At 63.4% G+C, this 57,412-nt stretch carries 48 protein-coding genes (2 of these 48 only partly in view); 24 read left to right on the top strand and 24 right to left on the bottom strand.

The features are described from left to right. Positions 1–1,082, bottom strand: the 5' portion of a protein-coding gene (locus ACT6VE_RS02090; protein WP_444796960.1) for a pre-peptidase C-terminal domain-containing protein. Its footprint begins 985 nt before the window's first position; the window shows 1,082 of its 2,067 coding nt (coding positions 1–1,082); the start codon lies at positions 1,080–1,082; its stop codon lies beyond the left edge, outside the window. 276 nt (positions 1,083–1,358) lie between these two features. Between ACT6VE_RS02090 and ACT6VE_RS02095 the strand changes: the two genes are divergently transcribed. The 7 genes from ACT6VE_RS02095 to ACT6VE_RS02125 all read left to right on the top strand — a co-directional run bounded on the left by ACT6VE_RS02095 (position 1,359) and on the right by ACT6VE_RS02125 (position 11,560). Then, complete coding sequence (locus tag ACT6VE_RS02095) at positions 1,359–2,468, top strand: sensor histidine kinase (RefSeq protein WP_444796961.1); 1,110 nt, start codon at positions 1,359–1,361, stop codon at positions 2,466–2,468. Further along, a complete protein-coding gene (locus tag ACT6VE_RS02100; protein ID WP_444796962.1) occupies positions 2,465–3,244 on the top strand; it encodes a LytR/AlgR family response regulator transcription factor in 780 nt (259 codons plus the stop codon). Before ACT6VE_RS02095 ends, ACT6VE_RS02100 begins: the two co-directional genes overlap by 4 nt. Positions 3,245–3,297: 53 nt before the next feature. Next, on the top strand, positions 3,298–4,260 hold the full coding sequence (bcsN, locus tag ACT6VE_RS02105) for a cellulose biosynthesis protein BcsN (RefSeq protein ID WP_444796963.1): 963 nt from the start codon (positions 3,298–3,300) through the stop codon (positions 4,258–4,260). A gap of 85 nt (positions 4,261–4,345) precedes the next feature. Further along, the gene (gene bcsA / locus ACT6VE_RS02110) at positions 4,346–6,514 is read left to right on the top strand and encodes a UDP-forming cellulose synthase catalytic subunit (RefSeq protein WP_444796964.1); all 2,169 of its coding nucleotides are present in this window, start codon (positions 4,346–4,348) and stop codon (positions 6,512–6,514) included. Continuing rightward, positions 6,514–8,862 carry a cellulose biosynthesis cyclic di-GMP-binding regulatory protein BcsB gene (locus ACT6VE_RS02115; RefSeq protein ID WP_444796965.1) on the top strand — a complete coding sequence of 783 codons (2,349 nt, stop codon included), beginning with the start codon at positions 6,514–6,516 and terminating at the stop codon, positions 8,860–8,862. Before bcsA ends, ACT6VE_RS02115 begins: the two co-directional genes overlap by 1 nt. A gap of 158 nt (positions 8,863–9,020) precedes the next feature. Beyond that, positions 9,021–11,171: a cellulose synthase gene (locus tag ACT6VE_RS02120; RefSeq protein ID WP_444796966.1), complete on the top strand. Its 2,151-nt coding sequence runs from the start codon at positions 9,021–9,023 to the stop codon at positions 11,169–11,171. A 35-nt stretch (positions 11,172–11,206) separates the two neighbouring features. Then, complete coding sequence (locus tag ACT6VE_RS02125; protein WP_444796967.1) at positions 11,207–11,560, top strand: hypothetical protein; 354 nt, start codon at positions 11,207–11,209, stop codon at positions 11,558–11,560. Here ACT6VE_RS02125 and ACT6VE_RS02130 read toward each other — a convergent pair. Further along, on the bottom strand, positions 11,557–12,216 hold the full coding sequence (locus ACT6VE_RS02130) for a glutathione S-transferase family protein (RefSeq protein ID WP_444796968.1): 660 nt from the start codon (positions 12,214–12,216) through the stop codon (positions 11,557–11,559). The two genes, ACT6VE_RS02125 and ACT6VE_RS02130, sit on opposite strands and share 4 nt — an antisense overlap. 294 nt (positions 12,217–12,510) lie before the next feature. Between ACT6VE_RS02130 and ACT6VE_RS02135 the strand changes: the two genes are divergently transcribed. From ACT6VE_RS02135 to ACT6VE_RS02180, 10 genes are all read left to right on the top strand, one after another. Then, positions 12,511–13,536 (top strand): sulfate ABC transporter substrate-binding protein, encoded by a 1,026-nt coding sequence (locus ACT6VE_RS02135; RefSeq protein ID WP_444796969.1) that lies wholly within the window; start codon positions 12,511–12,513, stop codon positions 13,534–13,536. A gap of 5 nt (positions 13,537–13,541) precedes the next feature. Further along, entirely contained in the window at positions 13,542–14,405 is an 864-nt protein-coding gene (gene cysT / locus ACT6VE_RS02140; RefSeq protein WP_444796970.1) for a sulfate ABC transporter permease subunit CysT, read from the top strand. Beyond that, on the top strand, positions 14,389–15,255 hold the full coding sequence (gene cysW / locus ACT6VE_RS02145; protein WP_444796971.1) for a sulfate ABC transporter permease subunit CysW: 867 nt from the start codon (positions 14,389–14,391) through the stop codon (positions 15,253–15,255). Before cysT ends, cysW begins: the two co-directional genes overlap by 17 nt. A gap of 20 nt (positions 15,256–15,275) precedes the next feature. Continuing rightward, the gene (locus ACT6VE_RS02150; RefSeq protein WP_444796972.1) at positions 15,276–16,328 is read left to right on the top strand and encodes a sulfate/molybdate ABC transporter ATP-binding protein; all 1,053 of its coding nucleotides are present in this window, start codon (positions 15,276–15,278) and stop codon (positions 16,326–16,328) included. Positions 16,329–16,732: 404 nt separating this feature from the next. Next, the gene (locus tag ACT6VE_RS02155; RefSeq protein ID WP_444796973.1) at positions 16,733–16,954 is read left to right on the top strand and encodes a hypothetical protein; all 222 of its coding nucleotides are present in this window, start codon (positions 16,733–16,735) and stop codon (positions 16,952–16,954) included. Between the two features lie 92 nt (positions 16,955–17,046). After that, on the top strand, positions 17,047–18,438 hold the full coding sequence (locus ACT6VE_RS02160) for a sigma-54-dependent transcriptional regulator (protein ID WP_444796974.1): 1,392 nt from the start codon (positions 17,047–17,049) through the stop codon (positions 18,436–18,438). Continuing rightward, positions 18,431–20,446, top strand: a complete 2,016-nt coding sequence (locus ACT6VE_RS02165; RefSeq protein ID WP_444796975.1) for a sensor histidine kinase — start codon at positions 18,431–18,433, stop codon at positions 20,444–20,446. The genes ACT6VE_RS02160 and ACT6VE_RS02165 overlap by 8 nt, the downstream gene beginning before the upstream one ends. A 241-nt stretch (positions 20,447–20,687) precedes the next feature. Further along, positions 20,688–22,337, top strand: coding sequence for an OFA family MFS transporter (locus tag ACT6VE_RS02170; RefSeq protein ID WP_444796976.1), 1,650 nt, complete (start codon positions 20,688–20,690; stop codon positions 22,335–22,337). Between the two features lie 202 nt (positions 22,338–22,539). Next, positions 22,540–23,823, top strand: coding sequence for an NAD(P)/FAD-dependent oxidoreductase (locus ACT6VE_RS02175; RefSeq protein ID WP_444796977.1), 1,284 nt, complete (start codon positions 22,540–22,542; stop codon positions 23,821–23,823). A 68-nt stretch (positions 23,824–23,891) separates the two neighbouring features. Further along, entirely contained in the window at positions 23,892–24,668 is a 777-nt protein-coding gene (locus tag ACT6VE_RS02180; RefSeq protein ID WP_444796978.1) for an SDR family oxidoreductase, read from the top strand. On the opposite strand, the gene ACT6VE_RS02185 is transcribed toward ACT6VE_RS02180, so the two are convergent. Both ACT6VE_RS02185 and ACT6VE_RS02190 read right to left on the bottom strand, forming a co-directional pair. Beyond that, on the bottom strand, positions 24,669–24,923 hold the full coding sequence (locus ACT6VE_RS02185; protein ID WP_444796979.1) for a hypothetical protein: 255 nt from the start codon (positions 24,921–24,923) through the stop codon (positions 24,669–24,671). A 57-nt stretch (positions 24,924–24,980) separates the two neighbouring features. Continuing rightward, entirely contained in the window at positions 24,981–25,838 is an 858-nt protein-coding gene (locus tag ACT6VE_RS02190; protein ID WP_444796980.1) for a LysR family transcriptional regulator, read from the bottom strand. A 128-nt stretch (positions 25,839–25,966) separates the two neighbouring features. Between ACT6VE_RS02190 and ACT6VE_RS02195 the strand changes: the two genes are divergently transcribed. From ACT6VE_RS02195 to ACT6VE_RS02205, 3 genes are read left to right on the top strand one after another with little or no spacing between them, the layout of a single operon-like run. Beyond that, positions 25,967–28,417 (top strand): GcvT family protein, encoded by a 2,451-nt coding sequence (locus ACT6VE_RS02195; protein WP_444796981.1) that lies wholly within the window; start codon positions 25,967–25,969, stop codon positions 28,415–28,417. Then, positions 28,414–30,861, top strand: a complete 2,448-nt coding sequence (locus ACT6VE_RS02200; protein ID WP_444796982.1) for a GcvT family protein — start codon at positions 28,414–28,416, stop codon at positions 30,859–30,861. The genes ACT6VE_RS02195 and ACT6VE_RS02200 overlap by 4 nt, the downstream gene beginning before the upstream one ends. Beyond that, positions 30,858–31,703, top strand: coding sequence for an isocitrate lyase/PEP mutase family protein (locus tag ACT6VE_RS02205; protein WP_444796983.1), 846 nt, complete (start codon positions 30,858–30,860; stop codon positions 31,701–31,703). The genes ACT6VE_RS02200 and ACT6VE_RS02205 overlap by 4 nt, the downstream gene beginning before the upstream one ends. Positions 31,704–31,832: 129 nt before the next feature. Here the strand turns inward: ACT6VE_RS02205 and ACT6VE_RS02210 are convergent, their stop codons facing one another. After that, positions 31,833–32,279 (bottom strand): Lrp/AsnC family transcriptional regulator, encoded by a 447-nt coding sequence (locus tag ACT6VE_RS02210; RefSeq protein WP_444796984.1) that lies wholly within the window; start codon positions 32,277–32,279, stop codon positions 31,833–31,835. Positions 32,280–32,389: 110 nt separating this feature from the next. Here ACT6VE_RS02210 and ACT6VE_RS02215 point away from each other — a divergent pair, with 110 nt between their 5' ends. After that, a complete protein-coding gene (locus tag ACT6VE_RS02215; RefSeq protein ID WP_444796985.1) occupies positions 32,390–32,950 on the top strand; it encodes a cysteine hydrolase family protein in 561 nt (186 codons plus the stop codon). On the opposite strand, the gene ACT6VE_RS02220 is transcribed toward ACT6VE_RS02215, so the two are convergent. The 11 genes from ACT6VE_RS02220 to ACT6VE_RS02270 form a co-directional block, all read right to left on the bottom strand. Continuing rightward, complete coding sequence (locus tag ACT6VE_RS02220; protein WP_444796986.1) at positions 32,947–33,462, bottom strand: hypothetical protein; 516 nt, start codon at positions 33,460–33,462, stop codon at positions 32,947–32,949. The two genes, ACT6VE_RS02215 and ACT6VE_RS02220, sit on opposite strands and share 4 nt — an antisense overlap. A gap of 58 nt (positions 33,463–33,520) precedes the next feature. Next, complete coding sequence (locus tag ACT6VE_RS02225) at positions 33,521–34,627, bottom strand: ABC transporter substrate-binding protein (protein WP_444796987.1); 1,107 nt, start codon at positions 34,625–34,627, stop codon at positions 33,521–33,523. Beyond that, on the bottom strand, positions 34,624–35,286 hold the full coding sequence (fhuF, locus tag ACT6VE_RS02230) for a siderophore-iron reductase FhuF (RefSeq protein WP_444797437.1): 663 nt from the start codon (positions 35,284–35,286) through the stop codon (positions 34,624–34,626). The genes ACT6VE_RS02225 and fhuF overlap by 4 nt, the downstream gene beginning before the upstream one ends. 100 nt (positions 35,287–35,386) lie before the next feature. Beyond that, complete coding sequence (locus tag ACT6VE_RS02235; RefSeq protein WP_444796988.1) at positions 35,387–37,591, bottom strand: TonB-dependent siderophore receptor; 2,205 nt, start codon at positions 37,589–37,591, stop codon at positions 35,387–35,389. A 118-nt stretch (positions 37,592–37,709) separates the two neighbouring features. Then, positions 37,710–37,883 carry a DUF1328 domain-containing protein gene (locus tag ACT6VE_RS02240; protein WP_444796989.1) on the bottom strand — a complete coding sequence of 58 codons (174 nt, stop codon included), beginning with the start codon at positions 37,881–37,883 and terminating at the stop codon, positions 37,710–37,712. Between the two features lie 124 nt (positions 37,884–38,007). After that, positions 38,008–39,435, bottom strand: coding sequence for a gamma-aminobutyraldehyde dehydrogenase (locus ACT6VE_RS02245; RefSeq protein WP_444796990.1), 1,428 nt, complete (start codon positions 39,433–39,435; stop codon positions 38,008–38,010). A 22-nt stretch (positions 39,436–39,457) separates the two neighbouring features. Beyond that, positions 39,458–40,273 (bottom strand): ABC transporter permease, encoded by an 816-nt coding sequence (locus ACT6VE_RS02250; protein ID WP_444796991.1) that lies wholly within the window; start codon positions 40,271–40,273, stop codon positions 39,458–39,460. After that, positions 40,263–41,213 carry an ABC transporter permease gene (locus ACT6VE_RS02255; RefSeq protein WP_444796992.1) on the bottom strand — a complete coding sequence of 317 codons (951 nt, stop codon included), beginning with the start codon at positions 41,211–41,213 and terminating at the stop codon, positions 40,263–40,265. The genes ACT6VE_RS02250 and ACT6VE_RS02255 overlap by 11 nt, the downstream gene beginning before the upstream one ends. Then, positions 41,210–42,205 carry an ABC transporter ATP-binding protein gene (locus tag ACT6VE_RS02260; RefSeq protein ID WP_444796993.1) on the bottom strand — a complete coding sequence of 332 codons (996 nt, stop codon included), beginning with the start codon at positions 42,203–42,205 and terminating at the stop codon, positions 41,210–41,212. The genes ACT6VE_RS02255 and ACT6VE_RS02260 overlap by 4 nt, the downstream gene beginning before the upstream one ends. 334 nt (positions 42,206–42,539) lie before the next feature. Then, positions 42,540–43,700 (bottom strand): ABC transporter substrate-binding protein, encoded by a 1,161-nt coding sequence (locus ACT6VE_RS02265; protein WP_444796994.1) that lies wholly within the window; start codon positions 43,698–43,700, stop codon positions 42,540–42,542. Positions 43,701–43,825: 125 nt separating this feature from the next. Beyond that, on the bottom strand, positions 43,826–44,734 hold the full coding sequence (locus ACT6VE_RS02270; RefSeq protein WP_444796995.1) for a LysR family transcriptional regulator: 909 nt from the start codon (positions 44,732–44,734) through the stop codon (positions 43,826–43,828). Positions 44,735–44,857: 123 nt separating this feature from the next. Here ACT6VE_RS02270 and ACT6VE_RS02275 point away from each other — a divergent pair, with 123 nt between their 5' ends. Genes ACT6VE_RS02275 through ACT6VE_RS02285 form a run of 3 tightly spaced genes read left to right on the top strand, consistent with a single transcriptional unit; the run spans position 44,858 to position 46,532 of the window. Then, positions 44,858–45,769: an alpha/beta hydrolase gene (locus ACT6VE_RS02275; protein WP_444796996.1), complete on the top strand. Its 912-nt coding sequence runs from the start codon at positions 44,858–44,860 to the stop codon at positions 45,767–45,769. Next, positions 45,766–46,182, top strand: a complete 417-nt coding sequence (locus tag ACT6VE_RS02280; protein ID WP_444796997.1) for an ACT domain-containing protein — start codon at positions 45,766–45,768, stop codon at positions 46,180–46,182. The genes ACT6VE_RS02275 and ACT6VE_RS02280 overlap by 4 nt, the downstream gene beginning before the upstream one ends. Further along, complete coding sequence (locus ACT6VE_RS02285) at positions 46,182–46,532, top strand: hypothetical protein (protein WP_444796998.1); 351 nt, start codon at positions 46,182–46,184, stop codon at positions 46,530–46,532. The genes ACT6VE_RS02280 and ACT6VE_RS02285 overlap by 1 nt, the downstream gene beginning before the upstream one ends. Before the next feature lie 185 nt (positions 46,533–46,717). Here ACT6VE_RS02285 and ACT6VE_RS02290 read toward each other — a convergent pair whose 3' ends face one another. From ACT6VE_RS02290 to ACT6VE_RS02325, 8 genes are all read right to left on the bottom strand, one after another. Next, entirely contained in the window at positions 46,718–48,349 is a 1,632-nt protein-coding gene (locus tag ACT6VE_RS02290) for an ABC transporter ATP-binding protein (RefSeq protein ID WP_444796999.1), read from the bottom strand. After that, positions 48,342–49,169 (bottom strand): ABC transporter permease, encoded by an 828-nt coding sequence (locus tag ACT6VE_RS02295; protein ID WP_444797000.1) that lies wholly within the window; start codon positions 49,167–49,169, stop codon positions 48,342–48,344. The genes ACT6VE_RS02290 and ACT6VE_RS02295 overlap by 8 nt, the downstream gene beginning before the upstream one ends. After that, complete coding sequence (locus tag ACT6VE_RS02300) at positions 49,166–50,290, bottom strand: ABC transporter permease (RefSeq protein WP_444797001.1); 1,125 nt, start codon at positions 50,288–50,290, stop codon at positions 49,166–49,168. The genes ACT6VE_RS02295 and ACT6VE_RS02300 overlap by 4 nt, the downstream gene beginning before the upstream one ends. Next, positions 50,275–51,864: an ABC transporter substrate-binding protein gene (locus ACT6VE_RS02305; protein ID WP_444797002.1), complete on the bottom strand. Its 1,590-nt coding sequence runs from the start codon at positions 51,862–51,864 to the stop codon at positions 50,275–50,277. Before ACT6VE_RS02305 ends, ACT6VE_RS02300 begins: the two co-directional genes overlap by 16 nt. A gap of 276 nt (positions 51,865–52,140) precedes the next feature. After that, on the bottom strand, positions 52,141–52,923 hold the full coding sequence (locus tag ACT6VE_RS02310) for a carnitinyl-CoA dehydratase (RefSeq protein ID WP_444797003.1): 783 nt from the start codon (positions 52,921–52,923) through the stop codon (positions 52,141–52,143). Next, positions 52,920–54,980 carry an acetate--CoA ligase family protein gene (locus ACT6VE_RS02315; protein WP_444797004.1) on the bottom strand — a complete coding sequence of 687 codons (2,061 nt, stop codon included), beginning with the start codon at positions 54,978–54,980 and terminating at the stop codon, positions 52,920–52,922. Before ACT6VE_RS02315 ends, ACT6VE_RS02310 begins: the two co-directional genes overlap by 4 nt. Positions 54,981–54,987: 7 nt before the next feature. Continuing rightward, complete coding sequence (locus ACT6VE_RS02320) at positions 54,988–56,148, bottom strand: acyl-CoA dehydrogenase family protein (protein WP_444797005.1); 1,161 nt, start codon at positions 56,146–56,148, stop codon at positions 54,988–54,990. Positions 56,149–56,322: 174 nt separating this feature from the next. Continuing rightward, on the bottom strand, positions 56,323–57,412 hold the 3' portion of the coding sequence (locus tag ACT6VE_RS02325) for a carnitine 3-dehydrogenase (protein ID WP_444797006.1). It continues 401 nt past the right edge of the window; only the last 1,090 of its 1,491 coding nucleotides appear in the window; its start codon lies off the right edge, out of view; the stop codon is at positions 56,323–56,325.

A 57,412-nucleotide genomic window follows, 5' to 3' on the forward strand; every position in this document is an offset into this window, starting at 1 on the left:
CCGAGGGTTCTGCCGACCAGGATGCTGCTGGTCGTTTTCGTGTTGTTGAAGATGGTGTCGAGGCTGGGATTGGCGACGATGTACTTGCCGATGTCGCCGCCACTGTCCTGGACGTCGATGAAGTAGGTACCGCCGGCCGTGGGGGTGAAGGTGACGAGGCCGGTGGCATTTGAGTAGTTCGTCTCACCCGCCACGCGGGTGCCGTTGGCATCGCGCAGGAAGATGTCGCCATCCGGCAGGCCGCTCGTGCCGGTGCCGGTTACGGTGAAGGCATAGCTGATGCCGGCCTTGAGGGTGACCTTGAACCAGTCGGAATCACCCTTTACGTCCACGGCGCTCGTGATGCTCTTGCCGGTGGCGAGCGTAGCGGTGGTCGAGATGTTGCGCAGGATCGTATCGGCGCCGACCCAGCTCAGTTTGTAGTTACCGGTATCCGAAGTGTCCCTGACGTCGAGGAAGTAGGTACCGGTCTGGCTTGCGGCATAGGCGAGCGAGTAGCTGGCGTTGCTATAGTTCGTGTCGCCGGCAAGCAAGTTGCCGTTGGCATCGCGCAGGAACAGGTCCGCGTCGGGCGCCGATGAGCCACTGCCGTCACCCGAGACGACGAAGCCGTAGTCGAGGCCGGCCTTCATGCTGATCTTGAACCAGTCGGAATCGCCGGAGACATCCAGAGCGCTCGAAACGGTCTGCCCCTGGGAGAGCGTCGACGTCGTGTTGACGTCACGGCGGATCGTGTCGTTGCCGAGCCAGGTGAGAATGTAGTTGCCAATGTCGCTACCATTGTCATCAACGCCCACGAAGTAGGTGCCGCCGGCGAGCGCAGAGAAGTTCACCGTGGTACTGCTGTTGCTGTAGTTCGTGTCGCCTTTGATGTAGGTGCCGTTGGCATCGTAGAGATAGAGATCAGGATCAGGCAGGGTCGAGCCGGAACCGTCGCCGGAAAGGCGGAAGCCGTAGTCGAGCCCTGCGGAGAAGGCGGCCTTGTACCAGTCGGCGTCGCCGGCCGATGTCAGGGCATTCTTGATGGTCTGCCCCTTGATGATGGTTGCGTTCGTCGATGTGTTGCCGGGAATGCTGGACATGGAATGAACTCCTCGAAATCGATACGGGATTCTGTTGGCTGCGGCGGACGGCAAAACCCGCGTGCGGCACGGCAGGATCAATCGTCGACCGCACGAAAAATCTTGCTGGTCGCCGAATCTCGATCGTTCCCGCCGCGCTTGGCACAGAGCATGGCGGGGTAACCGGAGTGAGCGATTTTCTGCGAATGGTGTTCTGGTGGCGACGAGCGTCTATCGACAGTCGGGCCATTGCGAGAAATAGTCCCGCACAGGATGTAGCGGAATGCGAGGTACAAAATGGCCAGTCTGACCGAGACCGGCTTCGGTCTGGCGGCGCGGGGCGACAAGGGACGCGACTTTGCGCGGGCGGAGCAACGCGCGGCCATTCGCAAGCTTGCCGCTGCCTATTGGGCCGCCGTATTCGTGTCGACCAGCGTGTTGTGGGCCGTTGCCGGAACTGATCCGGTCGAATCGGCGCCGGGCAAGCTTGCGTCGATCGCTTTTGCGCTGATGCTCACCATCGGGATGACCTGGCTGTTGAAACGGACGCTCGCCCGGCCCTTGTGGCAGCAGGCCGTGGCTGCCTTCGGCCTTTCCCTGCTTGCAACGCCGATTTCGGCGGGCATCGATTTCCTTATCTATCTCGTGTGCGTCTATCCGGAGCCGGCGCTTCTAGACAGGCGCGAGTTAGCCTTCGGGCTGATTTTCGGCATGTCGCTGTTCTTCGGCTGGTGCTGCCTCTATCTCGCGCTCAGCTACAGCTTTGCACTTGCCGAAGGCGAGCGCCGGATGGCGGCGCTGAGGGAGGAGGCCCTGTCGGCGCAGATGCGCGCACTCGCCTATCAGGTCAATCCACATTTCCTGTTCAATACCCTGAATTCGATGGCCGGGCTCATCGAGGAGGGGGCCAATACCAATGCGCGCGCGATGGTGCTCCAACTCTCCGGTTTCCTGCGCAAGACCCTGTCGCTTGATCCGACAGAGGACATTCCCCTGCATGAGGAACTGGCCTTGCAATCGGACTATCTTGCGGTGGAAAGCACGCGCTTTTCCGATCGCATGAACGTCGTGTTCTCGGTGGACGACGCGGCACAGACTGTTCGTGTCCCGCCGCTCATTCTTCAGCCGATCTTAGAGAATGCGGTGAAGTACGGTGTCGGTGCGACGCGCGGCGCCGTGGAGATCGCGCTGCGTGCCGAGGTGAAGGATGGGGCGCTTGCCCTGACCGTCGAAAATGACGTGCCCTTGGAAATGACGGGTGCGCTGCCGGCGGGCATGGGCATCGGGCTCAGGAATGTTGCCGACCGCATGGCAACCCATTTTCCAGAAGGGGCGACACTTTCCAGCGGCTATGTCCGACCCGGCCGTTTCGCTGTCTCGTTGATCCTGCCGCTGGTGCGTTCATGACGGAAACCCCGGACGTGACGGCGATCGTCGTCGATGACGAGCCGATCGCGCGTCGGCGTCTTTCGCGCCTGCTGGCATCGATCGGCGGCGTGCGCGTGGTCGCGGAGGCAGGCGATGTCGCCGCTGCCATCGACGTCGCGCGCAACCACGCACCGGATCTTCTGTTTCTCGATGTCCGCATGCCCGGTGGCGACGGTTTCGATGTTGTCGATGCGCTCAGGGACAATCCTCCCGCTATCGTCTTCGTCACCGCCTTTGGCCACTATGCGCTGCCCGCCTTCTCTGCCGATGCTGTCGATTATCTGACGAAGCCGGTGGAGGAAGGGCGCCTTGCCGCCGCGCTCACGCGTGTCCGGCAACGCATCGGAACGCGCAATGCAGCCGAACGGCTGACGGAGCTGACAGCGGCGTTCGAAGCGCTTCGCCAGGCGGTGCGGCAGGAGCAAAATGGTCTGCCGCCGTTTTGGGTGCGCTCGCGCGGCCGGCTGGTGCGTGTGGCTGCCGCCGGTGTGACGCGTATCGATGCAGAGCGGGACTATGCCCGTATCTATGCGGACGGTGAAACCTACCTGCTCGACGAGACGCTGGCCTCGCTCGAAAGCCGCCTGCCGGCGGAGCAATTCATCCGCGTGCATCGCAGCACGATCCTGCGCACCGAGGCGATCAAGGGGTTTCGCCGGGGGCGGCATGGCGCATGGGCGGCAGAGCTTCAGGATGGCAGCCAAGTGCGCATCGGGCGCAGCTACCTGTCTTGCATGAAGCTGGTGGCGCCGTAGTCTCATTATTTCTGGGCATTCCTATTCACGCCAGTGCGAAATATGAGTGCTGTATGGATGATTCGGCGGCGATTCGTTTTTTTGATCGTGACGGCAGGGCGTTCCGTAGGGCGGCCCTTGGCGCAGCGATTGCGGCGGCGGCATTGGTCGGCGGCTGTGCAGCGCGGCCGGGTGTCGGCATTGCGACACAGTCCACGACGGTCCCTGCCACCAGCGCACTGGTGCTTCCCGCGCCAGGAACGCTTTCGATCGTCAGCGTGATTCAGCGCCAGTACACCAACGCGATCCAACAGCAGGTCGCGCTTTCCACGTCGGCGGCGACGTCGGGGCAGAATTTCCTGAGCATCCAGGCCTTCGGCCCGGCGGAGACCGTGGCGATGTCGGGCGGTACGCTTGCCTTCAAGCCGGTCCTGCATTCGGCGATTCGGTCGGAAATCCGGAGCACCTTCGGGGGGCGTCCGATTGCGATCTCGTCCAATTTCGTGCGCAACAGCTATGGGCCGTTCGGCTATGCCTACGGGCGCGGGGCGGGCGACGACAGCTGCCTCTACGGCTGGCAGCAGGTCCGCTCGGACGAGGCGGAACGCAACCGGATGAACAGTTCGGGGATGATCCAGATCCGTCTGAGGGTCTGCCAGTCGGGCGCTTCGGAGAAAGACCTGGTCGAACTGATGTATGGTTACACCATCGTCGGCGGCTTCGCTGGCAAGACGTGGAACCCCTACGGCACGCCGGCATCCGTCGATCGCCAGATCGGCGGCGGAGAACCGCTTCGGGTTGCAGTCGAGGAGCGTAAGGTTCCGGTCGCCGTGCGCGTGGAGACGCCGCAGCGCAGTGTCAGGGAACGGCGGTTGTCGGAAGAAAAGCCTGCGCGGGCGGTGGATGCAATCGATACGGACAAGGCCGTGCTGGTTCCCTCGCCATCCGGCGGCGCAGCGGTGACAGGGGATGAAGCGGTGGTCGTGCCGTCACCCGTTTGTGTTGCTGACGCATCTGGATCGGCAACCTGTAATTGATTTATTGGGTGCGCCGCCCTAATTTTTGCTTAACATAATGGTGCGTAAGGTTCCGGACAGGCGCTATGACGGCGAAGGACGGCATATGAGACATACCGGTACGATCATTCTGTGGGCGCTTGTCTCTGCCCTTGTGATTCTTGTGATCACCCTGCCGATCAATTTGCAGACGCAGCTCATAGCGAGCATCGCGGTCGTGACGTTTATGGCGGTGATCAAGGTGCTGCGCGCCGAGGGTATCTGGCGGCTGATTGCGCTCGCCTTCGGCACGGCCGTCGTGCTGCGTTATGTCTATTGGCGCACGACCAGCACGCTGCCGCCGTTGAACCAGCTCGAAAACTTCATCCCCGGTTTCCTGCTCTACCTCGCCGAAATGTACAGCGTGATGATGCTGGCGCTCAGCCTCTTCGTGGTCGCGATGCCGTTGCCGCCGCGCAAAAGCCGGGCGGCAGGCGGGGGGCCACTTCCCTCGGTCGATGTCTTCGTGCCGAGCTACAACGAGGATACCGCCCTTCTCGCCAACACGCTCGCCGCCGCCAAGGCTTTGGACTATCCGGCCGACAAGCTCACGGTCTGGCTGCTCGACGATGGCGGCACGGAGCAGAAGCGCAATGCGGCCGCGGTGATCGAGGCGCAGACGGCGACCGCCCGTCATCGGGAGCTTCAGGCGCTTTGCCGCGACCTTAACGTCAACTATCTCACCCGGGCCCGCAACGAGCATGCCAAGGCCGGCAACATGAACAACGGCATGCAGCATTCGACCGGCGAGCTGATCGCCGTCTTCGATGCGGACCATGCCCCCGCGCGCGATTTCCTGCGCGAAACCGTCGGCTATTTTGCCGACGATCCCAAATTGTTCCTCGTCCAGACGCCGCATTTCTTCCTGAACCCGGATCCGCTGGAGCGTAATCTGCGCACGTTCGAGACGATGCCGAGCGAGAACGAGATGTTCTACGGCATCATCCAGCGCGGCCTCGACAAGTGGAACGCTGCCTTTTTCTGCGGCTCCGCAGCGTTGCTCAGCCGCCGCGCGCTCAACGAGGCCGGCGGCTTCAGCGGCCTTTCGATCACCGAGGACTGCGAGACGGCGCTGGAGTTGCATTCCCGCGGCTGGAGCAGCGTCTATGTCGACAAACCGCTGATCGCCGGCCTGCAGCCCGCCACCTTCGCCAGCTTCATCGGCCAGCGCAGCCGCTGGGCGCAGGGCATGATGCAGATCCTGCGCTTCCGTTTTCCGCTGTTCAAGCGTGGGCTCTCGCTGCCGCAGCGCCTCTGTTACATGTCGTCCATGCTGTTCTGGCTGTTCCCGTTCCCGCGCACGATCTTCCTGTTCGCGCCGCTTTTCTACCTGTTCTTCGATCTCGAAATCTTCACGGCGTCGGGCGGCGAATTCCTCGGCTATACGTTCGCCTACATGCTCGTGAACCTGATGATGCAGAACTATCTTTACGGCTCGTTCCGCTGGCCGTGGATTTCCGAACTCTACGAATATGTGCAGAGCGTGCATCTCTTGCCCGCCGTCGTGTCGGTGATGCTCAATCCGACCAAGCCGACCTTCAAGGTCACGGCGAAGGACGAGTCGATCAAGGTGGCGCGTCTTTCGGAAATCAGCCGCCCGTTCTTCGTCATCTTCGGCATCCTGTTCGTCGCCTTCCTTATGAGCATCTACCGTTTCTATTCCGAGCCTTACAAGGCGGACGTCACCTTCGTCGTCGGCGGCTGGAACCTGCTGAACCTCATCATCGCCGGCTGTGCCCTCGGCGTCGTCTCGGAGCGCAGCGAGAAGGCGTCCAGCCGGCGCGTAACGGTCAAGCGCCGCTGCACCTTCATCGCCGGCGAGCGCGAATATCCTTCGACATTGGAAAATGTCTCGGCCAATGGCGCGCGCGTGCAGGTTTTCGGGCTGGAGCCGGACATTGCAGTCGGTGAAGGCTGTTTTCTCCGCTTCACGCCCTATGGCTCCGAGCAGGAAGAGGCATTGCCGGTCGATGTGCGAAATGTCGAAAATCTCGGCAGTGTCGTCGCCGTCGGCTGCCGGTTCATGCCGCAGGTTGCGCGGCACCATTCGCTCGTCGCCGACCTGATTTTTGCAAATTCCAACCAGTGGAGCGATTTCCAGGTGTCGCGGCGCTACAATCCCGGCCTCTTCCGTGGTTCGCTGTGGTTTCTCGGCATCGCAGTCTTCCAGACCAGCCGCGGGCTTCTCTATCTGGTGCGCAGTATGCGAGGCGGGCGCAAGGGGGAGGCGGCGTGATGTCCGTGTGTGCAAAAGCCGTTCTCTTCGGCCTCGCCCTGTCTCTTGCCGCCTCGGTCGCCTTCGCGCAGGAGGGATCGACACCCTTTGACATGTCGGGGGAGCGCGGCCCGACCGTTGAAAAGACACCGGAGCAAAGCGGCGCCGGCGCCACGGTCAAGGATATGAAGGTGCCGGAAAAGAAGGCGGTCACGCCCGACCTTGCCATCCGGCGCTACATCATCCCCGCGAAGTCTCTGCTTCTCGAAGGTGAAACTGCCGGCCAGTCCTTCCCGGTCTTTCTAACCCCGCAACAGGCGGCCGGCGCGACGTCGATCAGCCTCGGCTATTCCAACGCCGTCGTGATAGCGCCCGAATCCTCGAGGCTCACCGTCATCGTCAACGACGTCATGGTGGGGGAGGTGCCGGTGCAATCGGCGGAGGGCACGAAGGATATCCGCTTCGACCTTCCGACCGGCCTGCTGCGGCCGGGCGTCAACCGGGTCAGTTTCAACGCCATCCACCGCCATCGCACCGACTGCACGATCCGCTCCACCTATGACCTGTGGACGGCGCTCGATCCCGCGCGCACCTACCTCACACTGCCGGCGGATAAGAGCGGCCGGTTGCTGACGACGGACGACATCGCGGCCATTGGCCTGGGCCCGACCGGCCAGACGAAATTTGTCATGGTCGTGCCGGAAATGGGCCAGCCCGCCAGCACCAATGCGTTGATGCGTCTCAGCCAGGGCCTGGCGCTGATGGCAAAGATGCCGAACCAGACTTTTGCCGTCGTCGATACAATGCCGGCGACAGCGGCCGCCGGCGAACTGACGGTGCTGGTCGGCACCGCCGGCGATCTCGCGCCGCTGCTGCCGGGCCTGCCTGCCACGGCGCGGACGTCGGCCGTCGCCACCTTCGTGGATGCACCGGCCGGCGACCGCAAGGTCTTCGTCGTCAGCGGCCCCGACTGGCCGTCGATTGAAGGGGCGGTGGAGGGAATGGTCTCGCCGATCGACCGCCCGCTCGGGGTTTCGCGCGAAGCCTTGAGCGTGCGCCAGCGCAATGCCAGCGAGATGCCGCTCCTGACCGGTGCCACCACGCGCACGCTGGCCTCCTTCGGCGCGCGCACCAGCGAATTCAGCGGGCGCCGTTTCCGCACCGGTTTCGATCTCGGTATTCCGTCGGATTTCTACGCTGAAGCCTATGGCGAAGCGACGCTGCTGCTCGATGCGGCCTATTCGCCCGAAGTGCTCCCCGGCAGCCATGTGGACATCTATGTCAACGGCAACATCGCCTCGACGGTGCCGATCACCGACCGGAACGGCGGCATCTTCCGCCACCTGCCGATCCGCGTGACCATGCGGCATTTCCGGCCCGGGCCGAATCGCATCGACATTGAAGCGGTTCTCATGACCCAGGCGGATACCGTCTGCGCGCCCGGCGCCAGCGCGCTGGAGGAACCGCGTTTTGCGCTCTTCGATACGTCTGAATTCCGGATGCCGCGCTTTGCCCGCATCGGGCAGTTGCCCAACCTTGCCGCACTTTCGGGAACCGGGTTCCCCTACAATGGCCAGGTTGATCCGGCCGCGCTCTATCTCGATCGTCTCGATCCCGCGACGCTTTCGACGGGTGCTACCTTCCTCGGCAAGGTGGCAGTGTCGAGCGGGCGTGCCCTGCTGGTCCGGCCGGAAGCGTCGGCGCTGGCGATCGGCGAACGCAATGCCATCCTGGTCGGCACGATTTCCCAGCTTCCACCGCTGGTGCTCACCCAGACGCATATCGTTGCCGAAAGTGCCTCTTCCTGGGGGGCGCAGGTCGAGGGCGAGGGACGGAAGGAGGCGACACGGGAGACATTCGATTCATGGCAATCGAGAGTGCGGGAGGGCTCGTGGAACGGACAGATTTCCGCGTTGGAAACCTGGTTGCAGGAGACGCTCGATATTTCGATTTCGTCACTTCGCCTGCTGCCGGGCGAGGAGGCGGCGATCGAGCCTGACGATACCGCGCGCTTCTTCGTCGCACAGGGCGACAGTCCGGAGCGCACGGCAACCTGGACGGTGCTCTCTGCGCCGACCGGTGCTGACCTTGAAGCCGGCATGGCCGCCGTGGCGCAGGATTTTCGCTGGCAGCAGCTCGACGGCCATGTCAGCCTGGACAGCAAGAGTTCGGAAGCGCTCGACACGCGGGCGGTAGGCCGCACCCGGTTCGTCGCCACACAGCCCTGGAGCTTTGCCAATATGCGGCTTGTCGCCGCGAACTGGCTCTCCTCCAATATTCTTGCCTATGCTGCGGTGTTCTGTGCCCTGTCGATCCTTCTCGGTATCGCCACATCGGGGCTCTTGCGGCGCTTCGGACGTACATCCTGACCGGCCCGTTTACCGGGGATTAACCCTAACGCGCTTTTATCAAGGTTGGTTGGCTCTTCTTGGGGGACGTGGCGACATGTTCCTGCGTTCCTGACGCATGGTGTCGTCGCGGTCCAAGCCGGAGTCGGATGTGAGTGATGTACCGAAGGAAATTCGGGATGAAGTCGATCCTTATGGCGCTCGTCCTCGTCTCCGCCGGCGCGGCCAGCGTCGCAGGCGTGTCCTTCGGCGTGCCTGACGATATGATGAAGGGCCTGCCGCGCCTCGGGCCGGACACGCAGGGCGCTGCCACCGGTGGAGAGGATGCGCAATCCTTGTCGGTAAAGCGGCCGCGCGTGGAGCTTGCCCAGGCCGGAACCGGGCAGGCGCAGACGACACCGGCGGTCGAAACCACGCAGAACAAGCCGGTCGTCGACGAAAGCGCGCTACGCTACTTTGCGGCGCGCGGCGATACGGCCCGGCTCAATGCCGAGATCGCCCGGCTGCGCACGCTCTATCCCACCTGGATACCGCCGGAAAACCCGCTCGCCGTGCCTGTCAACGAGGACAAGCAACTTGAGGACATGTGGGCGCTGTACAGCCAGTCGCGTTATGCGGACGTGCGCGCGGCCATCGCCAAACGCCAGCAGGAAGACCCGCAATGGACGCCGCCGGCCGATCTTGTCGATCGCCTCGCCGTGGCGGAAAAGCGCGCCGAGCTGGTGGCGGCCTCCAATGCCGGCCGCAGCGAGGACGTCGTGCGGCTTGGTGCGGAAACGCCGAGCCTGCTGACCTGCTCGGACGCGGATGTGCTCTGGCGCGTGGCCGAGGCCTTCGTGAAGACCGATCGTGTCCAGCGCGCCAAGGATACCTATGGCTACATGCTTGCCAATTGCACGGATGGACCGATCCGGCTTGCAAGCGTGCAGAAAGCCTCGACCCTGCTCAGTTATGCCGACATGCAGGATCTCCTTGCCCTTGAGCGGACCGGCCCTGACGGCGTCAAGGAATTTGATCCCATTCGCGCTGATCTCGCCCGCCGCTTCGTCGGTGAGGGCGACGAGGACGCCACGCTCACCGTGGCGCCCGCCTATCTGAAAATCGTCGAAAAGCTGGTGGCGGACGAGGGGCTTGCTTCCGACGCGCTGCTGCTCGGCTGGTACCATTTGCGTCGTGACCAGAATGCGGCGGCGGAACCGTTCTTCCGCAAGGCGCGTGCCGTCGAGGATTCCGCCTCGGCCTCACAGGGCCTGGCGCTGATCCTGCTGGCGCGCAAGATGCCGGCCGAGGCGGAGGACGTGATGTATGCCTGGCGCACCAGTTCCGACCAGGCGATGCAGACCTACCTCGCCGCCACCACCAACCTTCTGGCGCTCGATCCACCAAAGAAAATCGACGGCAAGGTGCTGAACCGCATCGCGCAGGTCACGCTCGAGGAAAAACACCCGGAGACCGGCGAGCAATTCGGCTGGTATGCGCTCGCCATGGACCAGCCGACCACGGCCGAGGAATGGTTCGCGCTGGTGCTGAAATGGAAGGCGGATTACGAACCCGCCGCCTACGGCCTCGGTGTCGCGCGGTTGCGGCTCGAGGACGAGGCAGGTCTCGCCGCGGTCAAGCAGGCATGGGCCGGACGGTCGGAGCGCATCGCCCGGCTTGGCGAGCGCGATACGACCGATGACGCAGCGCCCGTGCTGCGCGAGCGTGAGCCGCGCATTGTCCGCACCCAACGCCGCGTTCCCGTGCGCGAAGTGGTCGAGGAGGTCTCCGAAAGGCCACAGCGCACGGCGCGCACGACACGACGGGCAGGCGGTTCGACGGATTGCCGCAGCACGCGTGATCCGCGCGGCCTGGCGCCGGCAAGCGCGTTGTCGCTCGGCTGGTGCCTGATGGAGATCAACCGGCCGCTGGAGGCGGCACAGGCCTTCGAGGCGGCTCTGTCAGGCGAGGGGCGTACGCGCAGCGACGCCGCCTACGGCCAGAGCCTTGCCTACCTTCGCGCCGGCCTGACCAGCGATGCAGCCGTGGCGGCCACCAGGGCCAAGCTCGACCGCAGCCGCGGCGCAGAATTGCAGCTGGCGATCCTTTCCGACCGCGCGGTCAGCAGCTTCCGGGCCGGCCGCTATCGTGAAGCGTTGGTGTACCTCGATCAGCGGGCACACCTGCGTGCCGAGCCGACGGATCTCATGGTGATGCGCGGTTATGCCTACAAGAATCTCGGCATGCGCGACGATGCGCTTCGCCTCTTCGAGGCTCTTGGCGAGACCGGCCAGCGGGATGCGGTCCGCGCACTTGCCGAAATGCGCAACGAGCGTGACGGCCGCAAGTAACCGCGGTTTGGCCGCAATCCCTGCGGAGGATGCATATGCACCTGAAACCTGCCATCGTTGTCCTGTTCCTGCTCGCCTCTCCGCTTGCCGCGGCTGAGGGCAGCTACATTGTTTGCGACAACGGCCTTCGTTGCTTCAAGGCGCCATGCCCATCCTCGGCGGTGCGCAATCTCGCGACCGGGCAGGCGTTCAAAGGCAGCTATCCTGACATCAGCCGGCTTTCAAAGGCCGACCAGCAGCGCATCCGGGACACGGATGCGCTCTATTTCGGCCGTCTGGTTCTGACCGGTCGCGTCGAACGTCGCGGGCAAAACTTGCCGTCGTTCATCGCAACCGGGATCGAGCGCGAGGCAACAAAGGCCGAGCGCCGACACTGCCCGGCGGGTTAATCCCGGTCGGGCGCCCCAAGCGGAAAGAACTTTCGATAGGGCCGGCCCTCGTCCACGGCGCGGGCAAAGGACGGTCGCGCCAGCAGGCGTCTGCGATAGGCGTGTACATGCGTGAAGGCCGGGTCGATGGCGTGCGTCCAGTCCGCGTAGAACAGGAAGGGCGCGGCGGCGCAATCGGCGAGCGTAAAGGCGTCGCCGCAGGCCCAGAGCCGGCTCTCCATATGCCGGTCCAGCCAGGCATAGGCGCGCGCCAGCATGTCGCGTGCCTCGGTGTCGCCATAGGGGTCACGGTCCGTTTCCGGCCGGATCGAGTTGAAGACGATCCGCTGTTGCGGCGTCGAAATGTAATTGTCGAAGAAACGGTCGAGCATGCGCACTTCGATTGCCGCCTTCGGATCGTCCGGGATGAGCATGACCGGGCCGGGATAGTGGAGCCCGAGATACTCGATGACGACGCTTGCCTCCATGACCGTGCGATCGCCATCGACGAGAATGGGAAAGCGCTTGATCGGCCATCGAGTCTCGAAATCCGCGAGCGTGTCGGGGTCGTTGTGGTCGAGCATGCGGTATTCGAATTCGGTGCCGTTTTCATAAAGCGCCGTCAGCACCTTCTGGCAGTAGCTCGAAAAAGGGTGGGCATAGAGAGCAGGCTTCATGGTGATCTCCTCCATCAGGTAGCTCTTTATCGCAAAACCGCTTGCATATTGCAATCGGTTATCCCGGCGAAGGCGACGCCACCGACGGGTGATTTTGGTATTTCTTCCGGAACGAATATACTCCTGCGAGCGCAACTCTCCCCAATGTACGTTCCATGCAGTGGCTGTTTGGCGATGCGCGTTTTGCCGGTTTCGCACCGAAAGAGAACCTGTTTTGCGAACTATCCGGGCATTGTTGACTAACTCTACTAATTCAATAGGGTTTTAGGCGGGATAAGCATCCAGGAGGTTGAGATGTCGATTTTGGTAAAACGGGTAGGGGCTTTGCTTCTTGGGGTCGGGCTTGCGCTCGGCAGCGTCACGACAGCGTTCGCGGAAACGACGCTGCTCAACGTGTCGTATGACCCGACGCGCGAACTCTACAAGGACTATAACGAAGCCTTTGCAAAGCATTGGAAGGCCGAGACGGGCGAAGACGTCACGGTGCAGCAGTCGCATGGCGGCTCGGGCAAGCAGGCCCGTGCGGTGATCGACGGTCTCGAAGCCGACGTCGTGACGCTGGCGCTCGAAAGCGATATCAACGCCATCGTCGAAAAGAGCGGCAAGATAGCCAAGGATTGGCGCGGCCGGCTGCCGAACAACTCCTCGCCCTACACGTCGACCATCGTGTTCCTGGTCCGCAAGGGTAACCCGAAGGGCATCCACAACTGGGGTGACCTGGTGAAGGGTGACGTTCAGATCGTCACGCCGAACCCGAAAACCTCGGGCGGCGCGCGCTGGAACTACCTTGCGGCCTGGGCCTGGGCGAACCAGGAATTCGGCGGCGATCAGGATAAGATCAAGGCGTATATTGCCGAACTCTACAAACGCGCGCCGGTTCTCGACACGGGCGCACGCGGTTCGCTGACCACCTTCGCACAGCGCCAGATCGGTGACGTTCTGCTCGCCTGGGAAAACGAGGCCTATCTCGCCGGTGCCGAATTCGGCGCGGACTCCTTCGACATCGTCGCTCCGCCGATCTCGATCCTGGCGGAACCGCCGGTCGCTGTCGTCGATGGCAATGTCGATGCCAAGGGCTCGCGCAAGCAGGCCGAAGCCTACCTCGCCTACCTCTATTCCGAGGAAGGCCAGAACATCGCGGCAAAACACTTTTACCGTCCGTCGAAGCGCGAACTGGTAAAACCCGAGTTGCTGCAACAGCTTCCCGACATTAAGCTGGTGACGATCGACGATCCGATCTTCGGCGGCTGGGTGAAGGCACAGCCCGAGCATTTCGGTGACGGCGGCGTCTTCGACCAGATCTACAAGCCGGGGAACTGAAACCTTTGACGACATCTGCTGCTGCTTCGGTGCGGTGGCGACTGAGACAGCCGAGTGTCATTCCGGGTTTCGGACTGACGCTCGGCTTTTCGCTCGCTTACCTGACCCTCATCATCCTCATCCCGCTCGCCGGCCTCGTCTGGCGCTCCGCCTCGCTGTCGGGTGCGGAGTTTTTTGCAATCCTTGCCGACGAACGCACGATCAAGGCGCTGGAGGTCTCCTTCGGCACGGCCTTCATCGCAGCCCTCATCAATGTCGTGTTCGGCGTCATCGTCGCATGGGTCATCGTGCGCTACGAGTTTCCCGGCCGGCGCATCATCGATGCGGTGGTGGACCTGCCCTTCGCGCTGCCGACGGCGGTGGCGGGCATCGCGCTTGCCGCGCTCTATGCGCCGAACGGCTGGGTCGGTCAGATCCTGAATGTTTTCGGCATCAAGGCGGCCTTCAACCCGACCGGCATCGTCATCGCGCTGGTCTTCATCGGCCTGCCCTTCGTGGTGCGCACGGTGCAGCCCATCATGGAAGAGATCGACCGCGAGGTGGAGGAGGCGGCAGCGACCCTTGGCGCCAACCGTTTCCAGACGGTCCGCCGCGTGCTGCTTCCGGGTCTCGCACCGGCGATCCTGACGGGTTTCGCGCTCGCCTTCGCGCGCGGTGTGGGCGAATACGGCTCGGTCATCTTCATCGCCGGCAATATCCCCTACGTTTCGGAAATCGCGCCGCTCCTCATCGTCATCCGGCTGGAGGAGTTCAACTACGGTGCTGCAACCGCGATTGCGACGATCATGCTGGCGCTGTCTTTCGCCATGCTGCTCGTCATCAATCTCATCCAGGCCTGGAGCCGCAGGAGGTATGGTCATGGCGCATAATCCCCGCCGCCTGCACTCGCCGACCACCGAGGCACCCGTCGCCCGCTATACGCTGATGGCGATCGCCTTCCTGTTTCTGGCGCTCTTCCTGCTGCTGCCGCTCGCCGCCGTCTTCATCGAGGCTTTTCGCAAGGGGAGCGGGGAATTTTTCATCGCTTTCAGCGATCCCGATACGCTTGCCGCCATTCGCCTGACGCTGCTGGTGGCGGTCATCGCCGTGCCGCTAAACCTCGTCTTCGGCGTGGCGGCGGCCTGGGCCATCGCCAAGTTCGAGTTCAAGGGCAAGGCATTTCTCACGACGCTCATCGATCTGCCGTTTTCGGTCTCGCCGGTCATTTCGGGCCTGGTCTATGTGCTGCTTTTTGGCGCGGGCAGCGTTTTGGGGCCGTGGCTGAAGAGCCATGGTATCGAAATCCTCTTTGCCGTGCCGGGCATCGTACTCGCCACCGTCTTCGTTACCTTCCCCTTTGTTGCGCGCGAACTGATCCCGCTGATGCAGGAGCAGGGCACCGGCGACGAGGAGGCGGCGCTGTCGCTCGGCGCTTCCGGCTGGCAGACCTTCTGGTACGTGACGCTGCCCAACATCAAATGGGGGCTGCTGTACGGCGTGTTGCTCTGTAATGCGCGCGCCATGGGCGAGTTCGGGGCGGTCTCGGTGGTCTCCGGCCACATAAGGGGGCTGACCAACACGATGCCGCTGCATGTAGAAATCCTCTACAACGAGTACAATTTCGTCGCTGCGTTTGCGGTGGCGTCGCTACTCGCCGCGCTGGCACTCGTGACGCTCGTCGTCAAGACGGCCCTCGAACTTCACTACGGCGCGGAAATCGCTGCCGGCCGCAAGCATTGAATTGAAAGGCAACGCCCTCGATGGACGTCAGTGTTAAAAACATCCGCAAGGAATTCGACCGCTACCCCGCGCTGAACGATGTCTCGCTCGACATTCGTTCGGGCGAACTGATCGCGCTGCTCGGCCCCTCCGGCTCGGGCAAGACGACGCTGCTCCGCCTCATCGCTGGCCTCGAAACGCCAACGCGCGGCAGTATCTTCTTCGGCAATGAGGATGCGTCGCACAGGACGGTGCAGGAACGCCATGTCGGCTTCGTCTTCCAGCATTACGCGCTCTTCCGCCATATGACGGTCGCCGACAATATCGCGTTCGGCCTGACGGTGCGTCCGCGCGGTGAACGGCCGTCGAAAACCGAAATCCGTCGCCGCGTCACGGATCTCCTGGAGATGGTGCAGCTCTCGGGCCTCGAAAAGCGCTACCCGAACCAGCTTTCCGGCGGCCAGCGCCAGCGCGTGGCGCTGGCCCGCGCCATGGCGATCGAGCCGAAGGTTCTGCTGCTCGACGAACCTTTTGGCGCACTCGATGCGAAAGTCCGCAAGGAACTGCGCCGCTGGCTGCGCGAATTCCATGACCGCACCGGCCACACGACGGTCTTCGTTACGCACGACCAGGAGGAAGCCCTCGAACTTGCCGACCGCGTCGTCGTCATGAGCCAGGGCAAGATCGAGCAGGTCGGCTCCTCCGACGACGTCTATGACCGGCCGAACTCGCCCTTCGTCTTTTCCTTCATCGGCGACAGCGCCCATGTGCCGGTGAGCGTGGCAGACAACACGGTCCGCTTCCAGAACGAACCCATCGGCATCGCGCCCCACGCCAACGACATCGCGTCGGGAACCGGAACGCTTTTCTTCCGTCCGCAGGATATTGTCCTCGTCACCGATCCGGCAGCGTCCGCCCTGGAGGGGCGCGTCGCGACATCCCGGCGCCTTGCCGGAACGCGCATCGCCGATCTTGATATCGGCAAGCCCGGCGAGCCGCACCATGTCGAGATCGAGATCCCGCTCGACGCCCTGGCGGCGACCGGAACGACGATCCGTTTCCGGCCGACCCGGTGGAAGCTGTTTGCCGAGTAAATCGCGAAGGGCCGGCACCTAGCCGGCCCAAAGCAAAACACCCGCCGCAGGCTGTCGCCGTGCGGCCCGGCGGATCACGCCGGATGACTGCATTGCCATGTGCAACAGTCCCCCTTTCTGCCCCCCTACATGCTCACGCGGCCTATGCCAGCAGGTTTGTCCTGTCGTCGGCCATCCTTCGGCATGTTGACGCATTTCACACGGGCGGCACGGTCTTTGCCACAAGTTGATCCACAGGCGATGCGCAGCCTGCCCCATTTCTGGGCATGCTCGTTTTCCAGCATTGCGGCGCGCGGACGAGCGCGCCGCGGACTAGAATTTTTTCCATTAGCATGTGAGAAAACTGTGGCTTTTTGCATTATTCTGTGGTTTTCTGTGGTTATAATCAAGAAGGAATGGGGAATATGGGTCGCAAACCGGAAGAATATGCACAACTGCTTGCCAGTGCGCTTTGCAAGCTTCATGCAGCGGAATGCCGTGGTGCATCGTCGCTCATGTCGGATGACAGCGTTCGCATCATCAGCCAGACCATTGCCGTGGCGATGGAAGATGCACGGAAAATTCATATCGAACAGGAGCTTGCGGCGATGCGTGAACGCCGCGAGCGCATTCATCTACACTCCTGAAACCTCCTCCAGTCTTGCCGCCGCGAGTGCCTTGTGCTCGTGGCGGCACCTTTTTATGGTAGATGCCCGAAGCGCTACCTGGGAGGAAGCTGGTGCCGACTGAAGCCGTGCGCGCTCTGCGCGATACGTCCGCCGATCCGGAGTTCGGACCATGGCTGGCACAAGCCTCGATTCTCGTCGTCGATGACGAACCGGGCATGCGCAATTTTCTCATGCGCACACTCGGGCCGCGCTGCAAACGCCTGGAACTGGCGGCCGATACGGACGAGGCCACGCGCAAGCTCGACCAGCATCATTTCGACGTGGTGATCCTCGACAACATCATGCCGCGCAAGAACGGCGTGGAGTGGCTTGCCGAACAGCGCGCCATCGGCTTCTTTGCCGATGCCATCCTGATGACTGCCTATGCCGATCTCGAAACCGCCATCCAGGCGCTCCGGGCGGGCGCGGTCGATTTCGTCCTGAAACCGTTCCGCTCCAACCAATTGCTCAACGCCGTGGCGCGCTGCCTCGACCGTATGCGCCTGCAACGTGAAAACTATGTGCTGCGCTACGAATTGAAGGCGACCTCCGACCATATCCTGCTGCGCGACCGGCTGATCGGCGAATCCGCCGCCATTGCCCGCGTGCGCGACACCATCGCCCGCGTGGCGCCGCTGCCGACCACGGTTCTCCTTACCGGCCAGTCGGGCACGGGCAAGGAAGTGGCGGCGCGCTCGCTGCACACGCTCTCCGACCGGGCCACAAAACCCTTCGTGCCGGTCAATTGCGGGGCAATCCCGGCAGATATGATCGAAAGCGAGCTGTTCGGCCACCTGAAGGGCGCCTTTACCGGAGCCGAGCGGGCGCGCGAGGGCCTGTTCCAGCATGCGCAGGGCGGTACCCTGTTCCTCGACGAAATCAGTGAAATGCCGCCGGCGACACAGAGCAAGCTGCTGCGTGTGCTGGAGGATCGCAAGGTGCGGCCGGTCGGTTCGGAGCGTGAGGTACCGGTCGATCTGCGCTTCGTCTTCGCCACCAATGCGGAGCTGGAGAAGGAGGTGCAGGCCGGGCGTTTCCGCGCCGATCTGTTCTTCCGCATCAACGTCATGCAGATTCACCTGCCGCCGCTCAAAGAGCGGGAGGGCGACTCCCTGGAACTGGCAACACTCTTCATGAAGAAGCTGTCGGCCCAGCTTGCCATGCCCGCCGTGCCGATCGACGCGGCGGCGCGGCGGGCGCTTTCCGCCTATGACTGGCCAGGCAATGTGCGCGAGCTGCGCAATCTCATCGAGCGCACGCTGATCCTCGGCCGCTTCCCGGAAGGCTTTGGGCCGGGTGTCTCTGCTCCCGCGAGCGCGGAGGCCGGTTCGCTGGCGGATGTCGAACGACGCCATATCCTCGCCGTGCTCGCCGCCTGCACCGGCCAGCGCGACGAGGCGGCGCGCCAGCTCGGCATTTCCCGCAAGACGATTGACCGTAAGCTGGCTGCCTGGGATGGCTGACAGCAGGCAGAGCGGCACCATCAGGCCGGCGCGCTCTGTGCGCTACCGGTTGCTCGCGATCGCGCTTCTTCCCATGCTGGTAATCCTGCCGCTGCTGCTCGGCGTCACGGTCTATCGCTGGAACGAAAAATTCGACGCGACGCTGATTTCCAAGGTCAATGGCGACCTGACGATCGCGCACCAATACCTTGCCCATATCCTCGACAATACCGGCGAGCACATCACCGCGCTTGGCGCCTCAGCCCGCTTTCGGGACGTCGCGAACGATACCGCCGCGCTGAAGACGCTTCTCGAAGAGTCGCGGGCGCGGCTGGAGCTGGATTTTCTCTATGTGATGGCGCCCGATGGTCGGCTCGTTGCGTCCGTCACGGAGGAGACCGCTGGCGCGCTCCGCACCGACTGGCCGGTCATCCGCGACGCACTCACGGGTAAGCCGGCGACGGGCATCGACATCTTCGACAATGCCGACCTCGAAACGCTGTCTCCCGATCTTGCCGCCCGAGCGAAACTGCCGCTCGTGCAGACGCCCAATGCCGTGCCGACAGAGCGCACGGAGGAGGGCCGTGGCATGGTCGTGCAGAGCGCCAGCCCCGTCACGCTCGGTGATGGTGGCAACGCCGTGCTTGTCGGCGGTATCCTGCTCAACCAGAACCTCGTCTTCATCGATACGATCAACGACCTCGTCTATCGCGAGGCGAGCCTGCCGGAGGGCAGCCAGGGCACGGCGACGCTGTTCCTCGACGACGTGCGCATCAGCACCAATGTCCGCCTGTTCGAGGGGCGCCGCGCGCTCGGCACGCGCGTCTCCGCTGCCGTGCGTTCCGCTGTGCTGGGCGAGGGGCGCACCTGGCTCGACAGCGCCTTCGTCGTCAACGACTGGTACATTTCCGCCTACGAGCCGATCACCGACAGTCACGGCAAGCGTGTCGGCATGCTCTATGTCGGTTTCCTGGAGGCGCCGTTCACGGCCGCGAAGTACCAGACGGTGCTGACCATCGTCGCCGCTTTCTTCGTGATCACGGCCGCCAGCGTGCCGATCTTCCTGCGCTGGGCGCGCGGCATCTTCGAGCCGCTGGAGCGCGTCGATGTCACCATCGCGCGGGTCGAGAGCGGTGATCTCGGCGCGCGCACCGGTCCCGTCGACAGCCAGGACGAGATCGGCCGCGTCGCCGTGCATCTCGATGACCTCTTGAACCAACTCGAACAGAACGATCTCGAATTGCGCCGCTGGAACGAGGAGCTGAACGCCCGCGTCGACGAGCGCACGCGCGAACTCCAGCTCGCCAACCGTCAGCTCGAAGCCACCACCAAGCAGCTCATTCTCTCGGAAAAGCTCGCGGCCATCGGCGAGATCACCGCCGGCGTGGCACACGAGATCAACAACCCGATCGCCGTCATGCAGGGCAATCTGGAAGTCATCCGCTCCGTGGTGGGCGACCGTGCCGAACTGGCGAAGGTGGAGTTCCAGCTTCTCGACGAGCAGATTCAGCGCATCAGCCAGATCGTCACGAAACTCCTGCAATTCGCCAAGCCCGAGGAATTCGCCGGTTTCGTCGACCGCCACGCGCCGGGCATGGCGGTGGCGGATTGCCTGCCGCTCGTCCAGCATCTGCTGACACGGGCGGCAATCGAGGTGCGATTGGAAAACACGACGGAACGGCTGGTGCTGATGAACCGCACCGAACTTCAGCAGGTGGTCGTCAATCTTGTCGTCAATGCTATCCACGCCATGCCGGATGGTGGCCGGCTGACCGTCGTGACCCGCGACCAAGACCGCGAAGAGCGACCGGGCATCGAGCTTGTCATCAGCGATACGGGCGTCGGCATGGATCCGGACCTGGCAGCGAAAATCTTCGATCCGTTCTTCACGACGAAGCGGCAGGAGGGCACCGGTCTTGGCCTTTCCATCAGCCAGACGCTGGTGACGCGGCAGGGCGGCGCCATCTCGGTGGCAAGCCGGCCGGGCGAAGGCGCGACGTTTACGGTCTGGTTGCCTGAGGCCGACTGACCGGACAGTTTGTCCGTCGTAGCCGGACAAACTGTCCATTTTGATTCCGGAAATTTATTCAACTCACTGATTTCGAAGGAAAACCGCTTTGGCACGGGCCTTGCAAAGGTTCGGGCGGGAGGTTCGGCGGCTGGCGTCTTGCATGGAGGATGCAGGTGTTCGGGTGCCGAAGGAGCGGTTTTCCGCCGGCTCCCCATCACGAAAATCTTCGCACCGAGGGGTGCGTCGCGGAGGAGACCCAATGACTGCATCGACCGAGACCTATGCCGGGACATATTCCGGCGGCATCCTCGACCGGGAGCGCATCATCGCGAAACCCGGCTTCAACCGCTGGCTCGTCCCGCCGGCAGCACTCGCCATCCATCTCTGTATCGGCATGGCCTATGGCTTCAGCGTATTCTGGCTGCCGCTCTCGAAGGCCATTCCGGCTACGGATCCGGCCTGCGCCGACCTCAATCTTCTGTCCGCGCTCTTCACCACGAGCTGCAACTGGCGAGTCGCCGATCTCGGCTGGATCTACACGCTGTTCTTCGTTTTGCTCGGCTGCTCCGCCGCCATCTGGGGCGGCTGGCTGGAACGCGTCGGCCCGCGCAAGGCGGGCTTCGTCTCGGCCTGTTGCTGGTGCGGCGGCATCGTCGTCGCAGCGCTCGGCGTCATGAGCCATCAATTGTGGTTGATGTGGCTCGGTGCCGGCGTCATCGGCGGCGTCGGTCTCGGCCTCGGTTACATTTCCCCGGTCTCTACGCTGATCAAGTGGTTCCCGGACCGGCGCGGCATGGCGACCGGCATGGCGATCATGGGGTTTGGCGGCGGTGCGATGATCGGTGCGCCTCTTGCGAACCTGTTGATGAACGCTTTCAAGACCGACATCAGCCCCGGCGTGTGGCAGACCTTCCTCGTCATGGCGGCGATCTATTTCTGCTTCATGATGGGTGGTGCCTTCGGTTACCGCATTCCGCCGGCCGGCTGGCGTCCGGAAGGCTGGACGCCGCCGGCCTCCAAGTCGACCATGATCACCACCAAGCACGTTCACCTGCGCGATGCACACAAGACGCAACAGTTCTGGCTGATCTGGCTGGTGCTGTGCCTGAACGTTTCGGCCGGTATCGGCGTGATTGGCATGGCCTCGCCGATGCTGCAGGAAATTTTCGGTGGTCGCCTGATCGGCCAGCCGGACCTGACCTTCAGCCAGCTCGGTACGGACCAGAAAGCGGCCATCGCCGCGATCGCGGCCGGTTTCACAGGCCTCCTATCGCTGTTCAACATCGGCGGGCGGTTCTTCTGGGCCTCGCTCTCCGACAAGATCGGCCGCAAGAACACCTACTATACGTTCTTCGTTCTCGGCATCGCGCTCTATGCGCTTGCCCCGACGCTGGCGGACATGGGCAACAAGGCGCTCTTCGTGCTCGCCTTCGGCATCATCCTGTCGATGTATGGCGGGGGCTTTGCCACCATCCCGGCCTATCTTGCCGACATTTTCGGCACGCAGTTCGTCGGTGCCATCCATGGTCGCCTGCTGACGGCCTGGGCGACGGCCGGCATCGTCGGTCCGGTCGTGGTGAACTATATCCGCGAAGCGCAGATCGCTGCCGGCGTCGAGCCGGGACCGTCGCTCTATACCGGCACGATGTACATCCTCGCCGGCATGCTGGCGCTGGGTCTCGTCGCCAATGCGCTGGTGCGGCCGCTTGCCGACAAATGGTTCATGTCGGACGCGGAAGTCGCCTCGTTGCAGGCCAAGACCGCGGCCGCGAATGCCGGCCCGACGGGGTCTTTCGGCATCGGCACCGGCGGGCTGGATGCCAAGGCGGCGATGGCCTGGACCGTCGTCGGTATCCCGCTCCTGTGGGGTATCTGGGTGACGCTGAAGAACACGGCCGCCCTGTTCTAGGCCTCCGCGGGATGCGTAGGGTGAAGCCCTGCGCGATCCTCCCAAGCGCGTCCATGCCGGCTTTCGTCGGCATGGACGTTTCTTTTCGCGCATGCGAACGGCGTCCGGCTTTTTGGTGGCACCGCAGCGCAAGAACGGCTAACGTCCGGCACCGGAAGGGCGCGCGCCTGACGCGTCGCCCCAGAAGGCGACGGAGCATCGGATGACGCCAAACGACGACCACCACCATATCGTTATCGTCGGGGCGGGTTTCGGAGGACTTGAGGCAGCGCGCCATCTGGCCAAGGGCTCAGTTCGCATCACGGTCATCGACCGGCGCAACCACCATCTGTTCCAGCCCCTGCTTTACCAGGTCGCGACGGCCTCGCTCGCCACCTCTGAAATCGCCTGGCCGATCCGCTCGCTGCTGAGCCGCTTCCAGAACGTCACCACGCTGCTCGGCACGGTCACCGGCGTCAACACGCAGGTAAAAACCGTCCTGCTGGAGGACGCACCCGCCATTGCCTACGACACGCTGATCATCGCCACCGGCGCGCGCCACGCCTATTTCGGCAATGACGCCTGGGAGCCTTATGCGCCCGGCCTGAAGACGCTGGAGGATGCGACGACGATCCGCCGGCGCATCCTCGCCGCCTTCGAGCAGGCCGAATGGGAACCGGACGTGGCCGAGCGCCGCCGCCTGCTGACCTTCGCCATCATCGGCGCCGGCCCGACCGGCGTCGAGCTTGCCGGCACGATCGCGGAGCTCGCCCACGAGACATTGCGCCGCGACTTCCGCAACATCGATACGCGGGAGGCGCGTGTGGTGCTGGTCGAGGCCGGCCCACGCATCCTGGCGGGTTTTACTGAAGACCTGTCGGCCTATGCGGAAGGGGCGTTGAAGCGGCTCGGCGTCGAGGTTCGCACCGGCAAGGCTGTCTCGCAATGCAGCGAGCAAGGCATCGAACTCGGCGACGAGCTGCTGCCGGCCGCGACGCTTCTCTGGGCGGCCGGTGTGGCGGCGTCGCCCGCGGCCGAATGGCTGGGCGCACCGGCGGACAGGGCAGGGCGCGTTCTGGTCGCGCCGGATCTTACGGCACCCGGCCATCCGGATATCTTCGTGGTCGGCGACACCGCGCATGTGCCGACGAGCGACGGCAAGATCGTGCCGGGTGTTGCGCCGGCGGCCAAGCAGGAGGGGCGCTATGTGGCCGATACGATCGCGGCCCGTCTTGCCGGGAAACCGGCGCCGAAACCGTTCGCCTACCGCAGCGACGGCAATCTCGCGACCATCGGCAAGCGCGCGGCCATCGTCGATCTCGGCTGGATCAAGCTGAAAGGGCGACTTGCCTGGTGGACCTGGGGCATCGCCCATGTCTACTTCCTGATCGGCCTTCGCAATCGCCTCGCCGTCGCCATGAGCTGGCTCTGGATCTACCTGACCGGCCAGCGCAGCGCCCGGCTGATCACCCAGGCCGATGTGGCGAAACGCCGGGCCGAGGGCTGAGAGCCGCTTGCCTCCCGATGGATTTTCGTCAAAACCATCTGGTATCGGAAACAGGAGGATGATCCGGAATGACCGAATGGGGCAAGACCGGCAAGGACAGGATTGCGCTCGTGACGGGCGGCGGCACGGGCATCGGCCTGGCCATCGCGCGGGGTTTGAGCGCCGAGGGTTATGCGGTCGTCATCACCGGCCGGCGGGCCGCGGTACTGGAAAAAGCGGCGGCAGAGATTTCCGGCGAGACCGGCAATCCGGTTAAGGCGATCGCCTGTGATGTCGGTGACCCGGCCCAGGTGGCGACGGCCTTCGAGCAGGTGAAGCACGATTTCGGCCGGCTCGACGTGCTGGTCAACAATGCCGGCTCCAATGTTTCGCCGGCGCTCCTGGAAGACATTCCCTTCGAGGAGTGGACAAGCATTCTCGGCGCGAACCTGACCGGCGCCTTCCTCTGCACCCAGCAGGCCTTCAGGATCATGAAGGAGCAGAACCCGCGCGGCGGCCGCATCATCAACAACGGCTCGATTTCCGCCAGTGCGCCGCGCCCGAACTCCGCGCCTTATACGGCGACGAAACACGCCATCACCGGTCTCACCAAGTCGACTGCCCTTGACGGGCGCAAATATGACATCGCCTGCGGCCAGATCGACATCGGCAATGCGGCGACGGACATGACGGCGCGGATGAGTGGCGGGGTACTTCAGGCGAACGGCGAAATCGCCAGCGAGCCGACCATGTCGGTCAAGCATGTGGCCGACGCGGTGATCTACATGGCAAGCCTGCCGCTCGATGCCAATGTGCTGACCATGACGGTTATGGCGACGACGATGCCGTTTGTCGGGCGGGGGTAACTACCGCCGCGGCTCGCCGCCTTCGGCATAGACCGTCTTCTGCTGGAACTTGAAGACATGGCCGCACCGGCAGCGGATCATGTGTTTTTCGGGATATTTCGACGGCCGCTCGGTAAGGAAGCCGCGCGGCAGTGCATCGACCGTGAAATCCGGGTTCTTCCGGGTCGGCATGTCGTCCTCGGAGACTTCGGCATAGCCGGAATTGCCGCACATGGCGCATTCGAGTTTGCGCGAGTAGCGGTCGCGGGCGGCCATGGGTGATTCCTTCATGAGATTCGGGTCCGCCGTTAATAGGCATGGCGCCGGGTGGTTTCAATGGCTCGGGGTGCCGAGCAGGGCCTGAAGGATCGCGATGATGCGCCGGTGCTGGTGTGCGTGGCGGGTGCGCACGTTGACGGCGGCGTAGACGGCCTGCGCAATCGGCTCGGCGCCGGCGACCTGGCTCGCCGCGCCGGTGCGTATCAGGCGCTGCGCATCCGCGGCCATGACGAAGGCCGAGCCGCCGAGTTCCTGCATCAGCGCGAGGATGGCCGTCGTCTCGCCGCTGGCGATCGGAGCAGTGGAAAGGCCCGGATAGGCCTGCCGGTGCAGCCGGTCGAAGGCAGGAGAATAGACCGCCTGAATATAGTCCTCCGGCCTCACGTCCTCTATCCGCGTCGCCCTGTTGCTGACCATCTCGTAATGCACGTCGCCGATGCGCTCGTAGTGCAGGTCCGGCAGGTAATGCGGGGTGAACAGGATGGCGAGGTCGAGGTCGCCGGCGCCGAGGTCGCGGTTCATCTGGTTGGAATAGTCGACCTCCAGATAGATCGAGGTGCCCGGCAGTTCCTTGCGCACGGCCGACAGCCAGTCGCCGGCAAAATGGGCCGCGAGATCGTGTTGCAGGCCGATGCGCATGGAGCGCTCATAGGCGCCTGCCGTCTCCACCGCGCGCGTCGCCTCATGCCATTGATGTTGCAGGGCTTTGGCATGATCGAGGAACCGCAGGCCGGCAGCGGTCGGCTGGGTGCCGCCCTTGTTGCGGGCGAAGAGTTTTCGCGCGAACGTCGCCTCCAGCGCGTTGATGCGGTGGGTGACCGTCGATTGCGTGATGTTCAGCCGCTCCGCCGTGCGGTTGAAGTTCCTCGTTTCCATCAGGTCGAGGAATGTCTCAATCAGGGTAATTTGCATGGATGCGCCGTATTTCGTGAATGTTTGGTAGCAGTGTAATCGGCATATTCGATTAATAAAGCGATTTCCGCGGCTTGCTGCGCGGCGTTTTGGTTGCCACAAATCCCCTCCAAAGAAGAGGAACGAGAATGTCCGGACTGCCATCCCACGCGCGCGTCGTCATCATCGGCGGAGGTGCCGTTGGCGCATCCGCGCTCTATCATCTGGCCAAGGCCGGCTGGACCGACAGCGTGCTCTTGGAAAAGAACGAGTTGACGGCCGGTTCCACCTGGCATGCCGCCGGCAACGTGCCGACCTTTTCCTCCTCCTGGTCGCTGATGAACATGCAGCGCTATTCGGCCTCGCTCTATCGCGAACTCGGCGATCTGGTCGACTACCCCATGAACTACCATGTCACAGGCTCCATCCGCCTCGGCCACTCGAAAGAGCGCCTGCAGGAGTTCAAGCGCGTCGTCGGCATGGGGCGCTACCAGGGCATGGATCTCGACATCCTCTCACCCGACGAGATACGCGGAAAGTATCCCTTCCTCGAAACGCACGACCTGACGGGCGCACTCTACGACCCCAATGACGGCGACATTGACCCGGCGCAGCTGACGCAGGCCCTGGCCAAGGGCGCGCGCGACATGGGCGCAAAGATCTTCCGCTTCTGTCCCGCCACCGGCGTGCGCCGAGAGGGTGACGAATGGGTGATTTCCACGCCGCAGGGCGAGATTCGCTGCGAAAAGGTCGTCAACGCCGCCGGCTATTATGCCCGCGAAGTGGGGAAATGGTTCGGCCGCGACGTGCCGATGATGGTAATGAGCCATCAATACATGCTGTTCGAGGAAATCCCGGAACTCGCTGCCTGGTCGCGCGAAGCCGGCCACAAGCTGCCGCTGCTGCGCGACGTCGATAGCTCGTACTATCTGCGCCAGGAAAAGACCGGCATGAACCTCGGCCCCTACGAGCGAAACTGCAAGGCGCACTGGGTGACGCCGGACGATCCGATGCCGGATGATTTTTCCTTCCAGCTCTTCCCGGACGATCTCGACCGGCTCGAATGGTATCTCAACGACGCCGTCGAGCGCGTGCCGATCCTCGGCACGGCCGGCCTGTCGCGCATGATCAACGGCCCCATCCCCTATGCGCCGGATGGCAACCCGCTGCTCGGCCCCATGCCCGGCGTGCCGAACGCCTATGAGGCCTGCGTCTTCACCTTCGGCATCTGCCAGGCCGGCGGCGCCGGCAAGGTGCTGGCGGAATGGGTCACGGAAGGCGAGACGGAGTGGGACATGTGGTCCTGCGACCCGCGCCGTTACACCAGCTTTGCCGCCGACAAGGAGTATTGCGTCGCCAAGGGCATGGAAATCTACGGCCACGAATACGCCATGCATTTCCCGAAACACGCCTGGCCGGCCGGCCGGGACCAGAAGCATTCGCCGATCCATGATCGCATCAAGGCGCTGGGTGCGCAGTTCAAGCCCTATAACGGCTGGGAGCGTGCCAACTGGTACGCCCAGCCCGGCGATGACACCTCGGAAGAGTCGACCCAGACCTGGAACCGTGAAGGCCCGTGGCGGCCACGCATCGAGGAAGAATGCCGCGCCGTCACCGAGGCCGCGGGCATTCTCGACCTGCCCGGCTTCTCGCGCTTCCGCGTGAAGGGCGAGGGCGCGACGGCGTGGCTTTCGACGCTCACCACCGGCAAGCTGCCAAAGCCCGGCCGCATCGGTCTCGCCTATTTCTCCGACGACAAGGGCCGCATCGTCACGGAAATGTCGGTCATGATGCTGGACGAGGATTTCTTCTTCCTCATCACAGCGGCAACCGCCCAGTGGCACGATTTCGAATGGCTGCAGAAGCATGCGCCCAAGGATGCCGGCTTCACCATCGATGACGTCACGGAAAACTTCTCCTGCCAGATCCTCTCCGGCCCGAAGTCCCGTGCCATCCTCGCCGAGGTCGCGGATGCGGACCTCGCGAAGGGCTGGCTGACGCACCAGAGCTGCCAGATTGCCGGCCGTTGGTGCCAGCTTGTGCGGGTCTCCTTTGCCGGCGAACTCGGCTGGGAAATCCATACGAAGGTCGAGGACACTGCGGCGATCTTCGATGCCGTCTGGGAGGGGGGCCAGAAACATGGCCTCAAACCCTTCGGCATGGAGGCGCTCGACAGTCTGCGCATCGAGAAGGGCTACCGCGCCTGGAAGGGCGATCTTTCGACGGACTACACGATCCTGCAAGGCGGGCTTGACCGCTTCGTCGACTGGGCGAAGCCCGACTTCAAGGGCAAGGCGGCGCTGGAGCGCGAGAAGCAGCGGGGCGTCACCAAGCGCTTCGTGACGCTGACGGTGGAGGCCGGCGACTGCGACGCGCCCTACATGTCGACGCTCTGGCACAACGGAAAGGTCGTCGGCGAGACGACCTCTGGAAACTGGGGCTACCGCACCGGCAAATCCATCGCGCTCGGCATGCTGAAGGCGGACCTTGCCGTGCCCGGTACGGAAATCGAGGTGGAAATCTACGGTGATCGTTTCAAGGCAACGGTCCAGCCGGACGGCCCGCTGTTCGACCCCAACAATGAAAGACTGCGTGCATGAGCAAGCCCATTCCCTCCAAGGCGAGAGCCGTCATCATCGGCGGCGGCGTATCCGGCTGTTCGGTCGCCTACCACCTCGCCAAGCTCGGCTGGACGGATGTGGTGCTTTTGGAGCGCAAGCAGCTCACATCAGGCACCACGTGGCATGCGGCCGGCCTGATCGGCCAGCTGCGCGCCTCGCAGAACATGACGCGCCTCGCGAAATATTCCGCTGACCTCTACACCAAGCTCGAGGCCGAGACCGGCATCGGCACCGGCATGCGCCAGTGCGGCTCTATGACCGTAGCGCTGACCGAAGAGCGCAAGGAGGAAATCTACCGCCAGGCCTCGCTCGCCCGCGCCTTCGACGTCGATGTGCGCGAAATCACCGTTGACGAGGTGAAGGCGATGTATCCGCACCTCAACACGGCGGATGTGAAGGCCGCCGTGCACCTGCCGCTCGACGGGCAATGCGACCCGGCGAACATCGCGATGGCCTTGGCAAAGGGCGCGCGGCAGAACGGTGCGACGGTCATAGAGAACGTCAAGGTCACCTCCGTCGTCACCAAGGACGGCCGGGTGACAGGCGTCACCTGCGAGCAGAACGGTGAGACGTTTACGATCGAGACCGACAACGTCGTCAACGCCGCCGGCATGTGGGGGCGTACGCTCGCCGACATGTCGGGCGTTACGCTGCCGCTGCATGCCTGCGAGCATTTCTACATCGTCACCGAGCCGATCCCGAACTTGCAGCGGCTACCGGTTCTGCGCGTGCCGGACGAGTGCACCTACTACAAGGAAGATGCCGGCAAGATGTTGATCGGCGCCTTCGAGCTGAAGGCCAAGCCCTGGGGCATGGACGGCATCAGCGAGGATTTCTGCTTCGACCAGCTGCCGGAAGATTTCGATCACTTCCAGCCGATCCTGGAAAATGCCATCAACCGCATGCCGATGCTGGAGACGGCAGGCATCCACACCTTCTTCAACGGCCCTGAGAGCTTTACGCCGGACGACCGCTATTATCTCGGCGAGGCGCCGGAACTGAAGGGCTACTGGGTCGCCGCCGGCTACAATTCCATCGGCATCGTCTCCTCCGGCGGTGCCGGCATGGCGCTGGCGCAATGGATGAACGATGGTGAGGCACCGTTCGACCTCTGGGAGGTCGATATCCGCCGTGCCCAGCCGTTCCAGAAGAACCGCGCCTATCTCAAGGACCGCGTGTCGGAAACACTTGGGCTGCTCTACGCCGACCATTTCCCCTATCGCCAGATGGCGACGGCCCGTGGCGTTCGCCGTTCGCCGCTGCATGAGCACCTGAAGGCGCGTGGCGCGGTGTTTGGCGAAGTGGCGGGCTGGGAGCGCGCCAACTGGTTCGCCAACGAAGGGCAGGAGCGGGAATACCGCTATTCCTGGAAGCGGCAGAACTGGTTCGAGAACCAGAGGCAAGAACACCTAGCCGTCAGAAACGGCGTCGGCCTGTTTGACATGACCTCCTTCGGCAAGATCCGCGTGGAGGGGCGTGATGCGCTCGCCTTCCTGCAACGCCTCTGCGCCAACCAGATGGACGTCGCCCCCGGCCGCATCGTCTATACCCAGATGCTGAACAACCGCGGCGGCATCGAGAGCGACCTGACGGTCACGCGTCTTTCGGAAACCGCCTTCTTCCTTGTCGTGCCGGGCGCGACGCTGCAGCGCGACCTTGCCTGGCTGCGCAAGCATCTGAAGGATGAGTTCGTCGTCATCACCGATGTCACGGCGGCCGAAAGCGTGCTTTGCGTCATGGGGCCGAAGGCGCGCGAACTCATGCAGAAGGTCAGCCCGAACGATTTTTCCAATGCGGCGCATCCCTTCGCATCAGCGCGGCAGATCGAGATCGGCATGGGCCTCGCCCGCGCCCACCGCGTCACCTATGTCGGCGAACTTGGTTGGGAGCTTTACGTCTCCACCGACCAGACGGCGCATGTCTTCGAGGCCCTGGAAGAAGCGGGCGCCGATGTCGGCCTGAAACTCTGCGGCCTGCATACGCTCGATAGCTGCCGCATCGAAAAGGCCTTCCGCCATTTCGGCCACGACATTACCGACGAGGACCATGTTCTGGAAGCCGGCCTCGGCTTTGCCGTGCGCACCAAGAAGGGCGATTTCATCGGCCGTGATGCGGTGCTGCGCAGGCAAGAAGAGGGGCTGAAGCGCCGCATGGTACAGTTCAAGCTTGCCGATCCAGAACCGCTGCTCTTCCACAACGAGGCTTTGGTGCGCGACGGAAAAATCGTCTCGACCATCACATCGGGCAACTACGGCCACCATCTCGGCGGCGCCATCGGCCTGGGCTATGTGCCGTGCGCCGGCGAAAGCGAGGCGAATGTGCTTGCCTCCAGCTACGAGGTCGAGATTGCCGGTGTGCGGGTGAAGGCGGAAGCCTCGCTGGCGCCGATGTATGATCCCAAGTCGGAAAGGGTACGCGCATGACCACGCTTGCCGAACGCCACCAGCGGTTTCACGACCTCCACCAGTCGGGCTGTTTCGTCATCCCGAACCCCTGGGACATCGGTTCCGCCCGCATGATGGCAGCCTCCGGTGCCGTCGCGCTCGCCACCACCTCCGCCGGTTTCGCCTTTACGCTCGGCCGGCCGGACATGGGCCGCGTGACACGCGATGAATCCTTGAAGCACGCGGAAGATCTCGTGCGCGCAACGCCGCTCCCCGTCTCCGGCGATTTCGAAAACGGTTTTGTCGATGCGCCCGAGGACGTCGCCGAAACGATCCGGCTCGCCGCCGAAGTCGGCCTGTCCGGCTGCTCGATCGAAGATACGCAGATGGTGGATGGCAATCCGGCCTATGGCTTCGATCTGGCCGTCGATCGTATCCGCGCTGCCGCCGATGCGGCCCGGTCACTCGGCCGACCCTTCATTCTCTGTGCGCGTGCAGACGGCGTGATGAACGGCGTCTATGATCTCGACGAGGCCATCCGGCGCATCCAGGCCTTCGAGAAGGCGGGCGCCGACCTGCTCTATGTGCCGGTGCCGCCGGGTGCCGAGGAGTTGAAGCGCGTGGTGCAATCGGTCGCAAAGCCGGTCAATGCGCTTGCCGCCGGGCCGCTCCGCCAGCTCACCGTTCCGCAACTGGCCGCGATGGGCGTGCGCCGCATCTCGCTCGGCTCGATGATCGCCCGCGTCACCCATGCGGCTATCGCCGAGCAGATGGAATCCATCGTGAAGGATGGCAGTTTCGCAAAATTGTCCGCTGCTGCGTCGGGTGACCAGATCAACGAGATGCTTGCCGCCGGTGCGGGGGAGGCGGACGATACGTGACTAGACAGTTTCGCCCCGGTGGCCCGCCAGGCGGTGCGGGAGAAGTTCAAGATCTACTTCCGAGCCGTTTGATAGTGATTCACGAGACTTCTCTATCTGGTTGTTAATGCGGGAATTTTCGGATCCGTGTTAACCACCGCGACGGTCGAAATGGGTGCGCAGCGAGACGTGCGTCTGTACGGTCGCAATCCCGGGCGTCGTTGCGATCTGCCGGCGAACGGTGTCGAGTTCGGCGTTCGACGAGCATTCGACGAGCAGCATCAGGTCTGTCTGGCCAGCGAGCGACCAGCAGGTCACGACATTCGGAATGCCGGTGAGATGCGGCACGATATGGTCGCAGTTGCGGCCCTGCTGGAAGCCGATGGCAATCAGCGCCTCCACGCCCGGTCGCTCCTTGTCGATACCGAGCCGCACCGTATAGCCGGCGATCACGCCCTTCGCCTCCAGCCGCCGGATTCGCTCGTGCACGGCGCTGCGGGAGAGCCCGGTATGGCGCGCAAGTTCCACGAGGCTTTTTCGTGCATCGGCGCGAAGGGCCGCCAGCAGCAGTTTGTCTTTCTCGTCCAGTTCGTTCATCCGGAATTTTCCCCACTCGACCGGATGATTGTCCGGCCACATGTCGCCTTGCTGCGCGAAACCGGACAGAAAAGCAACTAATCGTCGGTTATCGCTTCAAGGAGAGACTGATGCAGACCATACCGGAAAATGCCGTCCTGATCCCGATCGACATGCAGCGTGCTTTCGATGCCGCGCCTTGGCCGCGGCGCTGGAACGAGCGGCTGGATGAAAACGGCCTTGCCTTGCTTGCCGTCTGGCGGGGTGCCGGGCGTCCGATCATCCACGTCCGCCATGACAGTGTCGAGCCGGGCTCGACGCTTCGGCCGGAGGCGCCGGGCAATGCGCTGCGACCCGGTTTTGCGCCGCAGGCCGGCGAGCCGCTGGTGACGAAGAGCGTCAATGCCGCCTTTATCGGCACGGACCTCGATTTGCGCCTGCGCCGCCTCGGCGTGGACACGGTGGTGCTGTTCGGCATTTCGACGGATATGTGCGTTTCAACCAGCGTGCGCGTCGGCGCCAATATGGGCTACCGCGTCATCCTCGTCGAGGACGCCTGCGACTGCTTCGACCTGCCGGACGGCGAGGGCGGCACGATCCCGGCAAGGGATGTCCACCGCGCGCATGTCGCGACGCTCCGGCACGAATTCGCCACCGTGTTGCGGACGGCGGACCTTATCGCGACCGTCTAACGGACGACTGCGCGTACATCGCGTGCGCCAAAATCCCATTCGGGGACCGTGGCGGGGTTGAGGTCGCTGCCGGGGAAGACGGCGAAGGTGGTGAAGGGCTGGCTTTCGCCCGGGCGCACGCGCAGCACGATGAACGCGCTGTCGCGACCGACCTCCCGGCAGGTGCCATTTGGGCAGTCGGAGAGCACGACGTCGAGCCGGAAGGACTGCATGGGCGACGTGCCCTTGTTGGTGATGTTGCCGGTCACGCGAAAACTTGTCTTCGTCTGGCCGGCAGCCGCCTGCATATCCGAAAGTTCGACGGTGTCTTCCGTGAGCACCGGTACCGTGGCGTTCGGCGTCACGGCCTCGCCGGAGGGCGCGCGTTCATCGACGAACCAGATGAGAAGGGCGCTCGCAAGGCCGAAGGCGACCACGATGGTGAGGGCCGGTTCGACCCAGCTTTGAAAACGCCGGAAACGCAATGCGAGATACAGAATTGCCGCCGCCGCGACTGCAAATGCCCAAATCATTCAGGTCCTCCTGAATATGCTATAGCGTGCGCGACGGGCTGCAGGAAGGTCGCTGCTCTCACTTTGCCTTGAGGCTGATCCAATAGGCGCCGTCAAAGGGCACGGCGGCGAAGCGTGCGTTGATTTCCTTCAACGTCTGGTCGGGATCGATATCGGCAAAGATGTCCGGGCGCAGCCAGTGCGCGAAGGCTTCCGCGGCAAGGATGTTGAGCGGCACGGCGTTGAAGAAGTTCCAGAGGCCGTAGACACGCTGTTCCTTCACGGCCTTGAGGTTTGCGAGGAACGGGCTTGTGACGGCACGGGCCAGCGTCTCGCGCGCTTCGTTCGGATCGACGCCGGGGCCGATCGAAAACGAGCTATAGGTGCCGCCCGGAGAGGCGGTAGCGATATAGACGTCCGGATTTCCGGCGACGATGAATTCCGCGCTGACGATGCCGCCGTGCGCTGGCAGGCTTTCAGCAATGTTGCGGCTGCCGGTGATGGCGATGAAGGCGCCGAAACCGCCGGTGCCGTAGGCGTAGCAGCACTTTTCCGGGTTCGGGAAGGCGTCCATCAGCACGATCGGACCCGGTTCGGGATGCTGGGCGACGCGGTCGCGGATGCGCTTGACGCGTGCCTCGTAGAAGTCGGCGAAGGCGTTTGCTTGGTCTTCCCGGTTCAGCACCTTGCCGAGAAGCCGCATGTTGCCGGCGGTGTTGTTCAGCGCGTCGCTGTTGAAGTCGACGACGATGACAGGCACGCCGCTTTGCTCCAGATAAGTGATTGCCTGTTTGCCGAGTTCGGTGTCAGCCTGCCAGTTGGCGAGGATCGCGAGGTCTGCCTTCAGCGAGAGCACGGTCTCGAACGACACGGTGATGCCGTCGCCGATGATCGGCACCTCTTCGATTTTCGGGAACTTGTCCTTGAAGCGCGCGTAGATTTCCGGGTTGTCGCCCTTCATGTCGTTGGCCCAGCCGGCGAGCAGGCTCACCGGGTCGGGGTGGATCAGCGAGAGCGCGACGAGGTTGAAGCCGCTACCGAGCAGGATCGCCTTCGGCGCGGTCGGGATGGTGACCTCGCGGCCGAGCGCATCCTTCACGGTCAGCGGGTACTGCACTTCGGCGCGGACGGGGAGGGCCGCCCACAGCAGGATGGCGGCGAGGAGGCTGAAGAGGCGCAGGGTCATTGTTTTCTCAATTCGGGCAGGGCGCAGAGTTCGCCGCAGCCCGGGATGCCGGGCAGCATGTAGCGCAGGCAGCAGACCTTGCGGCGACATTGGACCGTACCGGCCTCCAGTTCGTGGCGCAGGCAGCCGTGGAAGGGGTTGCGGCTACCATTTGCAAGTAGCGGGCAGTCGAAAAGCGGACGCGATGGCCAATGGTCGTCGCCTTCGGGCGACGAGCGGTCGGTGGCGTTAAAGGCGTAGTCGATGTAGACGGCGGCGTTGTTCCAGGCAAGTTTTGGCGCGATGCCGGATTTTTCCTTGAGGAGGGCGATCGCGCGGGAAAGATGGCAATCCACCAGCGGCGTGATGAGATCGACGAGGTCCTTGCCTTCGCTCCAGTCACCCTCATGCGGCAGGCCGAAGGCGCGGGGCAAGCCGTCCTCGCCGATCGCAATCGTCATGTCCTCCAGGGCGATAGGCAGCGTCATCTCCGCCCGGCGCGCCACGACATAGGGGATTGCCAGTGCGGAAAAATAGTACAGCGACCAGAAGGAGGCGGCGGCCCGCCGATCGGCATTGCCGTGGCTTGCCGCATAGCGGTCGAGCGTTTCGGAAAACCCGTCCCCCGCCAGGAAATCACAAAGCGGCATGGCACCCTCAAGGTCCGATGAGAGCATCATCTTCTCACCGCACCAGGCATGTTCACCGGTAAAGACCGCCTTCAGGCCATTGGGCCTGAAGGCGGTTTCGCCGTCCTGGGAGGAATAGGGCGTCAAGGGCTTACCACGCGTATTTCAGGCTGCCGATAACCGTGCGGCCCTGGTCACGATAGCAATAGCCGGCTGAGCATACAGAATCTTGGCGGTTGAAGAGGTTCGTCGCGTTGACCTGAAGCTTCAGGCCTTCGAAGTCCTTGTTGATTGCGGCGAAATCGTAGGAGATCGACGCATCGATGAGGGCGCGCGAGCTGTTCGTGGTGGTGTTTTTGTCGTCACCGAAGCTCGAACCCAGGAAGCGCACGCCTGCGCCGATGCCGAGGCCGGCCAATGCGCCGTCTTCCGGCATGTCGTAATGTGCCCAAAGCGAAGCCATGTGGTTTGGCACGGAAGAGACCTCGTTTCCGACGGTGCCGGTCGGGCCGTCGAGGATTTCGGTCTGCGTGTAGGTGTAGGATGCGATGAGCGAAAGGCCGTTGTCCAGGGAGGTGTTTGCCTCGAACTCGAAGCCGCGCGAACGGATCTCGCCGCGTTGGACCTGGGCATTGGTGACGGTGCCGTCGGGGAGTTTCACGACCTCATAATACAGGCTGTTCTTCTGATCGATGTTGAAGAGCGCGGCCGTCAGCAGCGTGTTGCTGTTCGGCAGCAGATATTTCACGCCGATTTCCTGCTGTTCGCTCTCCGTCGGCTTGAACGGGTTGCGCGTTGTGAGGTCGACGCCACCATTCGGCGAGAAGGCTGTCGAGTAGCTGGCATAAGGCGTGATGCCCCATTCCGTTTCATAGGTTGCGCCGGCACGCCAGGTGAAGGCACGGTCCTTCTGGTTGGTCGTGCCCACGGCGCCGGAGGCCAGATCGGTATCGTCCGTATCCGTCGATACCCAGTCGTAGCGGCCGCCCAGCGTGAGGGTGAGCGCGTCGTAGCGAATCTGATCCTGAAGGTAGAGGCCGGTTATGAACTGGTCCTGCACGGTCTTCGTCTGGAAGGCGATCGGATCGACCGGCCGGCCCGCCGTCGGGTTGTCGGTGTCGATTGGCGGCGCGGTGCCGTAGCCGTTGAGCGACTTCCAGTAGATCTTGGTCAGATCGATGCCGCCCAGCATCGTGTGTTCCAGCGCGCCCGTCTCGAACTTTGCTTCGAGCTGGTTGTCGATGGTGTAGGTGTTCAGCCATTCTTCGTAGGTGCCGGCCGTGCCTTCCAGCAGAGTTGGGTCGTCCTTGTTCCGCTCGGACGCGAACGCCCAGTCGGCGTCGATGTTGAGCCTGGATGCGCGGGCGTTCTGACGGAAGACGAAGACATCGTTCAGGCGGTGTTCAAATTCGTAGCCGATGCGCCCCTGGTCCTGAATGGCATCGTTGAAGGCCGGATTACCGGCGAAGATGTCGGTGACCTTGCCGGCAGCGCTGTCGAAGAAGTAAGCCGCCGTGCCGCCGGTCTCGGTCCGGGAGTATTCGCCGAGGATGGTGAGTTTTGTGTCCTCGTCCGGTTTCCAGGTAAAGGCCGGTGCGATGTAGGCGCGATTATCCGGAACGCCGACCTGTTCGGTGTCCGAATCGCGGAGCAGACCGGTCAGGCGATAGTAGAACGGGTCTTCCTCGTTGACCGGGCCGGAAAAATCGAACTGGCCCTGGTAGCGATCGTGACTGCCATATTGCACCTGTACCTCGCGCAAGGCCTCTTCCGTCGGGCGCTTGCTGATGAGGTTGTAAAGGCCACCGGCGCCGGCAGGCCCGTACAGCGCCGAGGACGGGCCGCGCAGGATCGAGACGCCTTCGAGGCCGTAGGGCTCCGTCTTGAAGAGCGAGGAGCCAAAACCCGGCTGGCGCAGGTTGTCGCGGAAGATGCCGGTATAGGTCACATCGAAGCCGCGCAGCGTGAAGCTATCGAAGCGCGGGTCGAAGCCGTAGCCGCCGACACGGGTGCCGGGCGTGTAGGCGATGGTGTCGAGCAGCGTCTGAGGATTGCGGTCTTCCAGCTGCTGCTGGGTGACGGAGGAGATTGACTGCGGCGTCTGGATGAAAGGCGTATCCGTCTTTGCGCCAGTCGCGCTGCTCTTGCCGACATAACCATCCGCCGTGATCACGCCGCCGCTGCCGCCGTTGATGACAATCTCTTCGAGAACGGTCGTGCCGCCATCCGTCGTGGTTGCCGCCTGATCCTGCGCATGGGCGACAGTGGCGAGCGTAAGGAGCGAAGTGCCGGCGAGGGCCAGGCGAGACATCGTGCGGAAACGGTTGGGCATGCGGATCACTTTCTGACGAGACAATCAATAACATGACTGTTTTCATCAGGATTATGGGGGTCCGCAACAAATTATATGACTAAGAGACTCATGTTTAGGTCCGTGTTGCGCGATTGCAACACGGACTGTGGATGGCCTGCACTCAGAAGGCGAGGCTGCCCGCCATGAATGCAAGCACAACGAAAATGAAGAAGATGATGAGGGCGATCGCGAAAAGAACCTTGGCGATGGTGGCTGTCGCGGCCGAGACGCCGGAGAAACCCAGGAAGCCGGCGATCAGCGAGATAACGAGGAAAATCAGTGCCCATTTCAGCATGGCGGTGCCTCCGATGATGTCGGAAGAAGACGCGCGACGGGTGAAATTGTTCCAGAAATGGCAATCTCCCGGAGCGCGGAGAACACTCCGGGAGAGGCCGCGCGGGCGGCCGACGGCTCGAGGGTCAGCCGTGGTTGATCATGACGTGGCGCACGGCGGTGTAGTCCTCCAGCGCGTAGATCGACATGTCCTTGCCGTAGCCCGACTGCTTGACGCCGCCATGCGGCATTTCGGTCGTCAGCATGAAGTGCGTGTTGATCCAGGTGCAGCCATATTGCAGGCGGGACGCCGCCTTCATCGCCTTGCCGATGTCCTTCGTCCAGACGGAGGAGGCGAGGCCGTAGTCGCTGTCATTCGCCCAGCTGATCGCCTGGTCCGCTTCGGAAAAGCGCGTGACGGAGACAACGGGGCCGAACACCTCGCGGCGGACGATCTCGTCGTCCTGCGTGGCACCGGCCACCACCGTCGGCTGGAAGAAGTAGCCGTCGTCGCTGCCGGCCCGTCCGCCAGCGGTGATCTCGATGTGCTTCACCTCGGCTGCACGCTCGACGAAGCTCGCGACGCGGTCGCGCTGGCGCTTGGAGATCAGCGGACCGATCTCGTTCAGTGAATCGTCCGGGTCATTGTACTTGATGGTCGAGACGGCAGCGGAGAGGTCGGCGACGAGCTTTTCGTAGATGCCGTCCTGCGCATAGATGCGGCAGGCGGCGGTGCAGTCCTGCCCGGCATTGTAGTAGCCGAAGGCGCGGATGCCGGCGACGACGGCGTCGATATCCGCATCGTCAAAGACGACGACGGGGGCCTTGCCGCCGAGTTCGAGATGCGTGCGCTTGACGGTCTTTGCCGCCGCCGCCAGCACCTTCTTGCCGGTCGCGATGTCACCGGTGATCGACACCATGTTGATCTTCGGATGGTTGATCAGCGTGTTGCCAACCGTCTCCCCGCGGCCGAGCACGATATTGACGACGCCCTCCGGCAGGATGTCGGCCAAGAGCCTCGCCATCTTCAGCGCGGTCAGTGGGGTCTGTTCGGAAGGCTTGAAGACGACAGTGTTGCCACCGGCAATGGCCGGCGCCAGCTTCCAGGCCATCATCATCAGCGGGTAGTTCCACGGCGCAATCGAGCCGACGATGCCGATCGGGTCGCGGCGGACCATGGAAGTAAAGCCCGGCAGGTATTCCGCGGCGACCGGCGCCTGCAATGTGCGGATGGCGCCGGCGAAGAAGCGCCAGCAATCGACGATGGCCGGCAGTTCGTCGTTGCGCGCCGCGTTGATCGGCTTGCCGCAGTTCAGCGATTCCAGCGCGGCGAAGGCATCGGCGTCCTTCTCGATCGCGTCGGCGATCCGGAGCAGGTAGCCGGAGCGTTCGGCGGGCGTGGTGGTCGCCCAGGAGACGAAGGCCTTTTCGGCGGCGTCCACGGCGGCGTCGATTTGTGCGTAGGAAGCCTCCGGTAGATCGACGATCTTGCCGCCGGTCTTCGGGTTCAGGATGTGCTCTTCCGCCTCGGTGCCGGCTTCGAAGCGCGAGCCGATCAGCATCTGGGTGTCCATCGTGGTTCTCCCTATCGTTGGTTCATTTGCCGGCGCCGGCAATCTGGTCGCCGTCGCGGGTGAGGTAGTAGGCGCCGAGGATCGGCAGGAAGGTGAGGAGTACGACCACCATGGCGACGACGTTGGTCACCGGGCGTTGCCGTGGGCGCACAAGCTCTTCGAGCATCCAGATCGGCAGGGTCGATTGCTGGCCGGCGGTAAAGGTCGTCACGATCACCTCGTCGAAGGAGAGCGCGAAGGCGAGCATCCCCCCGGCGAGCAGCGCCGTGCCGATGTTCGGCAGGATGATGTAGCGGAAGGTCTGGAAACTGTCGGCGCCGAGGTCCATCGAGGCCTCGATCAGCGAGCCCGAGACGCGGCGGAAGCGGGCTACGGCATTGTTGTAGACGACCACGACGCAGAAGGTCGCGTGGCCGAGCACGATCGTCCAGAACGAGAAGGGGATCTCTGCAAACGAGAAGGCGGAGCGCAGCGCAATGCCGGTGATGATTCCGGGCAGCGCGATCGGCAGGATGACAAGCAGCGAGATCGTCTCGCGGCCGAAGAATTTCGTGCGGGAGACCGCGGCGGCGCAGAGCGTGCCGAGCACCAGGGCGATGGCCGTCGAGATGGCAGCGACGCGGACGGACAATCCCATCGCGGCCCAGACATCCGGCCGGTTCCAGGTCACCGCAAACCATTGCAGCGTGTAGCCCGGCGGCGGGAACTGGTAGCTCTTCTCCTCAGTCGTGAAGGCATAGAGGAAGATCAGCAGGATCGGCAGGTGCAGGAAGGCGAGGCCGGCGCCGGCGGCGATTTTCAAGCCGAGAGGGGCGGAGGTGTTCTTGTCAGAGCGCATCGAAGGCTCCCTGTCGCTTGGCCATCCAGAGATAGAGGCCCATGATGACGATCGGCACGACGGTGAAGGCGGCGGCCAGCGGGATGTTGCCGGCCGTGCCCTGCTGGGCATAGACCGCCTGGCCGATGAACAGCCGCGACGAACCGATGATCTGCGGGATGATGTAGTCGCCCAGCGTCAGCGAGAAGGTGAAGATCGAGCCGGCAATGATGCCGGGCAGTGCCAGGGGAAACAGCACGTAGCGGAAGGTCTGGGAGGGCCTGCCGCCTAGGTCGGCGGACGCCTCGATCAGGTTGCCCTGCACACGCTCAAGTGCCGCCTGGATCGGCAGGATCATGAAGGGCATCCAGACATAGATGAAGACGATGAAGGTGCCGGTATAGCTGATCGACAGCGACGTGCCGCCGACGACGGGAAGCGCAAGCCAGGCGTCGAGCAACCAGAGCAGGTGCAGCTTGGCGAGCGCCCAGGTGACGATGCCTTCCTTGGCGAGGATCAGTTTCCAGGCATAGACTTTGACGAGATAGCTCGACCACAGCGGCAGCATGACGCCCAAATAGAAGATGACCTTCCATTTTCCCTTGGCGTAACGCGCCGCATAATAGGCGATCGGGAAGGCGATGATGGCGGAGGCGAGCGTCACCAGCACCGCCATGAGGACGGTGCGCAGGATGATGTCGAAGTTCGACGGGATGAGCAGCTGCCTGTAGGTGGCGAGCGTGAACTCGTAGTTGATCAGCCCGGAAAAGTCGTCGATCGAGAAGAAGCTCTGCAAGAGCAATGCAAAGAGCGAACCGAGATAGATCACGCCGAGCCAGAGCAGCGGCGGCGTCAGCATCAGCAGCAGCAGGATTTTCGGGTTGCGCCAGAAGAAATCCGAAAGCCGTCCGGTGAGGCCTTCGCGGCGCGCAAGGATGGAGGTGTCGGCCACGGCGCTCATTGGGTGGCGTCCATCTGGTGCAGGTCTTCCGGCAGGAAGGAGAGGGTGACCGTCTCACCCTGCTGCGGCACGGCAAGCGAGGCCGGCAGCATGGCGGCGATGCGGGTGCCGGCCGTTTCGACCGTTACCCGGTTCGCCGCACCGAGGAAGTTCGTCGCCGTGACGCGGCCGGAAAATTGCTTGCGGCCCGGGCCGTCGCCGAGCGTGATGTCCTCCGGCCGCAGGCTGGCATGGCTGTTGCCGAAGCCGAGGCTTGCCACGAAATCCGGCGGCAGCACGTTGGAGGAACCGACGAAATCGGCAACAAACCGTGTCTTCGGCCGCTTGTAGACCTCCTCCGGCGTGCCGAGCTGCTGGATCTTGCCGTCGTTGAAGACCGCGATGCGGTCTGCCATCGACAGCGCTTCGCCCTGGTCGTGCGTGACGAAGATGAAGGTGATGCCGAGCGATTTTTGCAGCGACTTCAGCTCTTCCTGCATCTGCTCGCGCAGCTTCAGGTCGAGCGCGCCGAGCGGCTCGTCGAGCAACAGCACGCGGGGGCGGTTGACCAGCGCCCGGGCGAGCGCCACGCGCTGGCGCTGGCCGCCGGAAAGCTGGCCGGGCCGGCGCGTGCCGTAGCCGGGCAGTTTGACCATGGCAAGCGCCTCTTCCGCCGCCTTCAGGCGCTCCGCCTTGCCGACACCCTTGACCATCAGGCCATAGGCGACGTTTTCGAGGATCGAGAGATGCGGGAAGAGGGCGTAGTCCTGAAACACAGTGTTGACGTTGCGCCGGTAGGGCGGCACGCCTTCCGCCGTCTCGCCAAAGATCTCGATATGGCCGGCGGTCGGCTGTTCGAAACCGGCCATCAGGCGCAGGCACGTCGTCTTGCCGGAGCCGGACGGCCCGAGCATCGCGAAGAACTCACCCTCGGCTATGGCGAGATCCACGCTATCGACGGCGCGCACGGCGCCGAAATGGCGGGACACTTGCTGGAACAGGACGGCGGTCATGGGGGCTCCCGGGGTTGTCTTGGGCGATGGGCGATCCGCTCAAACGCCAATCGCAGAAAGTCGTCAGGTGGGGAGACGGCACAGCTAGCCGATCTCCCCCACAAGTGCGGGGTCGTCTCATATGGATTGAGAGGGCCTGTCTTGCTCCTTCTCCCCAGCGGGGAGAAGGTCGCGGCAGCGGGATGAGGGGGGGCGCAGACGATAGACGGTGTGCGATCCCCCTCATCCGACCCTTCGGGCCACCTTCTCCCCGATGGGGAGAAGGGAGGTGCAGCATCGGCGTGCCCCTATGCGATCATCCTGTTCGCGGCCGGGAGATCGAGAAGCAACGACCTCAGCGGCCGCCGATCACGCCGATATAGTCGGAGACCCAGCGGTGGTAGGGCACGCATTCGCCCTGGCTTTCGCATTTCGAGACCGGCGTGCGCCAAAAATTGATCTTCTCGAAGTTCTCGAAGCCGTTGGTCTTGCAGCCTTCGTCGGTGAGGAGCGCATTGCCCTTGCAGGCGGCCGGAACCGAGGGGACCGCGCCGAACCACGCGGCCGCGTCACCCTGCACCTTGGCGGACAGCGAATGTTCCATCCACATATAGGCGCAGTTCGGGTGTTGGCTTTCGGCATGCAGCATGGTCGTGTCCGACCAGCCGGTGACGCCCTCTTCCGGGAAGGTCGAGGCGATCTTCTGCTTTTCCGCCTGCATCAGGTTGACCTGGAACGGCCAGGAACCGGAAGCGACTACGCCTTCGTTCTTGAAGTCGTCGATCTGGATCATGGCATCGTGCCAGTAGCGGCCGACCAGCGTGCGCTGGACGCGCAGCAGGTCGAGGGCTGCCTTGTACTGGTCTTCGTTGAGTTCGTAGGGGTTCTTGATACCGAGTTCCGGCTTGTGCGCCATCAGGTATTGCGCGGCATCGGCAATGTGGATCGGGCCATCATAGGCCTGTACGCGGCCCTTGTTCGACTTGCCGTCCGGCAGCGTCATTTCCTCGAACACGACGTTCCAGCTCTTCGGCGCTTCGTCCTTGAAGGCGTCCGTGTTGTACATCAGCACGTTCGGCCCCCAGAGATAGGGCGTGCCGTAGTGAACGCCGTTCACCGTGTTCCAAGGCGCGCTCTGGAGGCGCTCGTCGACGGTCTTCCAGCTCGGGATGAGGTCGGTGTTGATCGGCTGGACGCGCTTGCCGGCGACGAGGCGCAGCGACGCGTCGCCCGAGGCGGTGACGAGGTCGAAGCCGCCTTCGTTCATCAGCGCGACCATTTCGTCGGAGGTCGCCGCAGTCTTCACGGAAACCTTGCAGCTCGTCTTCTTCTCGAATTCGGTGACCCAGTCGTAATTCTTGTCCGTCTCGCCACGCTCGATATAGCCGGCCCAGGCGACGATCGAAACCTCACCTTCGCCAGCGCCGAGTTCCTTCAGGGGCTCCTGGGCGAGGGCGGATGCGGTGAAGGTGAGCGAAAGGGTAAGCGCGGTGCAGGAATGCAGAAGTCGCTTCATGACAGTCTCCCGGTTTGATCCGCTTGGTGCGGTATTGTTCCCGAGAGAAAAGGTGCCGCGATTTCGCCGCTTTCGCAAATTCATTAATCAGAATGTCGCTATCGGAAATTCCGAAAGCGGAGCTGTCAGCGCCCCCGCCCACCCCGCAGTGCCTCCGCCAGCCCGACGAAATCCCGCGCCGCCTGCGGCAGGCTGGAGCCCTTGCGCCAGACCATGCCGACCTGCACGACCGGCAGCGCGCCGGAGACGTCGCGGCTTTCGATGCGGTCGCCTTCCAGCGACCAGGGACGGTAGACGAGGTCGGGCAGAAGCGCGATGCCGGCGCCCGTGGCCACCAGGCTGCGCACCGCTTCCACCGAGCGGGTGCGGAAGGCGACATGCGGGCGGGCGCCGAGGGCTGACAACAGTTTCCCGGTATTTTCCTCGATTTCATCGACCGTCAGCATGATCAGCGGTTCCTTGGCGATATCGCTGACGGAAATGATATCGGCCGAGACGAGGGGATGGCCGATCGGCAGCCAGAGCCGATAGGGCGAGGTCTCGATGATTTCAGCCTGGAGCGCCATGCGGTCGCGCAGGTTGGAGATGACCATGACGGCAACGTCCAGTTCGCCGCCGACCAGCAGGTGTTCCAGATAGGAACCATTGTCCTCGATGGCGCTGACATCGATACCGGGAAAGGCGCGGCGGTAGCGCGAAAGCAGGTCGGACAGCACGTAACCGGCGACGAGCGAGGTAACGCCGAGATTGAGCTGGCCCTTTTCGGCCGTGCGGTTGTCGGAGAAGGAGCGGCGTGCATCGGAAACGTCGGCGAGGATTTTTGTGGCGTGGCGCAGGAACTGATGACCGTTGTGCGTCGTCGTCAGGCCGCGCGGATGGCGATCGAAAAGCTCCACGCCGAGATCGGATTCAAGTTCCTTGATCGCCTCGGTGATCGAGGATTGTGAGATCGACAGGTTTTGTGCGGCGCGCGTGATAGAGCCTTGCTCCGCGACGGCGACGAAATATTGCAATTGCCGGAAGGTGAATGCCATGGCGGCAGTTAATATGGCCGGGCAGAATGAGGCAAGCGGCGAAAATTCCTTGGGAAAGCCGCGGGCAGGACAGGCGCTGTTGCACGACGTTGTTATGATAGCCGCAACCGACGAGGAGCCACCATGACTGAACGCCCCATGCCGACCGAAGCTGGCATTTTGGCCTTCCACAAGCGCTGCGAGGATTTTTATCCCGCCGATGCCGTCGATGCGGACATTACCCAGCAGCGCGCCTGGTATGATGCGCTGTGTGCCGCCTTCGATGCATCGCCGCCGGCAGGCATGGTCAAGGAGGATGGTTTGGTGGCGGAGCGTATTCCGGTGCGCCGCTACCGGCCAGCGACGGTGACGACGGCAACGCGGCTGTTCTACATTCACGGCGGTGGTTTTGTCGTTGGCTCGCTCGACAGCCACGATGCGATCTGCGCCGAGATTGCTGAGGCGGCCGGGGCCGAGCTTGTTTCCGTCGATTATCGCCTGTCGCCCGAACATGTCTGGCCCGCCGCGTTCGATGATTGCTGGGCTGTCCTGATTGAGCTTTTGCTGGAGGAGCGCCGGGTCGTCGTGATCGGCGACAGCGCAGGTGGCAATCTTGCGGCCGGCATCGTGCTGAAGGCGCGGGACGAGGGGCTGAAGGGTGTTGTCGGGCAAGCCCTGATCTATCCGGGCCTCGGTGGCGATCTCGTCTCCGGTTCCTATCAGGACATGGCGGAAGCGCCCGGGCTTTCGACCGCGGATGTCGCTTACTACCGCGATATCTACCAGGCGCCGGAGGACGAGGTGCTCGCCTTTCCACTGCGCTCGGAAAATCTTGCCGGGTTGCCGCGAACCTTCATCACCGGTGCCTATTTTGATCCGCTACGCGACGATGCGCGAGCCTATGCGGCGCGGCTGGTGCTCGCCGGTGTGCCGGTGGAGTTTCGCGAGGAGGGGCAGATGATCCATGCGTGGCTTCGTGCTCGTTCCATGAGCGACGGTGCAAAAGCCGGCTTTGCGGCGCTCTGCGATGCCGTGCGCCGGATGGCGAACCCATGAGCGGCGTCACCGATCTGGACGACCTGCTGGCGACCATGGAGCCCACCCTTGTCGAGGGCATTTTCGTCTATGCCAGTGTGGCGGCTGACGATCTGGCAAACCACCTTTCCCGTCGGCCGATCGGGCTCTTTCGCGAGGAAGAAGGCATCACGCTGATCCTGCCTGCCGACGCCGCTGAGGGACTGGCCGCAAGCCCGCCGATGCGCATGATCACGCTGACCGTGCATTCCTCGCTGGAGGCCGTCGGTTTGACCGCCGCCTTCGCCACGGTGCTAACGGCGGCAGGTATCAGCGCCAACGTGGTTGCCGGCTTCCATCACGACCATATATTCGTTCCGGATCGGGATGCCGAACGGGCGCTCGAAACGCTGAAGGATTTATCCCGGGCGGCGCGTGAAAAGGGAGATGCGTGATGAATATTCTGCGCTTTGCAGGTGTCGCTCTTGCGTTTGGACTATTGGCGGCGGGGCCATCCACGTCCTTTGCAGACGATGCGGCGGTGCCGATCCCGGCCTGCGCCCTATCTGGTTCGAAGAGCGTCTTCATCGGCGGCGCGCCGGCTCTTCGGCTCTCCGACGTGGTGAATTGCCCGCCGGAACTCTACGAGATCGTGCCGAGCATCATGATCGAAGGCCAGCCGATGGTGAAGTTCCGCACGGGCGTCGGCGAGAAGGGCAATTGCACGGCGCGGGGTGATGAGACGGTGAGTGTTGAAGGCGGGTCCGCCAGCCGTCTTGGCGATGTGAGCTGCACGCAGAAATGACTTAACACGCGTCACGCGTGGTTTAGCTGGCAAAGCCATCCCACCCTCGACGTCATCCTCGGGTTTAACCCGAGGATCCACCACTGTGCACGGAGCGTGGATGGTCGAGTCAGGCCCGACCATGACGAAAGAGAGGTTTGCAGGCATTCTCAAACCGAAACGGGCGGCCAAGGCCGCCCGTTTTGTCAGTTGCCAGCGCTTTCCATGCGTCGGGTCGTCAGCACCTTCTCCAGCCAGCCGATTTCCATTTCGGGGACGGATTTCAGGAGCAGGTCGGTGTAGTCGTCGAAAGGTGGTGAGAGCACCTTCGATTTCGGGCCGAAGCGGACGAGTTTTCCCCGGTGCATCACGGCCACGCTATCGGCGATGGCGCGCACGATGGCGATGTCGTGGGTGATGAACATGTAGGAAACGTGGGTTTCGTCCTGGAGCTTCAGCAGCAGCTTCAGGATGCCTTCCGCCACCAGCGGGTCGAGGGCGGAGGTTGGCTCGTCGCAGAGGATGAGTTCCGGCTTCGCCGCGAGCGCACGCGCGATCGCCACGCGCTGCTTCTGGCCGCCGGACAGTTCGGCCGGGTAGCGGTCGGCGAAGCGGCCGCCCATCTCGATCTGCTCCAACAGTTCCTTGACCCGCTCGGTTTTCTGCTGGCCGCGCATGCCAAAATAGAAGGTGAGCGGGCGGCCGACGATGTCGCGCACCGTCTGGCGCGGGTTCATCGCGGTGTCGGCCATCTGGTAGATCATCTGGACCCGGCGCAGCTCGTCGTTCGACCGGCCCTTCAACGCCTTCGGCAAGGGTTTGCCATCGAAGCTGATCGTGCCTTCCTGCGGGGGCAGCAGGCCGGTGATGACGCGGGCGAGGGTGGATTTGCCGGAGCCGGATTCGCCCACAATCGCCAGCGTCTGGCCCTTCGGCAGGTGCAGCGAAACGTTCTGCAGCACCTTGAAACCGTTGGAATAGCCGGCGGTGATGTTGTCCACCTTCAGAAGCGTGTTCGACTGGTCGGGGGCTTCATCCCGCTTGGTGCCGCGCACATTGACCAGCGCGCGGGTATAATCCTGTGTCGGCGCTTCGATGATCTGTTTTACCGAGCCGTATTCCACCATCTTGCCGTGGCGGAGCACGAGGATGTCGTCCGTGATCTGCGCCACGACGGCAAGGTCGTGGGTGATGTAGAGTGCTGCGGTGTGGGTCTCTTCGATCGCGTGCTTGATGGCGGCAAGCACGTCGATCTGCGTCGTCACGTCGAGTGCTGTGGTCGGCTCGTCGAAGACGATGAGCTCCGGGTTGGGGCAGAGCGCCATGGCGGTCATGGCGCGCTGGAGCTGACCGCCCGAGACCTGGTGCGGATAGCGCTGGCCGAAGGTTTCAGGGCTCGGCAGGCCGAGCACCTTGAACAGGTAGAGCGCGCGCTTTTCCGCCTCCGCACGGGTCATGATGCCGTGTTTCAGCGAGGCCTCTATCACCTGCTCGCCGAGCCGGTGGGCGGGGTTGAAAGCCGCCGCCGCAGATTGCGCGACGTAGCAGACTTTTGCGCCGCGCACCTTGCGGATGCCGTTCGGGCCGAGCTTCAGCAGGTCTTCGCCGTTGAGCTTGACCTCGCCGCCGGTGATGCGCACCCCGCCGCGCCCGTAGGCGAGCGCGGTGAGGCCGATGGTGGACTTGCCGGCGCCGGATTCGCCGATGAGACCGAGTACCTTGCCCTTCTCGACGTTGAAGGACACGCCTTCGACGAGCGTGACCGTCCGTGGCGGCTCGCCGGGCGGATAACTGGTCGCCTCGATTTTCAGGTTCTTGACGGAAAGCAGATCAGGCATCGCCGCGTCCTCCCTTGAGGCTCGAGGTGCGTTTCATCAGCCAGTCGACGACGAGGTTGACGCAGATGGCCAGCCCCGCAATCGCACCGCCCGGAATGAGGGCGGCCGAAATGCCGAAGATGATGCCGTCCTTGTTGTCCTTCACCATGCCGCCCCAGTCCGCCGCCGGCGGCTGGATGCCGAGGCCGAGGAAGGAGAGGGTGGAGAGGAACAGGATCGAGAAGGCGAAGCGCAGGCCGAATTCGGCGAGCAGTGGCGAGAGCGTGTTGGGGAGGATTTCGCGAAAAATGATCCAGCCCGTGCCTTCGCCGCGAAGGCGTGCGGCTTCCACGAACTCCATGACGGCCACGTCGAGTGCAACGGCGCGGCCGATGCGGTAGACGCGGGTACTGTCGAGGACCGCCATCACGAGGATGAGGATCCAGAGCTGCTGCGGCAGCACGGCGAGCACGACGAGGGCGAAGATCAGCGTCGGTATCGCCATCATCAGGTCGTTGAAGCGCGAGAAGGCCTGGTCGACCAACCCGCCGGTGACGGCCGCCGTGAAGGAGAGCAGCATGCCGAGCGAGAACGAGAGCACGGTCGCCGCCAGCGCCACGAAGATCGTGGTACGGGCGCCGAAGATCAGCCGCGAGAAGAGGTCGCGGCCGAGATTGTCGGTGCCGAGAAGATAGTCGCCGCCGATCGGCTCCCAGACGGAGCCGACGATCTGGCTTTCGCTATAGGGGGCGATGATGGGGGCGAAAAGGGCGCAGAAGAGGGCGAGGACAATGCCCAGAATGCCGACCCACGCGCTGATTGGAATGGAGCTCAGTCTCATCGCGGATGCCTCAGCCGTGGGTTCGCGATGATCGCAAGGATATCGGCGAACATGTTGAGGAAGATGTAGAAGGCGGCGAAGATCAGGCCGCAGGCCTGCACCACCGGCATGTCACGCACCGTCACGGCGTCGACCATGTACTGGCCCATGCCTGGATAGACGAAGACCACCTCCACCACCACGACGCCGACCACGAGATAGGCGAGGTTGAGCGCGATGACGTTGATGACCGGTGCAAGCGCGTTCGGTGCGGCATGTTTTGCGATGACGCGCAGGCTGCCGAGCCCCTTGAGCTCGGCCGTCTCCACATAGGCGGACGACATGACGTTGAGGATCGCCGCCCGCGTCATGCGCATCATGTGGGCGAGCACCACGAGCACCAGCGTTGCCGTTGGGAGTGCTATGGCTGACAGGCGCTGGCCGATGGTCATGCTTTCATAGACCGTTGCCGGGAATGTCGCGACACCGAGTTGCACCGCAAAAAACAGGATCAGCAGGTAGCCGACGAAGAACTCGGGAAGTGAGATCGCCGCCAGCGAGATGACGTTGATGATCTTGTCGGGCAGGCGGTTTCGGTATTGCACGGCGAGCATGCCGAGCCCGACCGCGAGAGGCACGGAGATGATGGCTGCGAAGAAGGCGAGGAACAGCGAATTGCCGAGGCGTTTGCCGATCTGTTCGCTGACGGAGTTTTTCGACGCCCAGGAACTGCCGAAGTCACCCTGGACAGCGCCCCTGAGCCACTTGAAGTAGCGGGTGGTGGCGGGCTGATCGAGGCCGAGATCCTTGCGGATATTCTCGATGGCCTGCGGTGTGGCGGACTGGCCGAGATAGGTGGTGGCGAAGTCGCCGGGCAGGGCTTCCACGCCCCCGAAGATCATCAGGGACACGGCGAAGAGCAAGGCCACGCTGAGCGCAAGGCGTTGCAGGATGAGCGCAGCGAGCGGGCTGCTTTTGCTGAGTTTCGCCCAGAACGAAGGCGTCGCTTCGTTGATGGGAGCTTCAGTGGACGCAACCGACCCGGCAACGCCGACAGACTGCGGGGCTTCGCCCGCAGTCGTCGTTGCTGTCAGCTCCGGACCGTGCGCCGGTCCGCCGCCGGTCATCAGGCGTCGAGCCACACGCGGGTTGCGACATAGCCGTTCGACATGTCGTTGCCGATGTCGTGCACGTAGCCCTTCACGTTCTTGCCGCAGGCGTTCACGAAGTCGTTGAACATCGGCAGGATGAGGCCGCCCTCGTCACGCACCATCATGGCCATGGCGCGGTACATCTCCTTGCGCTTGGCTTCGTCCAATTCCGAACGGGCCTGGAGCACCATCTTGTCGAAGTCTTCGCGCAGGAAGCGCGTGTCGTTCCAGTCCGCCTTCGAGAGGTAAGCGGTCGAGTACATCTGGTCCTGCGTCGGACGGCCGCCCCAATAGGAGGTCGAGAAGGGCTGGACGTTCCAGACGTTCGACCAGTAGCCGTCACCGGGTTCGCGCTTCACTTCGATCTCGATGCCGGCCTTCTTGGCGCTCTCCTGGTAGAGAACGGCGGCGTCCACGGCGCCCGGGAAGGCGACGTCCGACGTGCGCAGCAGGACCGAACCGCTGTGGCCCGACTTCTTGTAGTGGAAGGCGGCCTTGTCCGGGTCGTAGGCGCGCTGCTCGATGCCTTCGGGGAAGAGGGCATAGGTCTCGTTGATCGGGAAGTCGTTGCCGACCTTGCCGTAACCGCCGAGCACCTTTTCCAGCATGGTCTCGCGGTCCATCGCGTATTTCAGCGCCAGACGCAGGTCGTTGTTGTCGAACGGCGCCGTGTTGCAATGCATGATGAACACATAGTGGCCGCGGCCGGAGGTGGAGAGGATTTCCACGGTCGGCGCACGCTTCAGAAGATCAACGGTCTTCGGATCGACGCGGTTGATGTAGTGCACCTGGCCGGACGAAAGCGCTGCAATACGAGCCGTTGCGTCGTTCATCGCGATCATTTCGATCGTGTCGACGAAGCCGCGGTCCTGGCGCCAGTCGTCGGCGTTGCGTTCGAAGGTAGCGCGAACGCCGGCTTCGAAGCTGGTGACCTTGTACGGGCCGGTGCCGATCTGGGCGTTCGGATCGTCGAGACCGCCATTCGGCTGGATGACGAGGTGGTAGTCGGTGAGCAGCAGCGGCAGGTCGGCATTGCCTTCCGTCAGCACGAGCACAAGCTTGTCGCCGTCGGCCTTGATTTCCTTGATCGACTTCATGACGCCGAGCGCACCCGATTCCGACTTCTCGTCGGTGTGGCGCTGCAGGGTCTTGATGACGTCATCGACCGTCAGTTCCTTGCCGTCGTGGAATTTCACGCCCTTGCGGATGGTGAAGGTCCACGTCGAGGCGTCCGCGGACGGTTCCCAGGATTCGGCGAGTGCGGGAACGGGCTTGCCGGTCAGCGGCTCGGATTCGACAAGCATGTCGCCCCAGTTGCGGCCGACGACGAACATGAACTGCGACAGCGCCTTTGCAGGGTCCTTCGAGTCGGTTGCGGCAGCGCCTTCGAGGCCGAGCTTGAGAGCCCCGCCACGCTTCGGCTCCTGCGCCTTGGCGGCGGTGTCGAACATCGTGCCGGCAACAGCGAGCGTGATGCCGAAGGCTGCGGCGCGGCCCATGAATTCACGGCGGTTCATCTTGCCCAGTGTGACCTGGCCGGTGAGGTATTTGGTGTAATCAGTCATTCCCCTGTTCCCTTTTGCTCGCCCTGAAATGGGCATTTGTCGTTGTGATTGGCAGAATTTCTGTTTTTCGCCTCTAAGGCAACCTTACGGCCGACTTTTATGCCGCCGGCAGCGTATTCCCGTCTTCCGAAAACCTCCTCTTTCCGCATTGTCGCGGTTGGCTATTTATAAATTTACCTATGCGTAAGGCGGGTGTAACGCCCTAAATTATCTATTTTTAGCACAAGTACAGCTTATGAAAGATGATGGATTGCACCCGATGCAGGGGTGCTTTCCTCACCGTCCTTTCCAGACGGGATCACGTTTTTCGGCGAAGGCGCGGGCGCCCTCGAGTTGATCCTCGCTGGAATAGAGAACGTCGACCGTCGGAAATTGCCGGCGGGTGATCTTGTTCATGGTCGTCTGGAACGCCTCACCCTCGGCGGCGCGCACCACTTCCTTGATGGCGGCGTAGACGAGGGGCGGGCCGCTTTCGAGCAGGCGCGCGAGCTCCCACGCGCGGTCGAGCAGCTTGTCTGCCGGCAGGATCTCGTTGACGAAGCCCCAGCGGTGCGCCTCCTGCACATCCAGCCAGCGGCCGGTCAAAAGCATGTCCATGGCGATGTGATAGGGAATGCGCTTCGGCAGCTTGATCGAGGCGGCATCCGCCACCGTGCCGGAGCGGATTTCCGGCAGCGCGAAGGTTGCATGTTCGGCGGCGAGGATCAGGTCCGTGGAGAGCGCGATTTCGAGGCCACCGCCGCAGCAGATGCCGTTGACGGCCGCGATGATCGGCTTGTTGAGGTCGCGCAGTTCCTGCATGCCGCCGAAACCGCCGACACCATAATCGCCATCGACCGCGTCGCCCGCGGCTGCCGCCTTGAGGTCCCATCCTGGACAGAAGAATTTCTCCCCCGCACCGGTGATGATGGCGACGCGCAAGGTGTCGTCGTCGCGGAAGTCGGCAAAAATCTTGCCCATGATGCGGCTGGTCACGAGGTCGATGGCGTTCGCCTTGGGGCGATCGATCGTGACTTCCAGGATGCCGCCTTCGCGGCGCTGTCTTATCGGTCCGGTCATGGGTTTTTCCTCAGACGGATCAGCGCGTCGGCCGCGACGACACCGTCGCCAGCTGGCAGCACCATTAAGGGATTAACGTCCAGTTCGTCGATTATTGAAGCGTTTGAAACGACATAGGATGCCGTTGATGCGACGGCAGCGACAAGCGCGTCGATATCGCCCTTCGGGCCGCCGCGATAACCGTTCAGCAGCTTTGCGATTTTCAGCTTGGAGATCGCCTCGCGGATGGTTTTTTCATCGGTCGGCAGGGTCAAAATGGCAGAATCGTCGAGCAATTCGACAAGAATGCCGCCTGCACCGATGGTCAGCACCGGACCGGCGACGGGATCCCGCATGGCGCCGACGATCAGTTCGGCGACGGGTTTTCCCACCATCTTTTCGATGAGGAAACCGGTAGCGACGCCGGCCATGGCCTTGGCGGCCTCCAGCACGGCCTCGCGGCTGGCGAGGTTCAACTTGACGGCGCCGGCCTCGGTCTTGTGGGCGACGCCCAAGCCCTTGAGCACGACGGGGAATCCGAGGTTTTGCGCAGCGTCGGCGGCGGCCTCCGTGGTTTCTGCCGTGATGCCCTTCGGCACGGTGAGGCCATGGGCTGCAAGGGCCTGTTTTGCCTCGTGCTCGGTGAGCGTAACTGCTTCACCTTCCCCGGCTGCGGCCTTGAGGAGAGGGGCAGGCAGGGGCTTGCTCCAGATTTCGCCGATGCCGGCGGCGGCTTCAGCGGCGGCCAATGCCTCCTCGATGCCGTAGAAGGGCACGATGCCGTTCTGCATCAGCATTTCGGCGGTCGCTTCCGGCATGTTCTCGCCCATGCTGGCGACGATGCCGGCATTTGCGCCCGTCGCCTTCGACGCATCGATGACGGCGTGGCAGGTGGTGATCCAGTCGGCGGCGTCGCAGCGGTCGAGACGGGGGAAGTCGAGCACGACGAGGTTCAGGGCATAGCCGCCCTGCATCATGGTGGTGAAGGCCTGCGTCTGCTTCTCGTGGTTGCCCCAGACGAAGGTGTGGTAGTCGAGGGGATTGGAGATCGTCACCATCTGTCCGAGCGTCTCACGCAGCGGCTGGCGCTGGTCTTGCCGGAGGTCGCGGTAATTCACTTTCCGCTTCACGCCGGCATCTGCCATTAGCGAGGCCTCGCCGCCGGAGCAGCTCATCGAGGAGATGTCGTAGTTCGGCAGCGGGCCGGCGATGTGCAGCAGTTTTAGCGTTTCCAGCAATTCCGGCAGCGTCTCGACGCGGCCGATGCCGAGACGGGCGAGCAGTGCGGAGGAAACGGCGTCGTTGCCGGCGAGCGAGGCGGTGTGCGAGACCGTCGCAAGCTGTGCCTGCTCCGACTTGCCGACCTTCAGCGTCACGACCGGCTTCTTCAGTTCGCGCGATCGTAAGGCCAGGCGTTCGAGGGAGGCGAGGCTGTCGAAACCTTCGATATGCAGGCCGACGGCGGTGACGCGCGGATCCTCCAGCACGGCGCAGGCGAGGTCGGCGAGGCCAGTCTGGGCCTGGTTGCCGGCGGTCAGGATATAGGCGAGCGGCAGGCCGCGCTGCTGCATGGAGATGTTGCAGGCAATGTTGGAGGACTGCGTGAGGACGGCCACACCCTTGTCGATGCGCAGCATGCCGTGCTGGTCCGGCCAGAGCAGGGCGCCATCCAGCATGTTGATGAAGCCGTAGCAGTTGGGGCCAAGCACCGGCATGTCGCCGGCCGCTTCCACCAGTGCCTTCTGCAGGTCGTCGCCATCGGCCAGCTCGCTGACGGCCTCGCGGAAACCGGACGCATAGCAAACAGCACCGCCGGCACCGCGCGCCGAGAGGTCACGGATGATGCCGATGGTCAGTTCGCGGTTGACGCCGACGAAGGAAGCATCCGGTGCGTCCGGCAGGTCGGCGACGGAGCGGTAGCACTTGCGGCCGAGGATTTCGTCTTCGCGCGGATGCACCGGCCAGATATCGCCGGAAAAGCCCATCTTGTCGCACTGGAAGATGACGCGGCGTGCTTCCTTGCCGCCGAAGACGGCGATGGATCTGGGTCGGATCAGACGGTCGAGGGATCGTGTCATAATGCGATTACGCTCCCAGCGGCCGGAGCAGTTCACGGCTGATGATGTGCCGCTGGATTTCCGACGTGCCGTCCCAGATGCGCTCGACGCGGGCATCGCGCCAGAAACGGGCGAGCGGAAGGTCGTCCATCAGGCCCATGCCGCCAAAAATCTGGATCGCCTCGTCGGTGACGCGGGCGAGCATTTCCGTGGCGTAGACCTTTGCCGAGGCGATCTCGCGGTTCGACGGCAGGCCCTGGTCGAGGCGCCAGGCGCCCGAAAGCGTCAAGAGGTCGGCGGCGTCGATCTCGGTGATCATGTCGGCGAGCTTGAAGGAGACGCCCTGGTTCGCGCCGATCGGCTTGCCAAACTGTTTTCGTTCGGCGGCGTAGTTGAGCGCGTAGTCGAAGGCGCGGCGCGCCCGGCCGACGGAAGTCGCGGCGACGGTGAGGCGCGTTGCATAGAGCCAGTCGTTGGCGATGTCGAAGCCCTTGTGCACTTCGCCAAGAATCTGGGCGGAGGACAGGCGGCAATCGTCGAAATTCAGGATGCAGTTCTTGTAGCCACGGTGCGAGACCGATTCGTAGCCGTCGCGGATTTCGAAGCCAGGCGTGCCGCGATCGACGAGGAAGCAGGTGATGAGCTTTTTCTTGCCGCGCGGCGTGTCTTCTTCGCCCGTCGCGATGAACACGATGACGAAATCGGCGATGTTGGCATGGCTGATGAAATGCTTGGTGCCGTTGACGATCCAGTCGTCGCCGTCCTTGCGCGCAAAACATTTCATGCCGCGCACGTCCGAGCCGGCATCCGGTTCGGTCATGGCGAGTGCATCGAATTTTTCGCCGCTGACAGCTGGCAGCAAGTAGCGTTCGCGCTGCTCGTCGTTACAGGCCATCAGGATGCCGGAGGGACGGCCGAAAAACACGGTCAGCGCCATCGAGCCGCGGCCAAGTTCACGCTCGACGAGGGTGAACGAGGTGTGGTCGAGGCCGGCACCGCCGACTTCTTCCGGCATATTGCAGCCGAAGAAGCCGATTTCCTTGCACTTGCGGGCGATTTCCTGGCCGAGTTCCGGCGGTACATGGCCGGTGCGCTCGACCTCGTTTTCGTGCGGATAGATTTCCGTTTCGACGAAGGAGCGGACCGTATCCACGATCATCTGCTGTTCGTCGGTCAATGCGAAGTTCATGGAAGTTTCTCCCCTCAGAGAATGCTTTGTCTGCCCGGTGGCGGCCCCCTCATCCGCCTGCCGGCACCTTCTCCCCGCTGGGGAGAAGGGATTGTGGCGAGGCCGTCTTTCCCCTCCTTCTCCCCAGCGGGGAGAAGGTGCCCGAAGGGCGGATGAGGGGGCTGCCGGCATCGTTCATTTTTTCTGCCCGACGCTGCGGCCTGCACCATCCGGCACCGGCAGCTTGGCATGAGCGTCCGCGATCGGCTTGATCTTCGCCAGCACGTCCGCAGGCGCGTCGACGCTCTTGCCGGCCTTCGAGTCGACATGGAGCATCATCTGCTCGGCCGTCGCGATGACATCGCCGGTCGCGGCATCGTGGATGCGGGTGAAGTAATGCAGCCGCTTGCTGTCGGAGGCCAGAAGCTGAAGCGTCGTGTAGAGCGCCTGGCCGAGCTTGGCTTCGCCGATGTGGCGGATGTGGGTTTCCACCGTGTAGTAGCTGTGGCCGGCCTCGACATAGGCGAAGTCCACGCCGATCAGCCGCAGCAACGCGTCCGACGTATCGCCGAAGAGCTGGAGGTAACGGTGCTCGGTCATGTGGCCGTTATAGTCGACCCAGGCGGCGTTGACCTTGGTGCCGATGAGGCGCAGGGGCTCGGCTTCCGAAACTTCGACCTTCGCCTTGCCGGCCTTGGCCCAGAGATGTTCCTCGAATTCGGCGAGCAGCTTGCCGGAACCCCAGCCTTTGCCGTCGTCGCCGGCCTTCAGCGCATGCATGATGCCGACGAGGTTCTGGTCGCGGATGCGCTCCAGATCGCGAATGCCGCGGGCGCCGGACTGGGCGTCCGACTGGTTGGCGATCTTTTCCACCAGCTCGTCGTTGAGATCGACGACGTCGGTGAGCTTGGTCCAGGGCCAGGAGAGGCAGGGACCGAACTGGGCGAGGAAATGGCGCATGCCGGCTTCGCCGCCGGCGATGCGGTAGGTCTCGAACATGCCCATCTGCGCCCAGCGCATGCCGAACGAGTAACGGATCACGTCGTCGAGCGTCTCGGTGTCGCAGATGTCGTCCTTGATGAGCCAGAGGCCTTCGCGCCAGACGGCTTCGAGCAGGCGGTCACCGACGAAGGCCTCGATCTCCTTCTTGATGATCACGCCCTTCATGCCGATCGGCGCGAGCTTGGCCTTGGCGTCTTCGAGCGTCGCCTTGCTGGTCTTTTCGCCGCCGACCAGTTCGGCGAGCGGCAGCAGGTAGACGGGATTGTAGGGATGCGCGACGAAC

This window comes from Shinella sp., from assembly GCF_052438155.1.
Taxonomy (GTDB): domain Bacteria; phylum Pseudomonadota; class Alphaproteobacteria; order Rhizobiales; family Rhizobiaceae; genus Shinella.

Bases quoted from the DNA above. Each gene is read 5' to 3' on its own strand.
- fhuF (WP_444797437.1), bottom strand. From the start codon at position 35,286: ATGATGCTCTCATCGGACCTTGAGGGTGCCATGCCGCTTTGTGATTTC.
- ACT6VE_RS02170 (WP_444796976.1), top strand. From the start codon at position 20,688: ATGACTGCATCGACCGAGACCTATGCCGGGACATATTCCGGCGGCATC.
- ACT6VE_RS02220 (WP_444796986.1), bottom strand. From the start codon at position 33,462: ATGATTTGGGCATTTGCAGTCGCGGCGGCGGCAATTCTGTATCTCGCA.
- ACT6VE_RS02200 (WP_444796982.1), top strand. From the start codon at position 28,414: ATGAGCAAGCCCATTCCCTCCAAGGCGAGAGCCGTCATCATCGGCGGC.
- ACT6VE_RS02115 (WP_444796965.1), top strand. From the start codon at position 6,514: ATGTCCGTGTGTGCAAAAGCCGTTCTCTTCGGCCTCGCCCTGTCTCTT.
- ACT6VE_RS02180 (WP_444796978.1), top strand. From the start codon at position 23,892: ATGACCGAATGGGGCAAGACCGGCAAGGACAGGATTGCGCTCGTGACG.
- ACT6VE_RS02320 (WP_444797005.1), bottom strand. From the start codon at position 56,148: ATGAACTTCGCATTGACCGACGAACAGCAGATGATCGTGGATACGGTC.
- ACT6VE_RS02100 (WP_444796962.1), top strand. From the start codon at position 2,465: ATGACGGAAACCCCGGACGTGACGGCGATCGTCGTCGATGACGAGCCG.
- ACT6VE_RS02275 (WP_444796996.1), top strand. From the start codon at position 44,858: ATGACTGAACGCCCCATGCCGACCGAAGCTGGCATTTTGGCCTTCCAC.
- ACT6VE_RS02280 (WP_444796997.1), top strand. From the start codon at position 45,766: ATGAGCGGCGTCACCGATCTGGACGACCTGCTGGCGACCATGGAGCCC.
- ACT6VE_RS02305 (WP_444797002.1), bottom strand. From the start codon at position 51,864: ATGACTGATTACACCAAATACCTCACCGGCCAGGTCACACTGGGCAAG.
- ACT6VE_RS02190 (WP_444796980.1), bottom strand. From the start codon at position 25,838: ATGCAAATTACCCTGATTGAGACATTCCTCGACCTGATGGAAACGAGG.
- ACT6VE_RS02315 (WP_444797004.1), bottom strand. From the start codon at position 54,980: ATGACACGATCCCTCGACCGTCTGATCCGACCCAGATCCATCGCCGTC.
- ACT6VE_RS02265 (WP_444796994.1), bottom strand. From the start codon at position 43,700: ATGAAGCGACTTCTGCATTCCTGCACCGCGCTTACCCTTTCGCTCACC.
- ACT6VE_RS02185 (WP_444796979.1), bottom strand. From the start codon at position 24,923: ATGGCCGCCCGCGACCGCTACTCGCGCAAACTCGAATGCGCCATGTGC.
- ACT6VE_RS02310 (WP_444797003.1), bottom strand. From the start codon at position 52,923: ATGACCGGACCGATAAGACAGCGCCGCGAAGGCGGCATCCTGGAAGTC.
- ACT6VE_RS02125 (WP_444796967.1), top strand. From the start codon at position 11,207: ATGCACCTGAAACCTGCCATCGTTGTCCTGTTCCTGCTCGCCTCTCCG.
- ACT6VE_RS02290 (WP_444796999.1), bottom strand. From the start codon at position 48,349: ATGCCTGATCTGCTTTCCGTCAAGAACCTGAAAATCGAGGCGACCAGT.
- ACT6VE_RS02175 (WP_444796977.1), top strand. From the start codon at position 22,540: ATGACGCCAAACGACGACCACCACCATATCGTTATCGTCGGGGCGGGT.
- ACT6VE_RS02285 (WP_444796998.1), top strand. From the start codon at position 46,182: ATGAATATTCTGCGCTTTGCAGGTGTCGCTCTTGCGTTTGGACTATTG.
- ACT6VE_RS02155 (WP_444796973.1), top strand. From the start codon at position 16,733: ATGGGTCGCAAACCGGAAGAATATGCACAACTGCTTGCCAGTGCGCTT.
- ACT6VE_RS02150 (WP_444796972.1), top strand. From the start codon at position 15,276: ATGGACGTCAGTGTTAAAAACATCCGCAAGGAATTCGACCGCTACCCC.
- ACT6VE_RS02130 (WP_444796968.1), bottom strand. From the start codon at position 12,216: ATGAAGCCTGCTCTCTATGCCCACCCTTTTTCGAGCTACTGCCAGAAG.
- ACT6VE_RS02095 (WP_444796961.1), top strand. From the start codon at position 1,359: ATGGCCAGTCTGACCGAGACCGGCTTCGGTCTGGCGGCGCGGGGCGAC.
- ACT6VE_RS02135 (WP_444796969.1), top strand. From the start codon at position 12,511: ATGTCGATTTTGGTAAAACGGGTAGGGGCTTTGCTTCTTGGGGTCGGG.
- ACT6VE_RS02260 (WP_444796993.1), bottom strand. From the start codon at position 42,205: ATGACCGCCGTCCTGTTCCAGCAAGTGTCCCGCCATTTCGGCGCCGTG.
- ACT6VE_RS02120 (WP_444796966.1), top strand. From the start codon at position 9,021: ATGAAGTCGATCCTTATGGCGCTCGTCCTCGTCTCCGCCGGCGCGGCC.
- ACT6VE_RS02270 (WP_444796995.1), bottom strand. From the start codon at position 44,734: ATGGCATTCACCTTCCGGCAATTGCAATATTTCGTCGCCGTCGCGGAG.
- ACT6VE_RS02250 (WP_444796991.1), bottom strand. From the start codon at position 40,273: ATGCGCTCTGACAAGAACACCTCCGCCCCTCTCGGCTTGAAAATCGCC.
- ACT6VE_RS02165 (WP_444796975.1), top strand. From the start codon at position 18,431: ATGGCTGACAGCAGGCAGAGCGGCACCATCAGGCCGGCGCGCTCTGTG.
- ACT6VE_RS02205 (WP_444796983.1), top strand. From the start codon at position 30,858: ATGACCACGCTTGCCGAACGCCACCAGCGGTTTCACGACCTCCACCAG.
- ACT6VE_RS02245 (WP_444796990.1), bottom strand. From the start codon at position 39,435: ATGGACACCCAGATGCTGATCGGCTCGCGCTTCGAAGCCGGCACCGAG.
- ACT6VE_RS02255 (WP_444796992.1), bottom strand. From the start codon at position 41,213: ATGAGCGCCGTGGCCGACACCTCCATCCTTGCGCGCCGCGAAGGCCTC.
- bcsA (WP_444796964.1), top strand. From the start codon at position 4,346: ATGAGACATACCGGTACGATCATTCTGTGGGCGCTTGTCTCTGCCCTT.
- ACT6VE_RS02295 (WP_444797000.1), bottom strand. From the start codon at position 49,169: ATGAGACTGAGCTCCATTCCAATCAGCGCGTGGGTCGGCATTCTGGGC.
- ACT6VE_RS02225 (WP_444796987.1), bottom strand. From the start codon at position 34,627: ATGACCCTGCGCCTCTTCAGCCTCCTCGCCGCCATCCTGCTGTGGGCG.
- cysW (WP_444796971.1), top strand. From the start codon at position 14,389: ATGGTCATGGCGCATAATCCCCGCCGCCTGCACTCGCCGACCACCGAG.
- ACT6VE_RS02195 (WP_444796981.1), top strand. From the start codon at position 25,967: ATGTCCGGACTGCCATCCCACGCGCGCGTCGTCATCATCGGCGGAGGT.
- ACT6VE_RS02210 (WP_444796984.1), bottom strand. From the start codon at position 32,279: ATGAACGAACTGGACGAGAAAGACAAACTGCTGCTGGCGGCCCTTCGC.
- bcsN (WP_444796963.1), top strand. From the start codon at position 3,298: ATGGATGATTCGGCGGCGATTCGTTTTTTTGATCGTGACGGCAGGGCG.
- ACT6VE_RS02215 (WP_444796985.1), top strand. From the start codon at position 32,390: ATGCAGACCATACCGGAAAATGCCGTCCTGATCCCGATCGACATGCAG.
- ACT6VE_RS02240 (WP_444796989.1), bottom strand. From the start codon at position 37,883: ATGCTGAAATGGGCACTGATTTTCCTCGTTATCTCGCTGATCGCCGGC.